Annotated in this window: 49 protein-coding genes, 1 pseudogene and 1 riboswitch (2 of these 51 only partly in view); of the genes and pseudogenes, 28 read left to right on the top strand and 22 right to left on the bottom strand. The window is 36.9% G+C overall.

What is annotated here, in order from left to right; genetic code table 11:
* The 6 genes from ILS93_RS21970 to ILS93_RS21945 form a co-directional block, all read right to left on the bottom strand.
* Window positions 1-977, bottom strand: partial view of a glycosyltransferase family 2 protein gene (locus tag ILS93_RS21970; protein WP_154131443.1) — the 5' portion only. Its footprint begins 325 nt before the window's first position; 977 of the gene's 1,302 nt are visible here — the first part of the coding sequence; its start codon is at window positions 975-977; its stop codon lies beyond the left edge, outside the window.
* Window positions 974-1,729, bottom strand: a complete 756-nt coding sequence (locus tag ILS93_RS21965; RefSeq protein WP_064476163.1) for a GGDEF domain-containing protein — start codon at window positions 1,727-1,729, stop codon at window positions 974-976. The genes ILS93_RS21970 and ILS93_RS21965 overlap by 4 nt, the downstream gene beginning before the upstream one ends.
* Window positions 1,730-1,989: 260 nt before the next feature.
* The gene (locus ILS93_RS21960; RefSeq protein WP_064476164.1) at window positions 1,990-3,201 is read right to left on the bottom strand and encodes a NupC/NupG family nucleoside CNT transporter; all 1,212 of its coding nucleotides are present in this window, start codon (window positions 3,199-3,201) and stop codon (window positions 1,990-1,992) included.
* A 344-nt stretch (window positions 3,202-3,545) separates the two neighbouring features.
* Window positions 3,546-5,294 carry a C40 family peptidase gene (locus ILS93_RS21955; RefSeq protein WP_222661257.1) on the bottom strand — a complete coding sequence of 583 codons (1,749 nt, stop codon included), beginning with the start codon at window positions 5,292-5,294 and terminating at the stop codon, window positions 3,546-3,548.
* Window positions 5,295-5,504: 210 nt separating this feature from the next.
* The gene (locus tag ILS93_RS21950; protein WP_081257338.1) at window positions 5,505-6,389 is read right to left on the bottom strand and encodes a D-amino-acid transaminase; all 885 of its coding nucleotides are present in this window, start codon (window positions 6,387-6,389) and stop codon (window positions 5,505-5,507) included.
* A 648-nt stretch (window positions 6,390-7,037) separates the two neighbouring features.
* The gene (locus ILS93_RS21945) at window positions 7,038-8,966 is read right to left on the bottom strand and encodes an LTA synthase family protein (protein ID WP_064476167.1); all 1,929 of its coding nucleotides are present in this window, start codon (window positions 8,964-8,966) and stop codon (window positions 7,038-7,040) included.
* Between the two features lie 546 nt (window positions 8,967-9,512).
* On the opposite strand from ILS93_RS21945, the gene ILS93_RS21940 reads away from it, so the two are divergent.
* Entirely contained in the window at window positions 9,513-9,878 is a 366-nt protein-coding gene (locus tag ILS93_RS21940) for a YkvA family protein (protein WP_064476168.1), read from the top strand.
* Window positions 9,879-9,928: 50 nt separating this feature from the next.
* Window positions 9,929-10,420, top strand: a complete 492-nt coding sequence (locus tag ILS93_RS21935; RefSeq protein WP_064476169.1) for a metal-binding protein — start codon at window positions 9,929-9,931, stop codon at window positions 10,418-10,420.
* A 118-nt stretch (window positions 10,421-10,538) separates the two neighbouring features.
* Here ILS93_RS21935 and ILS93_RS21930 read toward each other — a convergent pair whose 3' ends face one another.
* Window positions 10,539-10,856 (bottom strand): magnetosome magnetite crystal formation protein family, encoded by a 318-nt coding sequence (locus ILS93_RS21930; RefSeq protein ID WP_064476170.1) that lies wholly within the window; start codon window positions 10,854-10,856, stop codon window positions 10,539-10,541.
* Window positions 10,857-11,140: 284 nt separating this feature from the next.
* Between ILS93_RS21930 and lldP the strand changes: the two genes are divergently transcribed.
* Both lldP and thiC read left to right on the top strand, forming a co-directional pair.
* Window positions 11,141-12,796 carry an L-lactate permease gene (lldP, locus tag ILS93_RS21925; RefSeq protein WP_222661255.1) on the top strand — a complete coding sequence of 552 codons (1,656 nt, stop codon included), beginning with the start codon at window positions 11,141-11,143 and terminating at the stop codon, window positions 12,794-12,796.
* 71 nt (window positions 12,797-12,867) lie between these two features.
* Window positions 12,868-12,983: riboswitch (TPP riboswitch) on the top strand.
* Between the two features lie 111 nt (window positions 12,984-13,094).
* On the top strand, window positions 13,095-14,855 hold the full coding sequence (gene thiC / locus ILS93_RS21920; RefSeq protein ID WP_064476172.1) for a phosphomethylpyrimidine synthase ThiC: 1,761 nt from the start codon (window positions 13,095-13,097) through the stop codon (window positions 14,853-14,855).
* Window positions 14,856-15,108: 253 nt separating this feature from the next.
* Here thiC and ILS93_RS21915 read toward each other — a convergent pair whose 3' ends face one another.
* The 3 genes from ILS93_RS21915 to cydA form a co-directional block, all read right to left on the bottom strand.
* Window positions 15,109-16,467, bottom strand: coding sequence for an arsenic transporter (locus ILS93_RS21915; RefSeq protein ID WP_048560350.1), 1,359 nt, complete (start codon window positions 16,465-16,467; stop codon window positions 15,109-15,111).
* Window positions 16,468-16,780: 313 nt separating this feature from the next.
* Complete coding sequence (locus ILS93_RS21910) at window positions 16,781-17,806, bottom strand: cytochrome d ubiquinol oxidase subunit II (RefSeq protein WP_064476173.1); 1,026 nt, start codon at window positions 17,804-17,806, stop codon at window positions 16,781-16,783.
* Window positions 17,799-19,154 (bottom strand): cytochrome ubiquinol oxidase subunit I, encoded by a 1,356-nt coding sequence (gene cydA, locus ILS93_RS21905; protein ID WP_064476174.1) that lies wholly within the window; start codon window positions 19,152-19,154, stop codon window positions 17,799-17,801. Before cydA ends, ILS93_RS21910 begins: the two co-directional genes overlap by 8 nt.
* A 254-nt stretch (window positions 19,155-19,408) precedes the next feature.
* On the opposite strand from cydA, the gene ILS93_RS21900 reads away from it, so the two are divergent.
* Together ILS93_RS21900 and ILS93_RS21895 are read left to right on the top strand one after the other, a co-directional pair.
* Window positions 19,409-19,558 carry a hypothetical protein gene (locus ILS93_RS21900; protein ID WP_000283173.1) on the top strand — a complete coding sequence of 50 codons (150 nt, stop codon included), beginning with the start codon at window positions 19,409-19,411 and terminating at the stop codon, window positions 19,556-19,558.
* Between the two features lie 91 nt (window positions 19,559-19,649).
* Window positions 19,650-20,735: a transcriptional regulator gene (locus tag ILS93_RS21895; RefSeq protein WP_142289377.1), complete on the top strand. Its 1,086-nt coding sequence runs from the start codon at window positions 19,650-19,652 to the stop codon at window positions 20,733-20,735.
* 55 nt (window positions 20,736-20,790) lie between these two features.
* On the opposite strand, the gene ILS93_RS21890 is transcribed toward ILS93_RS21895, so the two are convergent.
* On the bottom strand, window positions 20,791-21,675 hold the full coding sequence (locus ILS93_RS21890; protein ID WP_064476176.1) for a LysR family transcriptional regulator: 885 nt from the start codon (window positions 21,673-21,675) through the stop codon (window positions 20,791-20,793).
* 135 nt (window positions 21,676-21,810) lie between these two features.
* Here ILS93_RS21890 and ILS93_RS21885 point away from each other — a divergent pair, with 135 nt between their 5' ends.
* The gene (locus tag ILS93_RS21885; protein ID WP_222661252.1) at window positions 21,811-23,811 is read left to right on the top strand and encodes a YhgE/Pip domain-containing protein; all 2,001 of its coding nucleotides are present in this window, start codon (window positions 21,811-21,813) and stop codon (window positions 23,809-23,811) included.
* A 40-nt stretch (window positions 23,812-23,851) separates the two neighbouring features.
* On the opposite strand, the gene ILS93_RS21880 is transcribed toward ILS93_RS21885, so the two are convergent.
* The 3 genes from ILS93_RS21880 to ILS93_RS21870 all read right to left on the bottom strand — a co-directional run bounded on the left by ILS93_RS21880 (window position 23,852) and on the right by ILS93_RS21870 (window position 26,816).
* Window positions 23,852-24,232, bottom strand: coding sequence for a VOC family protein (locus tag ILS93_RS21880; RefSeq protein WP_098103009.1), 381 nt, complete (start codon window positions 24,230-24,232; stop codon window positions 23,852-23,854).
* Between the two features lie 44 nt (window positions 24,233-24,276).
* Window positions 24,277-25,434 carry an acyltransferase gene (locus ILS93_RS21875; protein WP_064476179.1) on the bottom strand — a complete coding sequence of 386 codons (1,158 nt, stop codon included), beginning with the start codon at window positions 25,432-25,434 and terminating at the stop codon, window positions 24,277-24,279.
* Between the two features lie 164 nt (window positions 25,435-25,598).
* Window positions 25,599-26,816 carry a dicarboxylate/amino acid:cation symporter gene (locus ILS93_RS21870; protein WP_000649365.1) on the bottom strand — a complete coding sequence of 406 codons (1,218 nt, stop codon included), beginning with the start codon at window positions 26,814-26,816 and terminating at the stop codon, window positions 25,599-25,601.
* Window positions 26,817-27,040: 224 nt separating this feature from the next.
* On the opposite strand from ILS93_RS21870, the gene ILS93_RS21865 reads away from it, so the two are divergent.
* The 4 genes and pseudogenes from ILS93_RS21865 to ILS93_RS21850 all read left to right on the top strand — a co-directional run.
* Window positions 27,041-27,343 carry a PTS sugar transporter subunit IIB gene (locus ILS93_RS21865; protein WP_048563423.1) on the top strand — a complete coding sequence of 101 codons (303 nt, stop codon included), beginning with the start codon at window positions 27,041-27,043 and terminating at the stop codon, window positions 27,341-27,343.
* Window positions 27,344-27,357: 14 nt separating this feature from the next.
* Window positions 27,358-28,659, top strand: coding sequence for a PTS cellobiose transporter subunit IIC (celB, locus tag ILS93_RS21860; protein ID WP_064476180.1), 1,302 nt, complete (start codon window positions 27,358-27,360; stop codon window positions 28,657-28,659).
* 9 nt (window positions 28,660-28,668) lie between these two features.
* A complete protein-coding gene (locus ILS93_RS21855; RefSeq protein WP_064476181.1) occupies window positions 28,669-28,986 on the top strand; it encodes a PTS lactose/cellobiose transporter subunit IIA in 318 nt (105 codons plus the stop codon).
* Between the two features lie 109 nt (window positions 28,987-29,095).
* Window positions 29,096-29,263: pseudogene (locus tag ILS93_RS21850) on the top strand (DUF3021 family protein); the annotation flags it as partial.
* 93 nt (window positions 29,264-29,356) lie between these two features.
* Here the strand turns inward: ILS93_RS21850 and speD are convergent.
* Together speD and ILS93_RS21840 are read right to left on the bottom strand one after the other, a co-directional pair.
* A complete protein-coding gene (speD, locus tag ILS93_RS21845; RefSeq protein ID WP_064476183.1) occupies window positions 29,357-29,728 on the bottom strand; it encodes an adenosylmethionine decarboxylase in 372 nt (123 codons plus the stop codon).
* 27 nt (window positions 29,729-29,755) lie between these two features.
* Window positions 29,756-31,003, bottom strand: coding sequence for a polyamine aminopropyltransferase (locus tag ILS93_RS21840; RefSeq protein ID WP_222661250.1), 1,248 nt, complete (start codon window positions 31,001-31,003; stop codon window positions 29,756-29,758).
* A gap of 398 nt (window positions 31,004-31,401) precedes the next feature.
* On the opposite strand from ILS93_RS21840, the gene ILS93_RS21835 reads away from it, so the two are divergent.
* From ILS93_RS21835 to chbG, 5 genes are all read left to right on the top strand, one after another.
* On the top strand, window positions 31,402-31,704 hold the full coding sequence (locus ILS93_RS21835) for a PTS sugar transporter subunit IIB (protein ID WP_001023569.1): 303 nt from the start codon (window positions 31,402-31,404) through the stop codon (window positions 31,702-31,704).
* A 16-nt stretch (window positions 31,705-31,720) separates the two neighbouring features.
* Window positions 31,721-33,028, top strand: a complete 1,308-nt coding sequence (celB, locus tag ILS93_RS21830; RefSeq protein ID WP_064476185.1) for a PTS cellobiose transporter subunit IIC — start codon at window positions 31,721-31,723, stop codon at window positions 33,026-33,028.
* Between the two features lie 183 nt (window positions 33,029-33,211).
* The gene (locus tag ILS93_RS21825; RefSeq protein WP_000989050.1) at window positions 33,212-33,535 is read left to right on the top strand and encodes a PTS lactose/cellobiose transporter subunit IIA; all 324 of its coding nucleotides are present in this window, start codon (window positions 33,212-33,214) and stop codon (window positions 33,533-33,535) included.
* Window positions 33,536-33,538: 3 nt separating this feature from the next.
* Entirely contained in the window at window positions 33,539-34,864 is a 1,326-nt protein-coding gene (celF, locus tag ILS93_RS21820) for a 6-phospho-beta-glucosidase (protein WP_000145757.1), read from the top strand.
* 48 nt (window positions 34,865-34,912) lie between these two features.
* The gene (chbG, locus tag ILS93_RS21815; RefSeq protein WP_064476187.1) at window positions 34,913-35,617 is read left to right on the top strand and encodes a chitin disaccharide deacetylase; all 705 of its coding nucleotides are present in this window, start codon (window positions 34,913-34,915) and stop codon (window positions 35,615-35,617) included.
* Window positions 35,618-35,655: 38 nt separating this feature from the next.
* Here the strand turns inward: chbG and ILS93_RS21810 are convergent, their stop codons facing one another.
* Window positions 35,656-36,837: a chromate transporter gene (locus ILS93_RS21810; protein WP_064476188.1), complete on the bottom strand. Its 1,182-nt coding sequence runs from the start codon at window positions 36,835-36,837 to the stop codon at window positions 35,656-35,658.
* Window positions 36,838-37,026: 189 nt separating this feature from the next.
* On the opposite strand from ILS93_RS21810, the gene exsM reads away from it, so the two are divergent.
* Window positions 37,027-37,440: an exosporium regulatory protein ExsM gene (exsM, locus tag ILS93_RS21805; protein WP_098273202.1), complete on the top strand. Its 414-nt coding sequence runs from the start codon at window positions 37,027-37,029 to the stop codon at window positions 37,438-37,440.
* Window positions 37,441-37,540: 100 nt separating this feature from the next.
* On the opposite strand, the gene ILS93_RS21800 is transcribed toward exsM, so the two are convergent.
* The 3 genes from ILS93_RS21800 to ILS93_RS21790 form a co-directional block, all read right to left on the bottom strand.
* On the bottom strand, window positions 37,541-40,216 hold the full coding sequence (locus ILS93_RS21800; RefSeq protein WP_064476190.1) for a sigma-54-dependent transcriptional regulator: 2,676 nt from the start codon (window positions 40,214-40,216) through the stop codon (window positions 37,541-37,543).
* A 104-nt stretch (window positions 40,217-40,320) separates the two neighbouring features.
* Window positions 40,321-41,058 carry a polysaccharide deacetylase family protein gene (locus tag ILS93_RS21795; protein ID WP_064476191.1) on the bottom strand — a complete coding sequence of 246 codons (738 nt, stop codon included), beginning with the start codon at window positions 41,056-41,058 and terminating at the stop codon, window positions 40,321-40,323.
* 207 nt (window positions 41,059-41,265) lie between these two features.
* Entirely contained in the window at window positions 41,266-42,339 is a 1,074-nt protein-coding gene (locus ILS93_RS21790; RefSeq protein WP_016718934.1) for a glycosyltransferase family 4 protein, read from the bottom strand.
* Between the two features lie 588 nt (window positions 42,340-42,927).
* Between ILS93_RS21790 and ILS93_RS21785 the strand changes: the two genes are divergently transcribed.
* Window positions 42,928-44,298: a UDP-glucose dehydrogenase family protein gene (locus ILS93_RS21785; protein ID WP_315971459.1), complete on the top strand. Its 1,371-nt coding sequence runs from the start codon at window positions 42,928-42,930 to the stop codon at window positions 44,296-44,298.
* 74 nt (window positions 44,299-44,372) lie between these two features.
* On the top strand, window positions 44,373-45,488 hold the full coding sequence (gene wecB / locus ILS93_RS21780; protein WP_088047796.1) for a non-hydrolyzing UDP-N-acetylglucosamine 2-epimerase: 1,116 nt from the start codon (window positions 44,373-44,375) through the stop codon (window positions 45,486-45,488).
* A gap of 40 nt (window positions 45,489-45,528) precedes the next feature.
* On the opposite strand, the gene ILS93_RS21775 is transcribed toward wecB, so the two are convergent.
* Together ILS93_RS21775 and ILS93_RS21770 are read right to left on the bottom strand one after the other, a co-directional pair.
* Window positions 45,529-46,662: an LCP family protein gene (locus ILS93_RS21775; protein WP_064476193.1), complete on the bottom strand. Its 1,134-nt coding sequence runs from the start codon at window positions 46,660-46,662 to the stop codon at window positions 45,529-45,531.
* Window positions 46,663-46,736: 74 nt separating this feature from the next.
* Window positions 46,737-47,372, bottom strand: a complete 636-nt coding sequence (locus ILS93_RS21770; RefSeq protein ID WP_000926678.1) for a YigZ family protein — start codon at window positions 47,370-47,372, stop codon at window positions 46,737-46,739.
* Window positions 47,373-47,611: 239 nt separating this feature from the next.
* Here ILS93_RS21770 and ILS93_RS21765 point away from each other — a divergent pair, with 239 nt between their 5' ends.
* From ILS93_RS21765 to prfB, 9 genes are all read left to right on the top strand, one after another.
* A complete protein-coding gene (locus tag ILS93_RS21765) occupies window positions 47,612-48,454 on the top strand; it encodes a DegV family protein (RefSeq protein ID WP_000844775.1) in 843 nt (280 codons plus the stop codon).
* Between the two features lie 172 nt (window positions 48,455-48,626).
* A complete protein-coding gene (locus tag ILS93_RS21760; protein WP_000400858.1) occupies window positions 48,627-48,941 on the top strand; it encodes a winged helix-turn-helix transcriptional regulator in 315 nt (104 codons plus the stop codon).
* 251 nt (window positions 48,942-49,192) lie between these two features.
* The gene (locus ILS93_RS21755; RefSeq protein ID WP_098103025.1) at window positions 49,193-50,485 is read left to right on the top strand and encodes a C40 family peptidase; all 1,293 of its coding nucleotides are present in this window, start codon (window positions 49,193-49,195) and stop codon (window positions 50,483-50,485) included.
* A 127-nt stretch (window positions 50,486-50,612) separates the two neighbouring features.
* On the top strand, window positions 50,613-51,962 hold the full coding sequence (gene comFA, locus ILS93_RS21750) for an ATP-dependent helicase ComFA (protein ID WP_088047797.1): 1,350 nt from the start codon (window positions 50,613-50,615) through the stop codon (window positions 51,960-51,962).
* Window positions 51,962-52,666 (top strand): ComF family protein, encoded by a 705-nt coding sequence (locus ILS93_RS21745; protein WP_064476195.1) that lies wholly within the window; start codon window positions 51,962-51,964, stop codon window positions 52,664-52,666. The genes comFA and ILS93_RS21745 overlap by 1 nt, the downstream gene beginning before the upstream one ends.
* A 126-nt stretch (window positions 52,667-52,792) precedes the next feature.
* Window positions 52,793-52,990: a cold shock protein CspC gene (gene cspC, locus ILS93_RS21740; RefSeq protein WP_001990088.1), complete on the top strand. Its 198-nt coding sequence runs from the start codon at window positions 52,793-52,795 to the stop codon at window positions 52,988-52,990.
* Window positions 52,991-53,310: 320 nt separating this feature from the next.
* The gene (gene hpf / locus ILS93_RS21735; protein ID WP_000671193.1) at window positions 53,311-53,853 is read left to right on the top strand and encodes a ribosome hibernation-promoting factor, HPF/YfiA family; all 543 of its coding nucleotides are present in this window, start codon (window positions 53,311-53,313) and stop codon (window positions 53,851-53,853) included.
* A gap of 275 nt (window positions 53,854-54,128) precedes the next feature.
* The gene (gene secA / locus ILS93_RS21730) at window positions 54,129-56,636 is read left to right on the top strand and encodes a preprotein translocase subunit SecA (protein WP_000579393.1); all 2,508 of its coding nucleotides are present in this window, start codon (window positions 54,129-54,131) and stop codon (window positions 56,634-56,636) included.
* 144 nt (window positions 56,637-56,780) lie between these two features.
* A protein-coding gene (gene prfB / locus ILS93_RS21725; RefSeq protein ID WP_096001656.1) for a peptide chain release factor 2 occupies window positions 56,781-57,671 on the top strand; the annotation gives its coding sequence in 2 pieces (ribosomal slippage) (window positions 56,781-56,852 and window positions 56,854-57,671; 1,098 coding nt in all); it runs 208 nt beyond the window's last position.

The raw sequence follows: 57,671 nt of genomic DNA, 5'->3' as shown, positions 1-57,671 counted from the left end.
TACACTAAAACTTGTTGTAAGGAATGGACGAGAAGTTTTCCTTTAAAGAAACTTAAGGAAGAAAACATTTTTTCTAAAATGTACAAGTTCCCTTGGAGCCAACGTGTACGCTGCTTAATAAGGATCCTTAAATGCTCGGGTTCTTGTTCCCATGTAATCGATTCTGGAACGATTGGTAAGAGATAGCCTTTTTGTGTAATTCGTAATGTTAATTCAGCGTCTTCTGCAATTGCATACGGGTCATAGCCGCCAAGTTCTTCTAATGCAGAGCGACGAAGAAGCATATTTGTTCCTGTTAGTGAACCTGTTTGGAATAGTAACCAGCGTCCGGATTGCATAAGGAGCTGGAAGATTTGAAATTCTAATGAAATCATTCGTGTTAGCCAGTTTCTATTTTCATTTACAGTACGAACGTGACCAACAGCTCCAACGGCATCCTCGGTTGTTTCAGCGTGTTCTACAAGCATTCGCAGAGCATGTGGTTCAGGCTGGTTATCTGCATCATACACACAGAAGTATTCACCATCTGAAATACTAAGACCATAGTTTAATACACGTGATTTCCCTTTTGGTTCACCCGCCGGAACACGAATGTGACGAATATGAGCATAAGCTTTGTCAAAATCGTCACCAATTTCAGGTGTCTCATCTTGCGAATTATCGTTTAATAAATAAACAGTTAGTTTACCTGGATATTCAATCTTCGCCATTGCCTCTAAAGTATCTTTAATAACGACACCTTCATTGTGGGCAGGTATTAAAATGTCGACGCTTGGATAATGTTCTAGCGTACGATCTTTTCGTTTACTATTTCGGTGAACTAAACCTGCGAGTGTTAAGAAAGAATAGTAAACAAGTAAGGCAGAGAATAGAAAGGCTGTAAAAATAAGTATATACTTAATCGAAAATGTGATGCTAATCCAAAACACGAGTACGCAAAATAGAAGGAATAAAAGAAGTATAACGAGTGTCATCATAATAACGTCTGTCCTTTGTTCCCAATTTGCTCGCGTGAAATTTTTATATCTTGGATCGCTTCAGCAGCAAGCCATTGCTCCATTTTTGGCTTTAGGCGATTCATTACAATGTCAGCACCGGCTTCATTTGTGTTTTGTAATAAAATAACGAGCTTATTATTATCATATTCAGCAGCAAGGTCAAAGTCAGCTCTTATTGTTTCAACTAATAATGAAGCTACACGGTCCATAACACTTTCCTTCGTATATTTACTAAAGGAAGTAAAGTCAAAATAAATAATAACGCCTGTTTCATTACGGCGATTCATTGCATTTATTAATAATGCTTGTCGTCTTTCGAATTCTTTTCTTGTTAATAATTTTGATTCTCCAATGTATTGTTCTAACGTTCTCACACGTTCGGTTAATTCTTTATTTTCATGAATAACCTTCTTTAATAAATGAGTTGAGATATATACGATGAAGAAGTTTGCTGCCATTAGGAAGTGAGTAATAATGTATTCCCATTGTTCTGATGTACTCCATAAGTAAAGCCATGCTTGGTAGAACAGGTAGAATACCGAAATAATGGTTCCTAATATAAAGAGAACAAATGCGGTTTTATCAGTCAATAATAGAAATAGTACATTAACAATTACATATATAATTGTAAAAATGAGAGCATGCTCATATTGCGTTACATGTACAGTTGTAAAATAAAATAAAATTTGTAAAATCCACATAGAGAGGACTTTATAGAAGTTATCTTTCACAAAATTTTCCTCCTTAAAGGTAATTCATGCAAGGATACTTGTAGTATGCGCAATTATTAAGAAATAGACCGGATGACTAGGTTATTTTGGAGAGCAACCACAAGTAGTGTCTCTCTTTTGTAAGAAAAAATAAACAGACTTACTAATTATTGTATCATAATGTTCTTATATTTAAGCATAAAGTATTTAATATATACCGAAAAAATATACAACATATAATAAAAAGCCCCCTCTTTAGAAAGAGGAGACTTTGCATCATTTTATAGGAACATCATACCTGCAACTGCTGCATTTAAGAAGTTTGCTAATGTACCAGCGATAACTGCTTTAATCCCTAACTGTGCAATTTGTTTACGGCGAGTAGGAGCTAACGTTCCTGTTACACCTAATTGAATTGCGATAGAAGAGAAGTTTGCGAATCCACAGATTGCGAATGTTAAAATTAAGTTTGTTTTTGCAGAGAACTCTGCCATGTGTGGTCCTAAGTTTGCGTATGCAACGAATTCGTTGATTGCAAGTTTTTGACCGATAAAGCTTGCTGCTTGTACAGCTTCACCAGGAGAAACCCCGATTAAGATTGCAAATGGTGATAGTAAGTAACCGAAGATTAAATCAAGGCTAAGTTTAATATGGAACAGAGAGCCAATTAATCCTAATAGACCATTTAATAAAGCGATTAATGCGATGAAAGCCATTAACATTGCTGCTACGTTAATAACAAGTTGCATACCTTCAGATGCACCACGTGCAGCTGCATCAATAACGTTTGCATCTTCACGTTCTGTAGAAAGTTCAACGTTATTATCTACTTTTTCTGTTTCTGGCATAATTAATTTCGCAATTAATAAACTTGATGGAGCTGCCATAATTGCTGCTGCTAATAAGTGTTCTAACGGAATACCCATTGCTGCATAGCCGACAAGAACCGATCCGGCAACAGCTGTCATACCGCTTACCATAATAGTGAAGAATTCACTATTTGTTAAACGTGCTAAGTAAGGTTTGATTAAGATTGGAGCTTCAGTTTGTCCTAAAAATACAGTTGTTACTGAGTTTAAACTTTCTGCTTTAGATGTTCCAAGAAGTTTACTTAATGCGCCACCAACGACACTAACAAATTTCTGCATAATACCGAAATGATATAAGATTGCTACTAATGAACTAATAAATACGATTGGAAGTAGTGCTTGAATAAAGAAGACAAATCCCCAAGGGCCTTTTGCGTTGACTAAATCCCCAGCAACGAACTTAATTCCCTCGTAAGAAAAATTAATTAATCCTTGAACACCATCAGCAGCGTATTTTAAACCTGCTTTTCCGGCATCCCATCGTAATACGATAAATGAAAATGACATTTGTAATGCTAGCGCGATTAAAATTGTGCGCCAATTAATAGCTTTGCGGTTGGAAGATAGTAAAAAAGCAATTGCTAATACTCCAATCACGCCGCCAATTCCCCATAAAAGATTCATGCAGTGTATGCTCCTTCCTCATAGTAAAAAAGTGTATAAACCAGTTGTCTATACTTTTGCGAATATAACATCTTAAGTAACTTATCATAATGGACATCGGAGGTCAAACGTCTAACAAAAAGTTTAAATAAAAAGAAAATTCTTCAAAAAAACACATATAAAATGATTAGACATGAAATAGGTTATGTTTTTTATGTGAAAATATACATTATGATAACGTTATGGAGTGTTTTTGTAGAATATAGTGTATGAAATAGGGAAATAGATACACTATTTTTTCGGGGATATAGGTGACATATACTAAAAAGAGCCTTCTAGTAATCTAGAAGGCTCTAAAATATAACTTAAGGTGCTTTCGTATAACCTAAGAAGTGCTTACTCCAATAAGAATTGCTTAATGAAGCGATTGCGACACCTTTATCTCCAGATTGGATAAATGATCCGCCGCCAAGGTAAATACCCATATGAGAAGGACCTGCTTTATAAGTGTCTTTGAAATAAATTAAGTCACCTGGTTGTGGACTTGAAGTTTGTGGTAAGCTGCTCCAATATCCTGCAACACTTTGACGACTAATGTTATGACCAAATTTCTTAAATACGTGGTAGATGTAACCACTGCAGTCAACACCAGTAGCAGAAGTACCGCCCCAAACGTATGGTACACCTTGCATTGATTTTGCATATGCAAGTATGGAAGAACTATCACCACTATTATTGCCTGTATTATTGTTGTTATTGTTTTGATTGTTATTTTGGTTGTTGTTAGGCTTATTATCTACTGCGCCCCCAACCGGTGTTTTAGAAAGGTAACGTGTTCCGATGTAACCAGTTTGACCGTTGTAGTTAATTTTGCTCCATCCAGAGTTTTCAGAGATTACTTGAACCTTCTGTCCTTGTGGAAGTGCCCCTATGATTCTATAATTTGTACCTTCGCCGCTACGTACGTTTAGTGCAGAAGCATTAATGTAGTAGTCACCAATTGCACCATGATTCGGTTGTTCAGGCTGTTTCGGTTGTTCAGGAGTAGCAGTGCCACCTTTAACGAATTTTACAAATTCGCTACTAACGAAGCCTGTTTTCCCTTGATAGTTTACTTTAAACCAACCGTTTTCAGATCCAACTACGTTTAATGTAGTACCATTTAACACGCCACCAATTACACTATGGTAAGCAGCAGGGCCTGTACGAACGCGTAGAGATGTTGCGTTAACAACGTAAGTACCACCAGTTTGAACAGTTACATTATTGTTTTGTTCTTGATTGTTATCTTGATTGTTACCTTGTGTAACGTTGTCGCTAGAACCGCCTTTTGTTACGTAGTCTTTGCTTACGTATGCAGTTTGTCCAGCGTAATTGATTTTGAACCAATCTTGAACTTCGCCAACTACTTGTACAACTTGTCCTTTTGTAACAGAAGCTACAGTTGTGTGAGAAGTGCTAGGACCTGTACGAACACGAAGGGAAGATACATTTACTGTATAGTTTCCGCTTGCTGGTTTTACAGATTCTTGGTTGTTATTATTCGTATTGTTGTTTGAAGAACCTGCATTAGAAGAAACACCAGATACGAATTCGCCACTTACATAGCCAACTTGTCCATTATGGTTGATTTTCACCCAACCATTTTCTTGACCAATTACGTTTAATGTTTGTCCTGCATATACACGTCCTGAAACAGAACTAGAAGTGTTCGGAGCAGTACGTACACGTAATACATCAGCAGTAACTTTATTGTTTCCACCTGTTGTACTTACATTGGAATTGCTTGCTCCATTTTTTGATACAAATTCGCCACTAACAAATCCTGTTTTCCCATTAATGTTAATTTTGAACCAACCATTTTCTTCGCCAATCACATTTAATGATTGACCGTTATAAACACGCGAGATGATATCGTGAGAAGTACTTGATCCTGCACGAACATGTAATACGCTAGTGTTTACCGTATAAGATGAGCTGTTTGATGCAGAAGCTTGGACAGTTGTAGCAGCTTTTTGTGTATTTTGTTCAGGGGCAGCTTGAACACTATCAAGTGTAGGTGCTGCTCCTCCTGCTACAGACACTGCCGCAAGACCGGCAAGGTATTTTTTCATAATTTGTCGATTCCTTTCTGTCTGTAATGTAGTGAAGAAATATTTACCAACTGTTAAAAATTCTAAAGAGCATGTCGATTACTGTCAAGACTTATGCGGTAATCTGAATATGACAAAAAGATTACAAAAAAAAATCAAGGCATAAATCTATACCTTGATTTCCATTTAAATATATATATTGAATGTAGAAAGGTTAGAAATTATACGTGTTTAAGAAGATGACATATTGGATTGTAACAAGCTTTGAGAAAATGATCTTTGCAGAATTTTTGTGATAGGGCCAACTTGACCATCTTGAATTGCAGTTCCATCAAGGTGAGTCATCGGCAAAATTTCAATCGTCGTTCCTGTAAAGAAGCATTCATCTGCTTGATAAACATCACGAATGCTGAAAAGTTCTTCTTGTACCGGAATGCGAAGGGTTTTCGCTAAAGAAAGGACATATTGACGAATGATTCCATTTAAAATAAGGTGATTGGCTGGATGTGTATAGAGAGTTCCGTTTTTTATGAGAAAGAAATTAGAACAGCTGCCCTCAGTTACGGTACCATTTCGTACGAAAAGGGCCTCTTTACAACCTTTGCGTTCAGCTTTCGTAGCAGCTAATACATTTGGTAATAAATTTAATGATTTGATATCACAGCGTAGCCAGCGTGTATCTGGTTCTGATATAGCACGTACACCATATTCAATCCATAACGCTGGTCTTTCTTTCTTTGTAATATAGGCATAGATTGTCGGAGGGACGTCATATGAGAATGTATGGGTACGAGCTTGTACACCACGAGATACTTGTAAATAAATCGTTCCATCCTCGTGGAAATTATTATTTTCGATTAGTTTATAGAGTAGGATAATCAGTTCTGCTTTTGAGAAAGGGAGTGTTAATTCTATTTCTTCCATGGAGCGATATAATCTTGTGATATGCGGATCTAATAAGTGAAAGTTCCCTTTATATAAGCGAATAACTTCGTAGACACCATCTCCAAACTGCAAGCCTCTTTCTTCAAAATCTATGTACGCGTGATGTTTTGTTGTATCAATAACTGCATCATTCCAGAGTACAAATTTTTCGTATGCCAATTTTCGTCCCATCCTTTCGTAAGTGCATAAGTAAAATGAAGCTTTAATTCGTTTGGTCTGTGTACAAATAGCGGAATAAAGTCCTTATAGTAATTTTTATGTGAGTAATTCTTTACATATGACGTATATGTATTTGTAAATGGTAGAGAAGTAGTAATGATTTACCCCGCTATTTGTGGGCAGTAAAACTCCTGTTAAAAATTCGGCTGGAGCAAAGAAGTGAAGTGGGCGAATAACGGCCCGTAAATGCCCGATTGGTGAGGGCTGATTAAAGTTTCACTTTTACAGCATTTTGTATATACAAATTCGAAAATGAGAAATAAGAATCCTGCTTTTGAATAAAAAAAAGCAACATTCTTATGGAATGCTGCACAAGGAGGGTAGCTATCTTTCATAGGGACATCGTCTTATTGAATGTTTTGTGTATGGAAACAAAACACATTGAAAGACAATTATAAGAAAGTAGAAATAAACGATTCAAATATTTCTTTAAGGGATCTTATTACAGATGAGAGATAAGAAATATAGAGAACCTCGTTTACATATTTTATTATAGAGATGCTTCATTAATTCTATGTGAATATTTGGTAAAGGTTATGTAATGTTAAAGTTAATGAATATAAGTGATTGTATGGAGAAATATAAAAAAAGAGGCTGAGATTACTCAGCGCTCTTCTTTTCTTCTTTTATAGCCGTCTTTACTTCACCAGTTTTGGTCTTGTTACTTTCAGAGAAGCGAAGTAAGTCACCTTCAATGATTTTGTCAGACATGTTCAATTCATTTTGGGCACGATCAATGAGTGGTTGAGATTCTTCTTTTGGTAATTGTACAACTTCGCCAGTATTACGGTCGTAGAATGTACTGTTCGTGTACATGTACTTATCTGTAACGAAGCTACCGTCACGAAGAACAACGAATCCTTTATTGTCTGGTGAGAATACATCATGACCGAATTGAACTTGATTCGTAGAATCTACACCAAGTAAGTTTAGAATTGTTGGTTTAATGTCAATTTCACCAGTTGGTTTTGAAATTGTTTTACCTTCTTTTTGACCTGGAACGTGAATAAACATCGGTGTTTTTTGTAAGTTCATATGGTCAAATGTAGTGATTTCTTCTTTTCCTAAGAACTGTGCCATTGCACGGTTATGGTTTTCAGAAATACCGTAGTGATCACCGTAGAATACGATAACTGAGTTGTCGTAAATACCTTCTGCTTTTAGACGCTCAATAAAGTGTTTCATTGCTTCGTCTAAATAGCGAGCAGTTACCATGTAACGGTCAAATACGCCATCACCAGAATTGTATTCATCGATTAATTTCGTACTGTCATCATAAGTGAATGGGTAATGGTTTGTTAAAGTAAGGAAGCGAGTATAGAACGGTTGCTTCACTTCTTTTAACATATCGATAGATTGATCGAAGTATTCGATATCTTTTAATCCCCAATTTAATTTCGTTTCTGGCGTAATCTTGTAGTCAAGCTCGTTGTAATAACGATCATAACCAAGTGCCGGATACATAATGTTACGGTTCCAGAATGTTGCGTTGTTCGCGTGGAATACTGATGTGTGGTATCCTTGCTCACGTAAAATTTCTGGAGTTGCTGTATATTCGTTATTACCGTGTGTGAAGAATACAGCACCACGGTCTAGTGGATACATTGAAGTATCTACTAAGAATTCAGCATCAGATGTTTTTCCTTGCCCAGTTTGATGGAAGAAGTTATCAAAGTAATAACTTTCTTTCGTAAATTGGTTTAAGAATGGTGTAACTTCTTGTCCGTTAACTGTTGCACCAATTAAGAATGTTTGTAATGACTCAAGAGAGACAACAATTACGTTTTTCCCTTTTGCAGTACCAAACATATTTGGATCTGGTTTGCTTTGCGTTGTTTTTACGTAGTTTTCTGTTTCCTGTAATTTACTACCGTCAGCAAAAGCTTTTTGTGAACTTGATTTTGCTTGTAAGCCAAGATCATATACTTGGTGTACATATAAACCTAAGTTTTTAACAAGCATAACGCGGTCGAATGAGCGTGTTAATAGTTCAGGACGCTCAGCTTCTGCAAGTCCTAAGTTTGCGAAGAAAATAGCAACTGTTGACACGAAGTATAGGGAACGCATTGGGCGTGCTACACGCTCTGTCGGTGCAAAATTCTTCATCTTCTTCAATAAAATGAAGAATACAATAATATCAGCAAATGCAAGGATAATTTTGTAGTTAAACAATTCTTTCACACTAGAACCTAAACTTCCAAAGTTAGATGTTTGTCCTAGTACTGGTAAAGTAACGAAGTCATTGTAGAATCCGTAGAACATTACGTTACCAACAAGAACGATTGTTAAAACAAAATTAATTCCAAGTGCTATATAGTTACGTTTTTTCCCTTTTGCAAATAATGCAAGACCAACAAGCAGTAATGATGCTGCTAATGGGCTAAGGAATAAAATGAATTCTTGCATGAAAGATTCAAGTTTTAAATCAAAGCTTGTGCGTGTAATAAGGTACGTCTTTAGCCATAAAGCTAAAGCTACGAATACAGTGAAACGCACATTTTGAAATTGTGATTTCAAGGTTTCTTTCATTCATTTCCACCCTTTCTCTATCAGGCTTGGTCGATTTTGGAGCGAAAAATGCTAAAATAAAAAATACATAGTTTTCTTGGCCATAATTAGAGGTTCTATATTCACCCATATACGACTATAACTATGCATACCCTTTTGGTTTCTTGTGTTGCTCATAAGCATAACGTCATTTCTGTATTATACAACAAAATTCATTTCTGAGAAACACTATAACATTTTACATTTTTTGTATAAGATTTGTCACTACCAGAGAAAACTTTAACATTCGTTTTTATGTCCGTCAACTAGAAAATATAACAAAGGTAGAGCAGAATGTTAAGTGAAAGTGAAAATTTTCTTTGTTGAGAAATAAGAAATGACAATGGGTAAGCGGCTATCTAGAAACCTATTATATGATGAGAAATATGTAAAAATTAACGAACACTTGTTCTTTTTTCGTTTGTTTGTTACAATGAAAGTTCATTGATAGATTATGTGTAATTTTGATGAACTTTTACTGATAACATATTGTAGCTTATTTCTTTTAAAAAATAGGGAGGCTTTTACATGGAACAAAAATTTTCAGTTGAAGCGTTTTGGAAGAAAGCAAAACATGTTGCAAAGCAAGCAGGACAGTCGGTTATTTATGCAAGTTTATTATTGTTTTACGTTTTGCAAAGACCTGATGTTCCAAAGCGAGTGAAAATTATTGTGATTGGAGCACTTGCTTATTTTATTGCACCAATTGATGCCATCCCAGATTTTATTGCTGGAGTTGGTTATACAGATGATTTAGGGGCGTTAATGGCTGCTCTATTACAAACGTCGTTATACGTCAATGAAGAGGTGAAAGATAAGGCACGAGTGAAGTTGGCAGAATGGTTTGGTTCGGATATAGACACATCCTTTATCGATCAGAAATTAGATCAATAGGTGAGAACTGTCATATGGTGACAGGGCGAACGTAAGCGAGGAAGTGCATTATGCCATCAGGAAGAACGCATACGAAAATAAACTTAATATCCCTTCCGGTTGTTTTGTTTATGCTCTTTTCGTATGGATTAACAAACTTGGATTTTTTATTAACTTTTGCAATTGGCTTTTTAGTAGGTACTTCATTTTTAACGCCGGATTTAGATACATATAGTAATGCGTATAATAAATGGGGATTCCTACGTATATTTTGGTATCCGTATAAGAAGGTCATGCCGCATCGCTCCTTCTTTACACATACAATTATACTTGGTGATGTGATTCGTATTGCATACATGTTAATTGTGTTTTCTCCGTTTTTATTCCTATTAAATGTAATCGCGCTTGATGGGAATTTAATAGAAATTGCGAAGGAACATGAGGTTGAAATTGTAACGTTCTTAATGGGAATTGTTGTGGCAAGCACGCTTCACATTATAGCGGATAAAGTGAATACGCGCCGCAAAAAAATGATGAGAAAAAAGAAGAAACGCAGAAGATAAAAAAACCGTCCCAAAAGGTATTTTGGGACGGTTTTTTTCTTATTAAAAGATTGTCGTATCGCCGATAAAATTTCATTTATTATGATGCGTGCTGTTTTAATCAAACGTTTGTTTAAACTTAAGCTTTCAGCACTTTAATACCTTTTACGATGTTCCAAATGAAGTAGTATAAGCTAATAATGCCGCAAATACATAAGACAATTATTGCTCCAATTCCAAGTGTTACGTCTGGTTGATCCGATCCGATACCCATAATTCCTAAAATAGTTACGCCAATGAATGTAGCGATACTTGGAATAATGTGTGTCCATAGAGCACGTTTTGCATGTGGTTTTGTTTCAGCATCGCCTACAATCCACACAATAATAGGGAATAAGATAGGGGCAAATAATACACTAAAGTAAGATAAAGCTGCTAATATTTTGTTTCCGTTCATATATATCACCTCATAAATAATGTCCGTTGCTATACTATTATTATGCAATAGTTTTGGCAAGCTTACTATCGATGAACATTACAAGAACGTGACGATTTTGTAAGATTTTCTAGTGAAATAATAAAATTTTCAAAAAAATCTTTTTAAATGAAAATTGTTGTGATAGAATTAATGAAAACGTTTTCTTGAACGTTTTTTTATTTTAGGTTTAAAGGTATGATGACCTGATAGTCTATTGATGAGGTTATTCTATTTAAAAGGGGATTCTTTAGGGGGAGAGAACAATGAACACATGGACACAAGTTTATAATCCGTTCGGAAACATTTGGATTTCGGCAGCGGTCGCACTTATTCCGATTATCTTTTTTTTCTTAGCTTTAGCAGTTTTCCGCATGAAGGGGTATGTGGCAGGATTTATTACAGTTGTACTTACAATTTTAGTGGCGTTATTCGCTTATAAGATGCCGTTCACGATGGCGATGGCAGCGACGGGATATGGTTTCTTATACGGACTATGGCCAATTGCTTGGATTATCATTATGTCGGTATTTTTATATAAAATATCTGTGAAAACAGGTCAATTCGATGTGATTCGTGCATCTGTATTATCAATTACAAATGACCATCGTTTACTCGTTATTTTAATCGGTTTTTCATTTGGAGCATTTTTGGAAGGGGCAGCAGGATTTGGTGCACCAGTAGCGATTACCGCAGCGCTTCTTGCAGGTCTTGGGTTAAATCCTTTATATGCAGCGGGTCTTTGTTTAATCGCAAATACGGCACCAGTAGCGTTCGGAGCGATGGGAATTCCGATTACAGTTGCTGGACAAGTAACAGGTATTGATCCACATAAAATTGGACAAATGGCTGGACATCAATTACCGTTTCTATCATTATTTGTTCCGTTCTTTATCGTATTTTTAATGGATGGATTTAAAGGAGTAAGACAAACATGGCCAGCTCTATTTGTAGCCGGTAGCTCATTTGCAATTACGCAATTCATTACAGCGACGTTCTTAGGGCCAGAACTTCCGGATATTACGTCAGCACTTGTAAGTTTAGTGAGTTTATCGCTATTCTTAAAAGTTTGGCAGCCGAAAGAAATCTATCAGTCTAAAGAAGCAAATAGTGAAGTAGCAGCAACGGCGATATCTATGCCGAAACTAACGGTAGGAAAAGTAGTAAAAGCATGGTCTCCATTCATTATTTTAACTGTGATGGTAGTCATTTGGAGCCAAAGTTTCTTTAAAGCGTTATTTGCTTCAGGTGGTGCTTTGGAAAGCCTTGTGTTTAAGTTTGAAGTTCCAGGCTTACACAATTTAGTAATGAAAGCAGAGCCAATTGTAAATAAACCGACGCCTTATGAAGCAATCTTGAAATTAGATATTTTATCAGCGACGGGAACAGCCATTTTAATTGCTTGTATCATTTCTATCTTTATTTTGAAAATGAATGCAAAAGATGCAGTAGTAACATTTAAAGAAACGTTACATGAGCTTAAGATGCCAATTCTGTCTATCGGATTCGTATTAGGATTCGCGTTTATCGCAAACTATTCTGGTCTATCTTCTACATTAGCATTAGCACTTGCAGGCACTGGAGGACTATTCCCGTTCTTCTCACCATTCCTAGGCTGGATCGGTGTATTTTTAACAGGATCCGATACGTCAGCAAATGCACTGTTCTCGAATTTACAAGCGATTACAGCGCAGCAAGTCGGTGTATCTGAAGTACTTCTCGTTGCAGCAAATACAACGGGCGGTGTAACAGGAAAAATGATTTCTCCGCAATCAATTGCGATTGCTTGTGCGGCAGTTGGACTTGCTGGAAAAGAATCAGATTTATTCCGCTTTACAGTGAAGCATAGTTTATTCTTCGTAATTATTGTTGGTATTATGACGTATGTACAGGCATATTATTTAACGTGGATGATTCCATAAACAACAAAAGAAATAAACTTTGCATTTTTCAGATTATCGTGTATGATGGGAAAGTATTGAAAATTAAATCAGTGATAAACTAGGGGTGCCTAACGTATGCGTAGGCTGAGAGAGAAGCGTGTGAACTTCTTAACCCTTTGGACCTGATCTGGCTCGTACCAGCGTAGGGAAGTTAACGGCTTACATAATGATGTCTTTATGAGCCAGGTCCTTATTTTTTTATGGACCTGGCTCTTTTTATTTTGGCATACGCTGGCCATATCTCGTCCTTGTCACGTACAGGGGGGCAACAAAGGTTATGAAACAGTCTGTTTCAGCTGAGCAAATTGAATTGAAATCGAGTTTACCAGGAAGTAAGAAAGTGTATGTGGATGGACCACGCGCGGGTATGAAAGTGCCGATGCGAGAGATTGAACAAAGCGAAACGAACGGTATTCCGAATTCGCCAATTCGTGTATATGATACGAGCGGTCCTTATACAGATCCTGCTTATAAAGTGGAACTGGAAAAGGGGCTGCAGGCGCCGCGCCACTCTTGGATCCTGGAGCGCGGAGATGTAGAAGCATACGAAGGGCGCGAAGTAAAACCAGAGGATGACGGTGTGAAAGTGGCTTTGAAACATACGCCTGTTTTCCCGCAAATGGATCGTCAGCCGCTTAGAGCAAAGCATGGTGCAAATGTTACGCAAATGCATTATGCACGTAATGGTATCATTACGTCTGAGATGGAATATGTTGCGATTCGTGAAGGAGTAGAGCCTGAGTTTGTTCGTAAGGAAATCGCGGAAGGTCGTGCCATTTTACCAGCGAATATTAACCATCCGGAAGCAGAACCGATGATTATCGGCCGTAACTTTCACGTGAAGGTCAATGCAAATATCGGAAACTCTGCTGTATCTTCTTCAATTGCAGAAGAAGTAGAGAAGATGACGTGGGCAACGCGTTGGGGTGCGGATACGATTATGGATTTATCTACAGGTAAAAATATTCATACGACGCGTGAGTGGATTATTCGTAACGCGCCTGTACCAGTTGGGACTGTACCGATCTATCAAGCGCTTGAAAAGGTAAACGGAATTGCAGAAGATTTAACGTGGGAAGTGTATCGTGATACGTTAATTGAGCAAGCTGAGCAAGGTGTTGATTACTTTACGATTCACGCGGGCGTATTACTTCGTTACATTCCGATTACTGCAAAGCGTACGACAGGTATCGTTTCACGTGGTGGTTCAATTATGGCACAGTGGTGTTTATTCCATCATAAAGAAAACTTCTTATACACTCATTTTGAAGAGATATGTGAAATTATGAAGCAGTACGACGTTTCGTTCTCTCTTGGAGATGGATTACGTCCAGGTTCGATTGCAGATGCAAATGACGAAGCACAGTTTTCTGAGCTTGAAACACTTGGTGAATTAACGAAGATTGCTTGGAAACATGATGTGCAAGTGATGATTGAAGGGCCTGGGCATGTACCGATGCATTTAATTAAAGAGAATATGGAGAAAGAGCTTGATATTTGTCAGGGCGCGCCGTTCTATACACTTGGGCCGTTAACGACAGATATTGCACCAGGTTATGACCATATTACATCGGCAATTGGAGCGGCGATGATTGGCTGGTTTGGAACGGCGATGCTTTGTTATGTAACGCCGAAAGAACATTTAGGTTTACCGAATAAAGATGATGTTCGCACGGGGGTTATTACGTACAAAATCGCTGCACATGCAGCTGATCTTGCGAAAGGGCACAAAACGGCTCATCAGCGTGATGATGCACTTTCAAAAGCTCGCTTTGAATTCCGTTGGCGCGATCAATTTAATTTATCTTTAGACCCTGAACGTGCGATGGAATATCACGATGAAACATTGCCAGCAGAAGGCGCGAAAACGGCTCATTTCTGTTCAATGTGTGGACCGAAGTTTTGTAGTATGAGAATTTCACATGATATTCGTGAATATGCAAAAGACAATGATTTAGAAACGACAGAAGCAATTGAAAAAGGGATGAAAGAGAAAGCGAAAGAATTTAAAGACACTGGTAGTCATTTATACCAATAATACGTTACACCTCTTTACTTGATTGATCACACTGTAGTACCTAACTTAAATATAGAAGAAGCCCCCTTTGCTAAGACGGTAGCAAAGGGGGCTTCTGTTGTTTATCCCGCTTTAATGGGCAGTAAGACCCCCAACTCAAAATTCAGCGAAAGCAAAGAAGTTAGGTGGGGGATCAACTGCCCATAAAAGTCCGATTGGTTCAACTAATAATCAGTGGGGGATGAAGAAAACCCCCACTGATTAAAGTTTCACTTTATAAGGCGAAGAAAAGGTGTACCCAGTAGTATAAGAGGAATAATGTGACGACTGTTGTGAGAGGAATAACGATAAGGGATACACTTAAATAGTCTTTCCATTTTACTTTAATTTTGTTTTGTTTCAGGATATACATCCAAATGAGGGAAGCTAACGTACCGATTGGTAATAATAGTGAACCGATGTCACTACCAATAATGTTTGCCAGGTAGATAGTTTTTAATGTGACTGGGTCTAGTCCCATTTCTGTTAATGTGATTGTACCAATCATAAGTGCAGGATGGTTATTGAAGACGTTAGAGAGGAGAGAAACGAGTCCTCCCATTGCAAAGCTAGCATAGAGTAGATGTTGACTTACAACTGGTTCAAGCCAATTTACAAGCACCGTTGTTAACCCTGCGTTGTGAAGCCCGTAAATAATTACATACATAGAGAATGCGAAAATTAAAATGTGCCACGGTGTCTTTTTTAAAATGTCGACAGGGTTTGTTCGTAAGTAGTACCATCTCCAGATGAGAAGAACGAGTGAACCGAGTACGGCAACAATTTCGATTGGGATGGATAAGAAGGATGCAACGAAAAGTAGACAGCGCATAAGGAAGACGAAACCTAATACTTTTAGCATGAATTTTGTCCGTTTTTGTTTCGTATCAACAGAATTTTTTCCTTTTAACGGATGGAAGTTTTTCGTGAAGAACATTTCTTCGATATCATATGAAGAAACAGGTAATTTCTCTGGTAGTTTTTTCTTTAAAACTGTGTACATAAGCCATGACATAAATAATAATCCTAATGTTGCAGGTACAAACATCATAGCAGTATGCATATAAAGAGTCATATTCACAATATTTAATGCGATTAAGTTTACGATATTACTTACACCAATGGGGGCACTAGAGGCAGTGGCGATTAAAGCACCACTTAATAAATAAGGGATTTGTTGATGAGGTTTTAATTTAAGGTTTCTCAGTAGTAAAATTAGGATTGGAGTTGTAATTAAAATACTACCGTCGTTATTAAATAAAAGAGTCATAAGAAAACATAATAATTGAATATACCAGTATAAACGGCGACCGGAGCCTTTTGCTAAGTTTGCAAGTTTTGCTGCGGACCAGTGGAAGAAGCCGAAGCTTTCTAATATAACCGCCATAACGATGGTCGCTAATATTGTTATGGAGGCACCGCCAATTTTACTGATAATGTCCATGACGTCTGGCTTTGATACAAGTCCAGTAATCAGGATAATGCCAGCACCAATTGCTGCTGGCCACGCCTCATTTAAGCCACGAGGCCGCCAAAAGACAACAATCATTGTTAAGAAGAATACAATAATAGTAATCCATATTTCAATGCTCATATTTTGCCTACCTTTCTATTTTCCCTTGAGCAAATGTAGCTTGTCTCAAGTTTGTATTGATAGTATATTCAGCAAAAAATAAGAAGAACTAGACATATAATGGAATAAAGCCAATATGTGTTTTTCAAGCTAAAGGACAAGTGTCACGAATAGTGAAATAACTATTGTGAGAGGAGTCTATAAATTGTTGGGGGCAGTAAGATAGTAAATGAAATTTTCATCAGTGATTTTTGAAATATATCAACTTATCGACAAAACATGAAAAAAGGAGTCCATCCCAAAATGCCTTTTGGAACAGACTCCCCCGAATATATTATTTTTCCTTCAAAAAAGTTCGATCCTTCAAGAATAAATTCCAGAAGAAAATAAATCCTGGTAGTAAAATTGCGATTCCAATTGCGTATAGGATAAGCAATGCATAGAATGTTTCTGGCGTTGTAAAACTTGTAAATACAGTTACATCAGGATAAATAATATAAGGTAAATGCGCGACACCGTAAGCGTAACTTGCAAATGCATATTGAGCGACGACTGCTAAAACGGCAATGCGAGGGTATCCTAGTGTGCCATACTTCTTGTTTGTCCACCAAAGAGAAGAGTATCCGATAACGAATAAAACGATAGAAACTGTAAACCATGGGAATTGCTTTATGAGTCCTTGCATAAGCCAGTGTGTTTCCGGATCCATTACAACGAGGGCGATAATTGCCGTAACGAGTGTTGCAGGACCGAGGATGATGGCGTTTCTTCTATAAACTCTATACGAATCTTCTGAACCTTGCTCTCTCGCAAAATCTGCGAGAAAGAGAGAGGAGAGAAATAGTTCCGAAGTTAGCCCAAAGAGCATATAGCAGTAGATAACTGGGCTAGAAAGAAGTTTTCCATACAGGAGTACTTCTTTTCCTTCAGTCATTGTAATATAAGCCCCCTCTGTAACGGGTAACACGGTAATTAATAAGGCTGGAATTAAGAGCCCAGTAATACCTGAAATAACCCGAAGGAGGAATTGATACTTTGGCAGAGAGTAAGCAAATACCATGAATGTACTGCGAATTGCAATGAGTATTAAAATTAACATAACTGGCACGAACATCACTGTCGCAAGGGTGAAAGCAGCTTTCGGAAAGAAACCGAGAAAAGCGACAACGACAAAGACGAGAAATGTATTTGTTACTTCCCAAGTGGGTGATAAGTATCGATTGGCAAGCTTGGCAGCAAGCGTTGGATGTTTTGCGTATACCATGCCCCAAAAACCTGCTCCAAAATCAATGGACCCTAATATACTATATACGAAAATAAGAGCCCATAAGATGATGATTGCAATACTTTCCTCATGCACGAGAATCGCCTCCTTCGTGATGTAAATCATTTGTAAGCGGATGTTTCTTAAAGAATGTCCGTAGTACAAAAACTGTTAAAATGCCGAGTCCAATATATAAAATGATGAATAGAATAAATAAAGGACCGACAAAATCAGCGCGTGTAGAAGCGTCGACTGTCCGTTGCATACCATAAATGGTCCACGGTTGACGACCACTACAGCTGAAAATCCATCCGAATTCAATACCGAGCATCATAATTGGTCCACATGCGGCAGCTCCCCAAAGAAGCCACTTCGGTAATTCTGCACCTTTTTTTCGGTAAACAAAGTACCAATATAAGAGGGCGATTGCTGCAACTGCAAAAGTAAAGGCAGCAGTGCCGACCATTAAGTTGAATAGTGTATGTGTGTAAAATGGTGGCCATGTTTCTTGTGGGAATTCCTTTAGTCCTTTTACGACGGTGCTAGGGTCGAGTCCCACTAATAGGCTAAGCATGTTCGGAATTTCTAGTGCATAGTTTAGTTCAAGTGTGTTAGGATCTACAACTCCGCCAATTGATAACGGTGCATGTGATGTCGTTTCAAATAAAGCTTCAGCAGATGCAAGTTTTTCAGGGGAATGCTTATGTAAGGCAATCGCCGATTCGTGTCCCGAAAGCCACATCGTAGCACCTGTAATAAATGTCACGACGAGTCCTAACAGTAGTCCTTTTTTATGATACGCTACTTCACGTTCACTTAAATTCTTCTTTAATAATTTAAATCCAGCGATAGAGGCAATGACGGCAGCTCCAGTTGCGTAGGCTGTAATCACAACATGGAATGCGCTTGTGCCAAAACTCGGATTAAAGAAAGCTTTCCATGGATCAACGTTAAAAACTGATCCATCTGGTCCCATTGAAAAGCCTGCGGGTGTATTCATCCATGTATTTGCTGATGTAATAAGCACGGCAGATGCCGTGGCACCAATCATGACGAAGAATAGCGAGATTAATCTCATGAATGGAGGTAGTTTGTCAGCTGCATATACATAAATAGACATGAACAAAGCCTCTAAAAAGAAGGCGAAAATCTCAATTTGAAAGGGAACAGAAATAACCTGTCCAACAATTTTGGCAAAACCAGGCCAAAGAAGTGAGATTTGCACACCAACAATTGTTCCAGTTGGAATTGCTACACCGAGAAGGATGGCAAAAGCCTTCGTCCATCTTTTCGCCATAATGGCGTAATCGGAATCTTTCTTCCAGTGATAGAGTATTTCACTTATAAAAATCATTAATGAAAGTCCGACACCAAGTGTTGCAAAGATAATGTGGAATGCTAATGAAGAACCAAAAAATGCTCTTGCTAATGTTACCGTATCCATATGTAAACTCCTCTTCTTTTTGCCATTATTTTCTGATTGAATTGGAAGATTTATTCAAAAAAACTACCAAAAATATATATGTATTTAAAAAGTGGGTATGGTAATATAATGTTTGAATATTCTAAATAGAAAGAAGTTAATTTTTAATAATATTTTGTTTGTTTTTTAGTGAGGAATATTTTATAATCTTTTATGCGAACATAAGTTCTGTTTTTCGAGGTGAAGAAGTTTATGTGAAATGGAGAGGATGTTTTATGTATCCTGAAGTCATTAAAAAGATGGCATTTTCAAAAGAGCATAGAGATTTATTATTGAAGCTGTATAATAAAGAGATTACGCGTCGTGAATATGATCGACTTGTGGCATCGCTATATAGACCTTCTAAAGAGGCTTGTGAGGGATAGAGGCACGGGAGACAATCTAATAGATTGTCTTTTTTAATTTTACGTATGTTCTGGTAAAATTAAGGCTAGCCTTATTAGGGAGGTGAAAAGATTGCGGAAACGTTTATATATAGGGATTGGAGTTATTCTCTTAATCGCTTTAGGTGGCATTGTATTTTGGTCAGCTATACAAGGAAACCGTACAGAACATTTTATTTTAAGACATATGGTGAATGAAAATGGGACGCTTGCCACATATCGTTTAGCGGATACAAAGGCAGGTACGGGTGAAGCGAAAGGCCGTGAAGCTTTATCGGAATCAGCAGGACTATGGCTACAATATACATTGGATAAAGACGATCAAGCGTTATTCGATGAACAAGTTAAGGTTATTCAAAATAGCTTTGTACATAAGGATCATATTGTTATATGGAAAATCTCTGAAAAGGGAGAAATGCAGTCAGCTACAAATGCACTTATAGATGATCTTCGTATTATAGAACAATTATATCGTGCTTATGATATGTACAAGGAAGAGCGTTATAAAAATTTGGCAGATCAATTGAGTGACGCTGTAATTCGTTATAATAGGAAAGATAATTATTACGTTGATTATTATGATGCAGATGCAGGTAAACAAAATAATTTTGCAACTACATCATACATAAATCCACACGCATTCTCGTATATGAAAAAGTACGGCAAAGTTTCTGCTCAGCAATATCAGGAAGTCGTTCAATTTTTAGCGGATTATCCAAGGCATGGCTGGGCATTCCCAAAAGAGTATAAAGAAGATGGTACATTTACGTACGATAAAGAAGTAAATCTTATTGACCAATCATACGTTGCATATCATCGAAGTTTAGGTGGCCTTTCATCAGATGCTTATTTGGAATTTATCAAGAAGAAGTTCCAGAAGGATGGAAAGCTATACGGTCGTTACAATTTAGAAACGGGAAAACAAACTGTGAATTATGAATCGCCAGCCGCATACGGACTAACGATCTTGTACGTACTACAAACAGGTGATACAAAGTTTGCAAAGGAATTATATGATCATATGGCCACATTCCGAAATGACAATATATTTAGTAGATATTACGGTGGATATGTAACAGGTGAAAATAATAATACGCATATTTTCGATAACGTATTGCCGCTTTTAGCGGAAATGGAATTGGAGAAGAGTAAGAAATAAAAGGTGTCACCCTTTGGGGGTGGCACCTTTTATTTCTTACTAAGTCAATATAATTTTACGTTCTAATATTGGAGAAGTAGTCAATTACGAATTTACGGAATTGTTGAGCGGTTTTTGATAAGTAGCGTTTCTTCGACCAACTTAATCCGATAGTTCTCTCGCAATGCGGTTCAATAATACGTAACTTATTTAATGCTAAAGTAGAGTTTTTTAATAAAGTTAAACTTGGGACAAAGGCGATGCCGAGACCTTGCTTAATAAGGTCGCTAATCACGGTCGGTTCATCTACTTCAAAAGCAATATGTGGAGTGAAGCCAGCTTCTTTACAAAATTCATCCGTTAAGTGCCGAAATCCGTAACCAGTGTTCATACTAATAAATGGTTCGTCTTTTACTTCATGCAGATGGATACTTTCGCGTCCTGATAAACGATGACCTGAAGGGACAACTAAGAAAATTTCTTCTGTAATAAGTGGTTCCCACATAATTTCCTCGGCTTCAATTGGAACAGAAGAAATGCAAAAGTCAATTTCTATATTATCTAGTTGTCGCTTCATAGAAGGAGTAGATGCGAGAAATTGTTGGAATCGAACGTTAGGATGTTCTAGTAAAAAAGAACCGAGTAGTTCTGGTAATATTCTCGGAATAGAAACGGCCAGTGTAATAGAGCATTGTTGTAATTCAGCTAAATCTTTAATTTCTCGTTCGCCTTCACTTAATTCATGAAAAATGCGCTCTACTCGTTTTAAAAATACTTTCCCAAAAGAGTTTAATGTAATCTGTCGACCTTGGCGATCAAATAGCGGGACGCCTAAGTCCTTTTCTAATCTAGCGATTGTTTTGCTAAGTGAAGGTTGTGCGATATGCAGTTCTTCAGCGGCTTTTGTCATATGTTCTAATCGTGCGACTGTCTGAAAGTATTTTAATTGAAGAAGTTCCATTTTGACTCTCCTTTCTATAGACCAAAAGGAATGAATTGATAATTAAAGATGTATTATACAGTATGAAAATGGGCGTGTATAGTAAATCTGTTAAACCATTCTAATGGTGTTAAATTAGGAGAAGGAGTATGTTTCATGAAGGGAATTCAACTTATATTTAAAGATTGGAAAGCGATGTGGCATCATAAACATGGACGTATCGCTTTAATTTTTTTATTAATCGTTCCTTTAATTTATTCAGGATTCTTTTTAGCTGGATATTGGGATCCATACGGACGATTAGATAAATTACCTGTTGCAATTGTAAATTTAGATAAAGGTGCTGCGATGGATGAAAAAACAATTCATGCAGGAGACGATTTTGTCAAAAATTTAAAAGAGAATAAGGAACTAGCTTTTCATTTCGTGTCAGAAAAAAATGCTGATGAAGGGTTAAAAGAAGATAAGTATTATATGGTCGTTACGATTCCAGAGGATTTCTCTAAGAAGGTAAGTACACTTATGGATGAGAAACCAGAGCCAGCGCAGCTTCAGTACAAAGTAAATCCGGGTAAAAACTTTGTAGCAGCTCAAATTGGAACGACAGCTGTTGAAAATATGAAAACAAAAATTTCAAATAGTATTACGAAATCTTATACAGAAGGTGTCTTTTCAAAGTTTCAAGATTTGGCACAAGGATTGAGTGATGCAAGTAATGGTGCTGAGAAGCTGCATGAAGGAACGACAGATGCAAAAAATGGGGCGAATCAGCTTGCAAATGGTATTCATCGTTTAAGTGACGGGGCATCAAAAGTGAAAGAGGGAAGTGAAAAACTTGCTTCTAGCCAATCTGCCTTAAGTGGCGGCGCAAATGAGCTGAGTGAAGGGGCAACCTCACTTCATAGTGGTATGGCGTTATTAGCTCAAGGTGAAAAAACTTTACAATCAGGGGTTAGTGAATTAAGTGCTGGTACAAATGAATGGGTGAACGGAAGTGAGAAACTTGCTGAAGGGCAAGTGAAAGCGGACAATGCAGCAAATAGTGTAAAACAACAATTAGAAGAGTACGTGAAAAGTCATCCGGAAGTGCAGCAAGATCCTGCTTTTCAAAAGATGATTGCTACTTCTAACGGATTAGCTAAAGCAGTAAACACTTTAAATAATAGCCAACAACAATTGACACAAGGAGCGAAGAAGCTCGCTGAAGGTCAGAATAAGATTGAAGAAGGTATGAATACATTCGGAGTTAAGTTAAGCGAAGCTACTGCTGGAACGAAAAAGATAGCAGATGGTGCAGCAAATGTAGCAGATGGATTTACGAAGTGGGGAAATGGATTTACATCCCTGCAAGAAGGTGTAAATCATCTTGCAAGTGGCGGAACAGAGCTGAATCACGGGGCTGATCAGTTAACGAACGGACTTGTTAAACTTGACGATGGTGCGAAAGAACTTTCTACAAAATTAGGAGAGGGCGCAGAGAAGATAGCGGATGTTCGCAATGATGATGCCCGTAATACGATGTTCTCAGAGCCGGTTCAGTTAGTGAAGTCGACAGTTTCTGATGTGCCTAACTACGGTTCAGGCATTGCACCATACTTTTTATCACTGGCATTTTATGTTGGTGGAATTATGGCATCGAATATTTTACCGCTTGGCCGTAGACAAAATATGAAGGTAAGCGGAACAGTACATTTTATTAATAAACTAGGATTGGTATATTTAATTGGACTTATTCAAGCATTACTTGTGGATGTGGCTGTGCTAGGAGTTATGAAATTAGAAGTTGCAAGTGTGCCACTCTTTGTTTTATCAAGTATCGTTATTTCCTTTACGTTCATGACATTTATTCTTATGTTAGTAACGGTATTTGGTCTCGTTGGAAAGTTCTTAGCAGTAACACTTCTCGTCCTGCAATTAGCGACGAGCGGAGGGACTTTCCCAGGAGAATTAAATATAGCTGTTCTTAGCAAAATTGGACAGTTTCTCCCAATGTCCCATTCTCTTAGAGGATTACAAGATGTTATCTCTTTAGGAGATTGGTTACAATTACAAATGCAAATTTTAATATTGTTATGCTATCTCGTTGTTGCTGGCGGAATTGCTTGGATCACGAGTCATATACAACATAGGGAAACGAATGCAGAACAAGTTTCTTAAAATGAAAGAAGCTATCCGTTTTTTTAGGATAGCTCCTTTTTTATTTACGTTCCATTACCGCAAAGTAATTATTTTCATTATCAGCAAAGTTGAATGCTCTACCTGTAGGTAAATCTACAACTTGTCCAACTATAACGTTTTTCTCAGAAAGATCTTTATACAGTTGATCTAAGTTATTAGAGAAGAACATAAGTGAAGGCGTATGTAAGTTTAATTCAGGTTGCATCTTCGCAATTAACGCTTTATCGTGAAGGACGATGCTTGTGCCTGCTTCCTTCGTTGGTGCAATTTCAATCCAGCGAAACCCTTGTCCGTTATTTTCTTCTGCAATCATTTGGAATCCTACTGTCTCAGTCCAAAATTGTACTGCTTCATCTTGATTATTTACATATAACATAATTTGTCCAATTTGATTAATCATAGGTGTGTGTCCTACTTTCTTTTCTTGTATGGAATTCTATTATATCAAAGATATGGTTTGAATACTTTTTCTTGATTTTTCCGAAGTACAATCTTAGCCCATTTCATATTTGTCGTAGGGGAAGGCCCTGTAATCCATGTGTGAAATGGTAGTGTACTGCAAATGACCATTGCTGAAATCGAGATTGTGGCCGTTATTGTAAATAATAATAGGCTATATAATATTGTGTTTTCTTGCAGTGTAAATAAAGAAAGAAATTTTGTACATAGTTGTAAGAAGAAAAAGTGAGCTAAATAAGCACCATATGTGTAATTCCCGATAAATCGTAAAGCTTTATACAAGAAACCGCGTCGCTGTACGATTGTAATAGACAGAACGTAAAGTATGATAATTTCGCATACAATATATAAAAACATAGACGGTTTTAAATAAGTCGAAACGGTTAAATGAATAGAGTTTGCTCCGTAAAAACTAAATAACTCATAATTGATGAATAGAAATAAGACGAAAAATAACATTGTTATAAGCGGGATATGTTTCATGACAAATAAACGCCAAGTTTTTAGTGCGACAGCAGCGATTCCTCCCATGACGAAATAGAATGAGTAGAAGAAGAAGGAACGATCTGTATAATGTAAAATGGTTGAGCTAGTCAATTTCTCTCCATTAAAAATGTAGTGAGAAGAATACCACATTAAGAGGAAATATAGAGAAGCAAAGATGGTCATATATTGATATATGTCTTTTTTATTTTCTATTCGTTTTTGAAACCAATAAAATAGTGTGCACAGCAAAGGGAACAATAAATGAATTTGGAACATCATAATCACGTACCAAAGATGGGGCGCGGCTGTTCCGAGTAATAAACTTTTTATTCCGCTTTGTAGTGTAATCATATCGTTTGTTGTTAATAAGTAAAGGATAGACCAGAAGAAATAAGGAATGAGTAAATGTGCGGCTTTTTCATAAATATATTCTGTGTAGGCTAGTTGCTTTGTATATTGCCGAATTAAGTGAAAGCCAACGATAAATATGAATGCAGGTGCTGAAAATTTTGCAAGGTTGAATAGCATGCCCATAATGAGGGATTGCTCAAGTAAGACATTTCCTTGATGCATTGTGTATAATAAGGAACTTTGCAAAACGACAGCAAGGAATGCAATGCTTTGCAAAATTTTAAATTCTGGTGCGCTTTGAGTCATTATGTCCATCTCCTTTTCCATACATGATTATAGTACGGAGAATGGATAATAGGTGTGGAATATTTGTGAAGATTATAACAAATTTGTGGCGGAATGGATTATTTCGATATATTTATCACAACAAAAAAGAGGATGCTCGTTTGGAGCATCCTCTTTCCATTTTATTAAGCAAATTTATTTTTGATCCAGTTTTTACCTTCTACAAGGCGAGCTGTCATTACGGCACAAGCGTTATCTGCTGTTACGTTTAACATCGTTGCAGGAGGATCAATGATTGTACTAATTGCTGCGATAATTGGCAATGCTTCTGGCGGGAAGCCGTATAGAGAAACGATTAACATTTCACCAATCATACCACCACCTGGAATGGCGCCCATTACTGTTCCTACTAATAGAGAAACAACAAGTGCAATTGCTAATGTTTTCGGTCCTTCGAATTCCATGTTGAAAATACCGAATAAGAAAGCAATTTTTAATACGCCACCTAAAACAGATCCGTCTTTATGAAGTGTAGATCCAAGAAGGACAACTGTTTCACGAACGTCAGAAGAGATACCCATTTTCTTCGTTGCTTCTAAGTTCGCTGGAATACTTGCGGCACTACTACAAGTTGCAAGAGATGTAACTGTAGGAGAGACCATGTTCTTCCAAAATAATTGTACACCTTGTTTGCGACCCGCAAGGTATGCATAGAACGTGAAGAATACAAAGAAGTAAATGAGAGACGCTGGATAGTATACCATTGCTGCTCGGAAATAAGTTCCAAGAAGTTGTGGTCCGAATTCACCAACTAATGCCGCGAAGTAAGCAGCAAGTCCGATTGGAGCGTAGTACATAATGAAAGATACAACTTTCATTGAAATTTCTGCACCAGCTTGTAAGAATGTAGCGAATGGTTTTCCTTTTTCACCAACTGCTGAAGTTGCAACCCCCATTAAAATAGAGAAGAAAATAAGAGCTAACATATTTTCACGAGATAGTAACTTCGAGAAATCAGATACTGTTATAATACCAACAATTTGATCCGCAACACTAACAGCTTTTTCAGCTTTATCGGGCTGCGTTAGTTCTAATACAACACCTTGTGCTGGCGGAAATACTTTCACGACAATAATCATAAAAATAGCAGCTAAAATACTTGTAAATAAGAAAGTTCCAGCCATACTAGACATAATTTTACCGAAACGTTTTAATCCATCCATATTAGCAATAGATGACGCGATGCTAAAGAACACTAAAGGTACAACAATCGTAAACATTAAGTTTAAGAAAATGTCACCAAGCGGCTTTAAAGCAACGGCATCGGCACCCATGAAATAACCAATGAAACCACCAATTAGGATAGAAGATAATAAAATAAGCGGAAAGCGATATGCCTTCATAAATATATCCTCCTATCAATTAAAAAAATCATACTGAATTATTATAGCGAGTTAGAGCCCTCTTTACTAGGAAAATACCGATAGATGGAATAGCGTGAAAAACGAGAAATTTTTGTTTTTGAGCTCGGCATACAGCAGGAAATCTAGACATATATATTTGTAACCTAGTGGTGGCAAAGGATGCACCGTAACTTAGGTTTGGAAAAAGGGGGGAGGGAAAAGGGATGAATATTTTACTTTGCTGTGCAGCGGGAATGTCTTCCAGTTTGATTGTTACTAAAATGGAGAAAGCAGCAGAGGCAAAAGGGATAGAGGTAAAGATTTGGGCAGTATCAGGTTCTGAAGTAAATAGTCACATAGATGAAGCTGACGTACTTTTACTTGGACCACAAGTACGTTATTTATTACCGAAAATGAAAGAGTTATGTAAGGAGAAGGGAGTACCTGTTGATGTCATTCAATCTGTCCATTACGGGCTTTGTAATGGAGAAGCTATCTTACAAGCAGCTTTGTCAATGAAACCATGAGGAGAGTGGGATAGATGATACGGTTTTTAGAGAAATATGTAATGCCAGTAGCGGGAAAGGTTGCAGAACAGAGGCATTTGCTAGCAATTCGTGATGGACTTGTATTGACGATGCCTTTCTTAATTATAGGATCATTTTTCCTCATCATTAGTGCTTTACCAATACCAGGTTATAATGATTTTATGGCAGGTTTGTTTGGGGAGAATTGGCAGAGGGCTTTGGGGTATCCAGTTAGTGCAACTTTTAATATAATGGCTTTAATAGCTGTTTTTGGAATCGCTTACAGACTTGGAGAATATTATAAAGTGGACGCTTTAGCATCCGGGGCATTGTCGCTTGTGACGTTTTTACTTGCGACGCCATTTCAAGTTGCATATATTATACCAAGTACAAAAGAGAGTGTACTTGTAGAAGGTGCTATCCCAGCTGCGTTAATGGGAAGCCAAGGGTTATTTGTAGCAATGATTATTGCACTTATATCTACTGAACTTTATCGGTTTATTGTACAAAAAAAGATAATTATAAAGATGCCAGAGACAGTTCCGCCAGCTGTGACACGTTCATTTGCCGCGCTTGTTCCAGGATTTATTGTTGTAACGGTTATTTGGATTTTACGCTTAATTATAGAAAATACTTCTTTTGGCAGTATCCATAATATTGTGGGGCAAATTTTACAGGAACCACTTAGTGTACTTGGTGCTAGTCTTTGGGGCGCAATAATAGCTGTTATTCTCGTTCATGTTCTTTGGTCATGTGGAATTCATGGAGCTACTATTGTTGGTGGTGTAATGAGTCCGGTTTGGTTGTCGTTAATGGATCAAAACCGAGTTGCTTACCAAGCAGGGCAAGATATACCAAATACGATTACTGCACAGTTTTTTGATTTATGGATTTATATGGGCGGATCTGGTGCGACACTTGCTTTAGTTATTGGAATGTTATTGTTTGCACGAAGTCAGCAATTAAAAAGTTTAGGTAGATTGTCAATTGCACCTGGTATATTTAACATTAATGAGATGGTAACTTTTGGTATGCCGATTGTCATGAACCCAATTTTACTAATTCCATTTATATTGGTTCCAGTTGTGTTAACAATTGTTTCTTACTTTGCAATGGAATGGGGATTAGTTGCTCGTCCGAGCGGGGCTGCTGTTCCTTGGACGACACCGATTCTGTTTAGCGGATATTTAGGATCGGGTGGGAAAATTTCAGGTGTTGTGTTACAACTTGTTAATTTTGCGCTTGCATTCTTCATTTATTTACCGTTCTTAAAAATATGGGATAAACAAAAAGTAGCGGAAGAAAAGGGGGAGTAAAGAAGTAAAATGGATACGATAGAGACGAAAGCTTTTCATTTAATTTTGCATGGGGGAAATGCGAGAAGTTGTTCAATGGAAGCAATTGATTGCGCAAAGCGTGGGGAATTTACAGAAGCAGAAGCTAAATTACAAGAAGCGTTAGATGAATTAAAAGAGGCACACCGTGTACAAACGGATCTCATACAGAAAGAAGCTGGTGGTGAAAAGACCGAAGTTACCCTTCTGATGGTGCACGCGCAAGATCATTTAATGAATGCAATTACGGTGAAGGAATTAGCGAGTGAATTTGTAGAATTATATAGGAAGATGTCGATGTCTGAATGAACCTTGCGTATGCAAGGTTTTTTTATGTTGTATTAAGAGACAGTTATGACGAAACAAAAACCACTTACGCAGGATTATATTTATTATTTCCAGGTTTATGTAAAAATGAATAGGAACATTTTTGCCTACAGCCATTTGGATTGGATGGGTTTCAAATCGTTTCGGTCCGATTCTTGTTTGTATAGGAAGTTTTATTGTTATTTACTTCATTATATGGTTTATGATGATGTTATACTGGAAGCGAAAAATCGAGAGATTAAACCATCAATTAAGGTGAAAAAATATGTATGTTTCTGTACCATCAGTGGAATGGTCGTTCCACTGATGGTATTTACAATCCTCCTTTTTCACAAATGAGTAAGAGTGATAATTAATCGGTTGTAACAATCTCTCCTATACCACGAATTAGTTTTTTTATATTCATCTCATTTGGTTTTAATATACTTACGATATAATCAATCGCTATTTGCGGTTCAACGGTCGTACCACACGTATAACAGTCAACGGCTGCAAAGTTTTTTTCTGGATAAGTGTGAATAGAAAGGTGGCTTTCTGATAGTAAAACTAAGACAGTAACACCGTACGGTTCGAATTCTTTTGCACTTACGTTTAAAACATGGGCACCTGAGTGATCAGCAGCGGTAACTAAATGATATTCTAAAAAGTGAACATCATCTAATAGGGAAAAGTCCACTCCCCATAAATCTACTATTATATGCTTACCGAAAGTAGAGTATTCCATAAGATAGCACTCCTCACTATAATATCGTTAAAACTCCATTTCTTTTTTATAACACTGATGTAGGATAAGGTTTGATTCTGAATTTAAAAGGGCAAGGTTACGCTGTTCGAGATGTTCTTCTTTAAATTGAAATAAGGGAGAAAGAAGAGAAGGTAATGTTTGAGGAGTTGGTACAACATATAATTGCTCAATTTGATCAAGTACATATTCAGAATTAGCCGCAATATGAAATCCCCAGTCAGTTCCAAAAGAAGGAACGATTGTATGATAACTTTTCACAGTTAATCCAGCATGTTCAATTGTGTTACCGATACTCCAATATACAAGGGGTGCATCAGCAGGTGAATTAGATTGACAGACGAACGCGCCATCTTCTGTTAAAAACGTAGCGATACGAGCAAAAAGTTCACTTGTATATAAAGTACTTAACAACTCTGTCGCTGGGTCTGGAAAATCAATAATGATTACATCGTATAAAGAGGAAGGAGAATTCAGAAATTTCTTTGCATCGTATACGTGTGCATTCACACGATTATCAAAAAATGCGCTTTTGTTCAAAGAAACTAATTCAGGAACATTACGAGCCATATCAATCATCGATCCATCTAAGTCAACAAGGTCTACATGTAGCACAGTTTCATACTTCAAAACTTCTCGTAAGGCAAGGCCATCGCCACCACCTAATATGAGAACACGTTTTGGATCAATTACTTTTGACATAATCGGATGCACAAGGGCTTCATGATAAATTTGTTCGTCAACGGAACTGAATTGTAGTTGTTTGTCTAAATATAAACGGACATCGCTTACTTGTAACAAAGTAATATTTTGATAATTACTTTGTTCTGCAAATAAACTCGTATGCTCGCCATTTTGTATCTGTTGTAGAGAAATTGCATCCCATACATCTAAGTTGTGTGAACTTGTTTCTATTATAGGTTCCAATTGTTCTTGTTTGTCCTGTTTATCTTGTTTATTTTGCTTGTCCTGCTTGTCTTGTTTATTTTGCTTGTCCTGTTTGTCCTGTTTATTTTGCTTGTCCTGTTTGTCCTGCTTGTCTTGTTTATTTTGCTTGTCCTGTTTGTCTTGTTTGTTTTGCTTGTCTTGTTTGTCCTGTTTGTTTTGCTTGTCCTGTTTGTTTTGCTTATCCTGCTTATTTTCTATTTCCTGTTGTTCTAGTTCAAATTTGTCAGAGTCTAATTCAGAACGCTTGTCTTTTTTATAGCTTGTTATTCTATAAATCTTTATTTTGTTCTGTTTTCTATGTTTTGGCATAGGAATCCCCTTTCGAATTTTGTTATTTTATTCTATTCTATGTAATTTAGTAGAGGTGGCTTGGACAATAGATAGAAGAATGTGTTTAAGAGAGGTTTATTTTTTCACTAGATTTTCACGCTAAAAAAATTTTAGTGTTTTTTTGTTTTGAATACAACTAGACAACTAAACACTAATCTATTTTCATACAGTTATGTGTTAAAAGCGTGTTGTTTTATAACACACTGTGTGTTTTTTTGGTGACACACTAATTGAAAGCGTTAACACACAAAGAAAACAGTCGGAAAAGTGCTGATTTTAGTGGTTTTAAAAAGTTGGCACGCTAATTGCATTAATAAATAGCGTAAAGAAAAATAAATAAACATAAATTTTTTATACTACACAAGGGGGATTTTCAAATGAATATTTTATTATGTTGCTCAGCAGGGATGTCTACAAGTTTACTAGTTACAAAAATGGAAGCGGCTGCAAAAGCTCGCGGTCTAGAAGGAAAGATTTGGGCTGTATCTGGGGATGCAGTAAAAACAAATATCGATCAAGCAGATGTATTATTACTAGGACCACAAGTTCGTTACATGCTTTCTTCAATGAAAACGCTCGCTGATGAGAGAAACGTTGGAATCGACGTTATTAATCCAATGCACTACGGCATGATGAATGGAGAAGCAGTTTTAGATCACGCATTAACACTTAAAAAATAATTAGGGGGGAAGCGAAATGCAAAAGTTTATTGCATTCATGGAGAAATATATTGTTCCTGTCGCTGGTAAAATCGGATCGCAACGTCACTTAGCTGCGATCCGTGATGGATTTATTGCAGTTATGCCACTTATTTTAGTTGGTGCACTGGCATCACTAATTAATGGTTTTCCGTCTGAAGCTTTCCAAGAGTTCATGAAAGGTTTGTTTGGTGAAACGTGGAAACAAGTTGGCGGTGGAATGTGGACTGGTTCTTTCGCAATTTTAGCACTAATCATAGCATTTACAACAAGTTATAACTTAGCAAAATCTTACGGCGTTGATGGTTTGTCAGCAGGTATTATTTCATTTGGTGCGTTAATTATTCTTACGCCAACAACACCGAAAGAAGGCGGATTGAACTTAGCTTGGACAGGGGCACAAGGGCTATTCGTAGCAATTATCGTGGCACTCCTTGTTACTGAAGTATTCCGTTTCTTTGTACAAAGAAACATTACTTTTAAAATGCCTGATGGAGTACCGCCAGCAGTTTTAAGATCTTTCGCAGCTATAGTTCCAGCATTTGTTATCTTAACAGTAGTTGCAGGTATTCAATTAGCAGTGAAATTAGCTGGTACAAGTGTTCATGAATTTATCTTTAACACGATTCAATCACCACTGCAAAGTTTAGCAGGGACATTACCAAGTGCAATTATCATTGTACTCCTTGTTCATCTTCTTTGGTTCTTCGGTTTACATGGGCCAAATATCGTTGGTGGTATTATTGAGCCATTATACTTACCGGCATTAGAGAAAAATATGAAGTTATTCCAAGGTGGTACATCTGCATTTGATGTTCCAAACATTATTACAAAACCATTCTTTGATACTTTCGTATATCTTGGTGGTTCTGGTGCAACATTAGCGTTCTTAGTGGTCGTATTAATTGTAGCAAAAAGTGCACAATTACGCGGTGTATCTCGCTTATCAATTGGACCAGGTGCATTCAATATTAACGAACCAGTAATCTTTGGTACACCAATTATTTTAAATCCAATTTTATTCTTACCGTTTATCCTAACACCAATTGTATTAGTAATTACTTCTTATACAGCAATATCTATTGGTTGGGTACCAAAAACAGTTGTGATGATTCCATGGGCAACACCACCAATTATTAGTGGTTATCTTGTAACAGGTGGACATCTTTCAGGTGCAATTCTACAGTTATTCAACTTTGTAATTGCGATGGTAATCTACTATCCATTCGTTGTATTATCTGACCGTTCTGTTGTTCGTACTGAAAAAGCAGCAGCACAAGGAAATAACAACTCTGTACCTATGTAACATAGTAATTGTTCTCACGGGTAACATTATCTGTGAGAACAATCACCTTTATATCATGTTCAGAAAGATGAGACCCATCTACAAGAACACCAAACTATCATTCATAAAATAATAATTTAATAGAAATGTTCAAACTGAAGGGGTATTTCAATCGGTTGAACCATAATAGAGAGGGCGGTAATTATGATGACTACAGCAGAACAAATTCCATTCCAATTAATTTTAAATAGTGGTAATGCACGAAGCTTTGCGATGGAGGCACTTCAATTTGCCAAACAGGGGAAAATGGCAGAGGCTGATGAAGCGATGGTAAAGGCGAAAGAAGCGATTAATGAAGCGCATCATTTCCAAACAGAGCTCATACAATCAGAAGCAAGAGGAGAAAAAACAGAGATTAGTGTTCTTTTAATTCATGCACAGGATCATTTAATGAATGCGATTACAGTAAAAGAATTAGCAGCTGAATTTATTGACCTTTATAAAAAGTTAGAAGCGAAAGGGGAATAAAGCATGACTGGAATTAAAATTGCTACAATCGGCGGTGGATCTAGTTATACACCAGAGTTAATTGAAGGATTTATTAAGCGTTATGATGAGCTTCCTGTTCGTGAAATTTGGTTAGTAGATATTGAGGCAGGAAAAGAAAAGTTAGAAATCGTTGGTAACTTAGCGAAACGTATGGTGAAAAAATCTGGTTTACCAATCGAGGTACATTTAACACTTGATCGCCGTGAAGCATTAAAAGATGCTGACTTCGTAACAACGCAGCTTCGCGTAGGTTTATTAGAAGCTCGTGCAAAAGATGAAGCAATCCCATTAAAATATGATGTAATCGGTCAGGAAACGAATGGTCCTGGTGGTTTATTCAAAGCACTGAGAACGATTCCTGTTATTTTAGATATTTGTAAGGATATGGAGGAGCTTTGTCCGAATGCATGGTTAATTAACTTCGCGAACCCAGCTGGTATGGTAACGGAAGCTGTGCTCCGTTATACAAATATTCAAAGAGTAGTTGGTCTATGTAACGTTCCAATCGGAATCCGTATGGGTCTTGCAAGATTACTTGAAGTAGATGCAAGTCGTGTCCACGTTGATTTCGCAGGTTTAAATCATATGGTATACGGACTAGATGTATATTTAGATGGCGTAAGTGTAATGGATCGTGTGTTAGAGCTTGTAACAGATCCAGAAAAGCAAATTACGATGGAAAATATTGCAGCGCTTAACTGGGAGCCAGACTTTATTCGCGGCCTTCGTGCAATTCCATGCCCATACCACCGTTATTACTACAAAACACGTGAAATGTTAGAAGAAGAGAAAGAAGCTTCTGTTGAAAAAGGTACACGTGCAGAAGTAGTAAAACAATTAGAAGATGATTTATTCGAGTTATATAAAGACCCGAACTTAGATATTAAACCACCACAATTAGAAAAACGTGGCGGCGCTTATTATAGTGACGCAGCATGTAGCTTAATTACGTCTATTTACAATAATAAAGGTGATATTCAGCCTGTTAATACACGAAACAACGGAACAATTGCAAGCTTACCACATGATTCGGCTGTTGAAGTGAACTGTATTATTACGAAAGAAGGTCCAAAACCAATTGCAGTTGGAGATCTTCCCGTACCAGTTCGCGGTTTAGTACAACAAATTAAATCATTTGAGCGCACAACAATTGAAGCTGCTGTTACAGGGGATTACCATAAAGCGCTGCTTGCTATGACAATTAATCCACTTGTACCATCAGATAAAGTTGCAAAACAAATTTTAGATGAAATGTTGGAAGCACATAAAGAATATCTTCCACAGTTCTTCAAAAAGGTAGAGAAATAAAGCGGCGCTATTTAGCCCGCTTTTTTTATTCTATTAGGAGGTATTACGATGATTAAGTTAATTGTAAATGCAGATGATTTCGGTCTTACAGAAGGTACAAATTACGGCATTATTGATGGACATATAAATGGACTTGTAAATTCAACGACAATGATGATGAATATGCCAGGAACAGAGCATGCGGTACGCTTAGCAAAAGAGTATAACCTACTCGGAGTAGGCGTACATCTCGTATTAACAGCAGGGAAACCACTTCTTAGAGACGTACCATCACTTGTAAGTAGTGATGGATTGTTTCATAAACAAAGCGTCGTATGGAAAGGGAATGTAAATCCAGAAGAAGTAGAGAGAGAGTGGACTGCTCAAATTGAGAAATTCCTATCTTACGGATTAACGCCAACTCATTTAGATAGTCATCATCATGTACATGGATTACCAATCTTGCACGATGTTCTTGAGAGGTTAGCGGCTACATATAATGTTCCAATTCGTCGTTGTGAGGAAGAGCGAGCAGTACGCCCGTTTTCTGACGTGTTTTACAGTGATTTTTACGCGGATGGTGTGACGGAAGATTACTTTGTGAAGTTAAAAGAAAGAGTAAAAGGTGAACAAACGGTAGAAATTATGGTTCATCCAGCTTATATTGATCCAGAGCTTGTGAAGCGTTCTTCTTACGTAATGGATCGTGTGAAAGAATTGCGTATTTTAACAGAGAGCGAGTTGCCTGAAGGAATAGAACTTGTGAAGTTTTAATAGAGAAACGACGGCTATATAATGCCGTCGTTTTTTGCTTACAAGATGGATAGAACATACCCGCCAAAGGCTCCGAGTATAACGATAACCCAAGGTGGTGTTTTCCAAAAAGCGAGCAAGCAAAATAGAAGAGACGCAAAAACAAAATCTACAGCGTTTATAATTGTGCTTGTCCAAATAGGATCATAAAAAGCTGCTAATAAAATACCGACAACGGCTGCATTGATTCCAAGTAGTGCACCTTGTATGTAAGAGATTTTTCTCACACTGTCCCAAAATGGTAAAACACCAATAACGAGCAAGAAAGCAGGAAGAAAGATCGCAATTGTTGCGAGTATGGCTCCAAGCGTCCCGTTTAAAACTGCTCCTATATAAGAGGCGAATGTAAATAGTGGACCTGGTACCGCTTGTGTTAATCCGTATCCAGCTAGGAACTGTTCTTTCGTCATCATTCCGTTTTGTACGAACTCACCTTCAAGAAGGGGTAGAACGACGTGTCCGCCTCCAAATACAAGTGCACCAGAGCGATAGAAACTATCAAATAAAGCGATGTAATAAGAGAACGGTCTTACTATTGGTAGCAGTATTAATAGTCCGAAGAATAAGATGAGACAAGAAACTGCTATCTTTTTTGAAATAGGTACTTTTATATTTTGAGATTGGCTAATTGGTTGGTTGCGATATAAAAACCAGCCTATAAAGCCCGATATTATAATAAGGGTGACTTGTGTCCAACTGCTTGGCCATAATAAGGCGATTGCGGCAGTTACAATCGCAATCGTCGCACGATTTCGGTCTGGCGTTAATTTTTGTGCCATTCCCCATATGGCATGAGCAACAATGGCGACTGCTACAAGTTTTAGTCCGTGAATCCAGCCAGCACTTCCAAGATCGAACTGATTAAGGAATGAGGCGAAGAAAACTAAAACAAGCACAGACGGTAAAGTGAATCCAATCCATGAAATAATAGCACCTAATACCCCGCCTCTTAATAATCCAACCCCCATACCGACTTGGCTGCTAGCAGGACCAGGGAGGAATTGGCATAGTGCTACTAAATCACCATAGCTTCGTTCATCCATCCATTTTCTTTTTTGTACATATTCGTGGTGGAAATAGCCGAGATGGGCGACGGGGCCACCAAATGAAGTAATTCCTAATTTAAATGAAACGAGAAAAATCTCTAATAATGTGTGAAAAGTGTATTTGTTATTTTTCAAAACGACCTCCGAGAATGTTTTTCTATGTGCATTATACAAAAGATAGTGAAGCAAAAGGAACGATTCTAATGTAAAGATTGTGTGAATCTTTTCTTCGTAATTAAAATTTGAAAAAGTCATAAATGATTATGTATAAACCATAAAGTAGTAGAAGTAGTGCTGGGAAATTTATATGAGGAGAATGCCCGTATGACAACACATTTCTTTGCGAGGTTAACAGGAAAGAGGGAAATACCTCCTGTAAATACAGAAGCTTATGGTGTAACAGAGTTTATATTTAGTGATGATTTAAAGAAATTACAATATCGGATCATATTGAAAAACATCGAAAAAGTTACATCATGCCAAATTCATTTAGGAAAAGCGGATCAAATAGGTCCAGTGATTTTAAATTTGTTTGGTCCAATAAAGCAAGGTATTAGTGTAAATGAAGGAGTCGTGACCGGTGTAGTCAATGTGGAAGATTTTGAAGGCCCTTTACAGGGAAGAGCGTTTGATAGCCTACTTCAAGAAATCATTCAGGCAAATGTATATGTAAATGTTTATACAAAGTCCAATAAGAAGGGCGAAATCAGGGGGAGAATCAGAAAAGTAAAGAAGTAGAAAAAAGGCTGTCCATATTTTGGAACAGCCTTTTTTTCTATAAGGTGCAAATTTTAGTGTTTATTATCGTTAAATCGATATATTTAAAAAAATACTTCGATTAATTTTTTACAGGCTGATTTTTAATGAAGAAGTCCATGATATAAAACACTTCATCATCAGGTATTTGTATTTCAAATGTATTTTCAATTGGTTGTAATGCTTTTTTCACTTTCATATACATCCAGTACTCATCTTGTCTTCGTTTCTCTTTATCTGGATGAGGGAGGAGGCTTTCTCCTTTTTGAAGACGGTCAACCATACAGCTCATATGCAGAATCACACCCATTAAGCTGTCAGGAGTTAGCTGTAAGGAAATTAATTCTTGAATTGTATTTAATGCGTAACGAATTGTTTTAATAAGTAATGCTCCGTCGTTCCGCTGCATTTGTTGTTCCAGAATATCAGCCATTTTTGCATATGTTTCTTCATACGTAATTAATTCTTGAATTGGCTGAATCGCTGTGTAGTTTACAATGTCTTGGAAATGGTATGTTAAGCATGGCACCTGCACATCGAAATTTGTGACGATACAAATGATATTCCGTTCTTTTTTTATATTCTCAATCATTTTCGTTAAATCTTTTTCATGGACGATACTAATCGGAATAATTTCAATTAAGTCTTTGTCAAATCGCAAATAGTTCTCTAACATTTTTTGAATAGCTAAAGCACTGCCTTCCCCAGTTAAACAAGCTGTTAAAATAACAGACTTCATTGGTGATAGTGGCTTTTTCTTTTCTTCTTGTACGTTTAAGTAAAACGGTGTTAAGTTCTTCACTGTTTCATATAATGCATCTAACGAGTAGCCAAGTTGAGCTTTTCGAGCTGCTTCTAGTGCATGTGGAGTGCTTGTCATGGAAAGAACACGTACCGGAATTTTGAACTCAGTTTCTAATATATCACCAATATAAGCGAGCGAGCCCATATCGACGAGTAAGAGAAGTCCATTTACATTTTGGAGTGTTTTCATATACACTTTCACACGCTCTAAGAAATCTTTCGGCGATTCATGTAACGGCATATCGATACCGGTTACTTCCTCAATGCCGAGCAGTTCGTTTGCGACGTTTGCCATTTCTGTTGCGATGCCGTTGCCGTGCGCTAATATTAATACCTTTACTTCTGTTTGTGAGGCAGGAATTGGATCAACAACGAAGAACATTGTTAAAAAGCCTGCTTCATCAATAGGCATTGTTATGTGTAATTCGTCCTCCAGTAGTTGAATGCATTGCATGGCTACGGAAAAAGCGTCTTTATATTTCGTACGAATTTGATTTAATTGTGGGTGATGAATTTGTTTCCCAGCTTGTAAACGTTGTAGAGTTGTCTGTACATGTAAGCTTAAAGCGAGAAATACTTTTTCATCAAACGTCTTAGATAAATGCTTTTCAGCAAGTTCCGCAATTCTTTCACATACGGAAACGATATTACGATCCACAATTTTAAAAACATTTTCATGACTTGTTTTTTTGGAAATTTGGTTAAAATATTGTACGAAAAAGCTTTGAATATCATTTTCTATTAGTAATTCTAATTCGTCTTCTTCAATACCGCGAGCTTGAAGTTCTTCGTATTTATAATCAATATAATCGTAAATAGAAGACCGTTTTTCATTCTCTATTTTATGATTACTCCAACCTTCATCACTTGTAAATATAAATGTTTCATTTGGTATTTGGTATAGATGACGGCTCTTTCTTTCAATGAATAGTCCTTCTTTCATATACCAAGGTAAATCTGTACTTGAAACATAGACAGAATCACGTTTCTTTGTCACAAATTCAGAGTAGGCTTTCGCACAGGCAATTTGTACATCCGTTTTTAATTGCCCGATGTTATTGGGGCAATTGTAAAAGACGAAAGCGCGCATTGCATTCGGACTAACGTGAATTTCTTTTCGCAGACGGATTGCTTCATTTGTGAAAAATAGTTGCAGTAAAGCAAATCGTTCTTTATGTGTACGCTCACGAAGTGGTGGTAGCGTAACAGTCATTGGTATACGTCTTGTAAATGTTTTTAATAAAAATGAATTTGGTTCTTCTGTTGTTGCAGTAATGATTAATACTTGTGCTGTACGCTCGTTTTCTGTTTCTCCAAGGCGGCGGTATACCCCGCGGTCAATAAAGGTGAAAAGCATTTCTTGTCCCTCGGGAGGAAGGCGATGTACTTCATCTAAGAAAAGGATCCCTTCATGTGCTTTTTCAATTAACCCTTTTTGATCACTTGCCCCTGTATAAGCTCCTTTTTTAATCCCAAATAATTGCCCCAGTAGTAGCTGTGGATTATTTGCGTAATCGGCACAGTTAAAGACGATAAATGGTGCATTTTTAGGAAGCTGTTCAACTTCAATTGCATATTCGTGCATTAAAGAAGCGAACATAGATTTTCCGACCCCTGTTTCTCCTAGCAGTAAAGTATGCATACCGTTTGGAGGATAGAGAATAGAAGCTTTCGCTTTTTCGATTGCGATTTTAAGGCTTGTATTTTCAATTGCAAATGTATCTAATGAAGTCATTTCCTTTGAATGCGTTTCCAACGAAGCGTTCGTTTCTATATAAAAACGAACAGGACGCGTATTTGTTTTTAATAAACGTTTATCTTTTACAAGTTTGTTTAAGTCGCTACTTACATTGGCGCGATCTAGTTGTAGAAGGCTAGCGAGTTCTGATGCGGTTACACCTTCTATATAATTACCTTCTTGTATTGCGTTAAAAATGAGATCTATTCGTTTCATTTCTATTCACCTCGAAAATTCATCGCTATTTAAAATTTTACACAAAAATGGGAAGGGTGGGAAGAGAAAAATAAAACAGCTTTAGCACATAGGCACTAAAGCTGTTACAATCTTGTGTCTTTCCAAAAGTTCACTTCGAGGTGAGAAGATGGATTATAGGGAAGAAGTTTGTATCCTTGTGACTGTAAGTAATCAATTACTTTGGGCAGTATTTGTACGGTTACACTCGAGTCATGCATTAAAATCACTTCGACTTGTTCATCGCTCTGATTACGTACTCTTTCTAGTATGGCAGAAGGATTGTCATAGCTTTTCCAGTCATATGTATCGATTGTCCAATCCCACATTTTATACTGGGCGGATACAAGTGCATCACGGTAATTCTTTTTTAAGTAAGGCATGCTACCGTACGGGACACGAACGAGATGTGTATTTAATTTTGTAACTTGCTGAACAATATTTTGTGTTTGTTCCATTTCTGTAATTAAAGCGGATGGATCACCAGTGTAAAGGCGTTTTACATCGTGTGACATACTGTGAAGTCCGATATAATGCCCCTCTTTAATTAATCGTTGCATTGTTTTTTTATAATGTGGCACTTTTCCACCAATAACAAAGAAAGTTGCTTTTCCGTTCTTTTCTTTTAAGATGTTTAAAATTTGCGTAGTATATTTGTTTGGTCCGTCATCAAATGTTAAGTACGCGATTTTTTGGATAGGAGAGGTAGTTTCAGTATTTGGATGATGTTCAGCAGGGGGCATTGTAGTTGCTCCTGCATGAGATGACGCGTACATAGTAATCGTTAAAAATAAAATAATGTATTGAGATACTCGCTTGATCATAACATTCACCCTCAGTTTGACAATCAAGATGTAAAAAAGAAAATATAATCCTTTTCTTATTATGTATATCTTTCTCCAATAGTGGGACTCTCAAACAAACTATATTTTGGAAATATGAAATGAGGAGTAAAAAATAAAAAATAGCACCCTCTTATAAGAAAGAGGGTGCTATTTGAATATTTCATAATTGTAAAGGCTATACTACAATTAGTCTTCGCGTTTTTTCACTTTTTTATAGAAGGAAATAAGTGGTTTGTAACGTTCATGTACAAGCCCAATTACTTCAGCAATGATTTCTGTAAAGAAGATTAAAACGAAAAGAAGAATAATGGATAACCATAATGTCGCACTAGAGAAAATGATTGCATTTACACTAAAGAAAATACCGAATGCGTATATAATTAGTACCGTTTTACGATGAGAGAAGCCCATTGCAAGTAAACGGTGATGTAAATGCGATTTATCTGGTGCTGAAATAGGTTTTTTATTTACGATACGGCGGATAATTGCAAATGTCGTATCAAATACAGGTACGCCTAAAATGATAACTGGAACGATAAAGCTGAATAACGTTACACTTTTGTATAATCCAAGTAACGATATAACAGAAATACAGTATCCTAAAAATAGTGCGCCTGTATCTCCCATGAAAATTTTTGCTGGATGGAAGTTGTAGAATAAAAATCCAATTGTACTTGCTAATGTAATTAATGCTAGCGGTAAGATAATAGCGGCTCCAGTGCCCCATGGGCTAGTGAAGGCCATATATGCTAGCGTTGCAAGTACGATAGATGAAATACCAGCAGATAACCCATCTAAGCCATCAATTAAGTTGATTGCATTTGTAATACCTACAATCCAAAATACTGTAATTGGATAAGCAAGCCATCCGAGTTCAGTATCCCCGAGGATTGGAATATATAATACTTGCACTAATAATCCACTTTTTACAATCATTATGGCAACTAATAGTTGTCCACCGAATTTTACCTTCGCAGATAACTCGTACATATCATCTAAAATACCGATGATTACAATGATAATCGCACCTAGCGTTATCGATAACATTCTTTGTTCATATAAGCCGCCGACAACAAATCCTACAGCTACACCAATAAATATCGCTAATCCGCCAAGACGAGGCATAATCTTTTGGTGTACTTTACGAGCGTTTGGCTTATCTGTTGCTCCTATTTTAAAAGCTAACTTAATAACTAAAGGAGTAACGACGAGTACAGTGATGAAAGATGCCAAAATGGCATAAATCACTTGTGAGTCCATTAATACCCCACCCTTTTATAGTCTAACGTAAATTTTTTAATACATTTATCTGAAAATTATGATGTTTATTTACAGGCTCATAACATATGGTATCACAAAAAGATTAGAATTCAATCTTTTTTTCTGTTTACGGTAAATGGAAGCAGATAGAATATATGACAATTGTATACAGAATGTTGAATCATTTGAGAAGGTTAATCGTATTGGGCTTTGGAATATGACATTTTCTCTTTTTCTTCGATAGTGAATACTTTTATTTCAGTATTATAAGTGTTACACGTAGAAATGAGTAAGTTCCGTGTTAAAATGTGGGAATTTATCTGCATGAACGGGCAGTAAGGTTCGCACCTCAAAATTCAGTTGGAGAAAAGAAGTTAGGTGGCGATCTTAATTCCTGTAAAAGGCCGATTGGTTTAACTAATAATTAGTCGATGATGGATGCCCCTCACTGAATAAAGTTTCATTTTATATTCTTACATGTAATTTTACAAAAACTTAAAAAAGAATGGAAAAAGTAATTCATATAATAAAGAAGTAAAAGAGTTTTCTCATTTTTAATGTGAGAGGGGGAAGCACAGGGAGAATTCTATGTATTCGTATATTTTCTATTGTATATTCCTGTGCGAAAAGGAAATGAAAATTACGATAATAGGTACCGGATACGTTGGATTAATTACAGGAGTAGGATTGGCAATGTTAGGCCATTCAGTCACATGTTTTGATATAAATGATGAGAAAATTGAACGGATAAAGCAAGGAGATCTGCCAATTTATGAAGCGGGTTTATATGAATTAATAAATGATGCATGTGAGAATGATTGTTTAACTTTTACAACATGTAGAGTAAAAGCATTTTACGATGCAGAATTTATATTTATTGCAGTTGGAACGCCATCTTTATTAGATGGGACAGCGGATTTAACATATATTCGAAGAGCTTGTGACGATATTGGAACATATGCGACGAACGACATTATTGTCGTTACGAAAAGTACGGTTCCTGTAGGTACAAATGATGTTATGAGGGGATGGATTGAGGAGAAATTACAAAATAGATATGAATTACATATTGTATCGAATCCGGAATTTTTACGGGAAGGTTCAGGGATTTACGATTTTTTTCAGGGAGATCGTATTGTAATTGGAGCAGATAATGAGGAAGCGGCACGAAAAGTGGAGAATTTGTATAGTGAATTACGCTTGAAAACGTATGTTACAGATATAAAAAGTGCAGAGATGATTAAATATGCATCGAATGCTTTTTTAGCGACAAAAATTAGTTTTATCAATGAAATCTCAAATATATGTGAGAAGGTAGGAGCCAATGTATTAGACGTTGCACAAGGGATGGGAATGGATAAGAGAATTGGGGCGTCTTTTTTAAATGCTGGCATTGGTTATGGGGGTTCGTGTTTTCCGAAAGATACGAAAGCCCTTGTGCAAATTGCAGGGAATGTGGCGCATGATTTTCGCTTGTTAAAAGCAGTCATTGAAGTGAATAATAAACAACAGTTGTTATTGATTGAGAAAGCGAAGAAAGTATTAAATATGAACAAGAAGCGGATTGCGGTGCTGGGAGCGGCATTTAAACCGAATACTGATGATATAAGAGACGCACCGTCCCTTATTATGATACAAGAATTAATTCATATAGGTGCGGATGTAGTTCTATATGACCCAAAAGCGATTCCAAATATGAAAAATATCTTTGGAGAGACTATACAATATAGCGAATGTATAGATGAATCGATTAGAGGAGCGAGTGCGGCTTTTATCATGACAGAATGGGAGGCTATCCGAGCTTATCCGTTAGAAAAGTACGCACAACTTATGAGAGAGCCTATTTTATTAGATGGAAGAAATTGTTATACTATTGAGGATGTCAAGAAGCAAGAAATAGATTATTATTCGGTTGGAAGAGAAAGTATTTGTAAAAGGGACTTTTCCGTTATTCGTTAAAAAGGCATGTATTCATGTATATTCTTATATGTCATAATAGAATTTGTAACTAGTGAAAGAAAAGAGGCAATGAAATGACTGAACGTTTAAAAGTAATGACAATTTTCGGGACACGTCCAGAAGCAATTAAAATGGCACCTCTTGTGTTAGAGTTGCAAAAGCATCCAGACAAAATTGAATCGATTGTGACTGTAACAGCACAACATCGTCAAATGTTAGACCAAGTATTAAGTATCTTTGGAATTACGCCAGATTTCGATTTGAATATTATGAAAGACCGCCAAACTTTAATTGATATTACAACGCGTGGTTTAGAAGGTTTGGATAAAGTAATGAAAGAAGCAAAGCCGGATATTGTACTTGTACATGGTGATACAACGACAACATTTATTGCAAGTTTAGCTGCTTTCTACAATCAAATTCCAGTAGGGCATGTTGAAGCAGGACTTCGTACATGGGATAAATATTCTCCATACCCAGAAGAGATGAATCGCCAATTAACAGGCGTCATGGCAGATCTTCATTTCTCACCTACAACAAAATCAGCAACGAACTTACAGAAAGAAAATAAAGATGAGTCACGCATTTTCATAACAGGAAATACAGCGATTGACGCACTAAAAACGACTGTAAAAGAAACATATAGTCATCCTGTACTAGAGAAACTTGGAAACGATCGTCTTGTACTTATGACAGCTCATCGTCGTGAAAACTTAGGAGAGCCAATGCGTAACATGTTCCGTGCAATTAAACGTCTTGTTGATAAGCATGAAGACGTACAAGTTGTGTATCCTGTTCATATGAACCCTGTTGTTCGTGAAACAGCGAATGATATTTTAGGCGATCATAGCCGCATTCATTTAATTGAGCCGCTAGATGTAATTGATTTCCACAATGTTGCAGCTCGTTCATACTTAATGTTAACTGATTCTGGTGGTGTACAAGAAGAAGCGCCGTCATTAGGTGTACCGGTTCTTGTTCTTCGTGATACAACAGAACGCCCAGAAGGTATTGACGCAGGTACATTGAAATTAGCAGGAACAGACGAAGAGACAATCTTTGGTCTTGCTGATGAGTTGTTATCAGATAAAGCAGCTCATGATAAGATGTCAAAAGCATCTAATCCTTACGGTGATGGCCGTGCATCAGAGCGTATTGTAGAAGCAATTTTGCAACACTTTAATAAGTAAATAAAAAAGAGCCAAATCATATGCGATTTGGCTCTTTTTGTTATTGCTGATTTCTCATAATCCACTCTGCATGAGCATTTGTGGATGGAGGAGGTTCAGTTGGTGTTTGGTTCTGATTCTGATTCGTTTCTTTCTTCGCTTTTTCGTTAGAGTTAGCATTTGAAGAAGGATTTGATTGGGTTTTTGTAGTTGGATTTTCTTGAGTGTTTGCTGTTTCTCCTAATTCTTTTTTAATTTCGTTACGTACTGTCTCTACACCGATTGGGTCTGGAAGGAAGTAATAAATCCCACCTATTTTTTTGTCTTCTCCTTCAAGTTTGAACGTTTGTATTGTAGAAGGATCAAACCCAGATAGTTTATTGTAAAGTGCAAGTCCGTCAGAAATAGGAATGTCAGTTTTTATATATTTTCCAACGACGGCCGTTAAATCTTTAATTTTAAATACGGTAGAGGCTGAATTTAGTTTTTGAGCAACAGCGGCTAGTAATTGTCTTTGTCTAGCGGCCCGACCATAATCGCCGTTTGGATCCTGCTTTCGCATACGTACATATGCGAGTGCTTCTTCCCCATTTAAGTCTTGTTGTCCTTGCTTAAATTCGATTTTTTTGTAGTAATCCACGTCCGAACGCTCCCAAAAATCGAATGGGACATCAACAGTAACACCGCCAACAGCATCAACAATACCTTTAAAGCCTTGGAAATCAATTTTAAGATAATGGTCTACAGGCACTTTTAGAAAACCTTCGACAGTTTTGATTGCCATTTCTTCTCCACCGTAAGCGTGCGCAGCGTTAATTTTGTCCTCTTTGTTCTTACCAACAATTGGAACGCGACTATCACGAGGGATACTCATAAGCGAAATCTTTTTAGTTTTAGGGTTGACGGTCGCAAACATTAATGAATCTGTACGACCGTTTTGACCGTCCGTTGCGTAATCTTCTATACCCATAATGAGGAGTGTAAAAGGCTCCTTTGTAATTTCTACATCTTCGGTTCTCAAGTCCGATTTTTCACGAGTAAAACCACTATACATCCCCATGAGAGAAGAGTAGGAATTTAATATATAAAGTCCTACACCACCAAATAAAAATACGAAAATAAGGAAGTAGAAAAACTTTCTTCTTCGTTTCTTTTTTATTCTGCTATTTTGGAGATGATAATAACGTTCTTCCATATATAATCTCCTTAGTTCATTTGTAGGAAAGTAATTCACTACATTAATCTTTAAAGGTGAGGATGTAGTTATTCTTAGATAACATCTTGTTCTAAGTACAACATATCTCCTTCTGTAATTGTACATTTCCCATTTGTTAACTCAATCATCCAATCTGTGAATGCTTGTTTTCCGTCTTCTTCTACATACGTATCAAATGTGACATTTTCGAGATAATGTATATCTTTAATGGCATATTTCGAATTACGTAATTCATTTTCAATTTTGCCAAGTAATGTGTAATCAATTTCGGTCTGCATAACACGCATTAGTTTTCGCTGAACAACACCGACATGATTAATGCCTTCGCTTGTACATTTTCCATATGCGCGAATTAATCCACCTGCGCCAAGTTTGATGCCACCAAAATAGCGTGTAACGACAACGACGGTATCTTTTAAACCGCGTTTTTTTAGTACCTCTAACATAGGTACGCCAGCTGTGCCGCTAGGTTCTCCATCATCATTTGCTTTTTGGATTTGATCTTGTTCGCCAATCAAATACGCAGAACAATTATGTGTGGCATTCCAATTTTGTTTTTTTATTTTTTGTATAAATTCTTGAGCTTCTGCTTCGGTTGTAGCTCTGCTAACGTAACAAATAAATCTTGATTTTTGAATGACAATTTCGTGCTCACCGTAGTCTTTGATTGTTAAATATTGTAATAACACTCGTATACGCCCCTATCTACCAAAATGACTAGTACTTTACATTTTAAAAGCGAGCGTTTTTATATTCAAACATTTTTTATAAATAAGTTGAAATTTTTGGTGAGTATTTCACCTTCTTGTTGTAATTTGTCGAGATGGTAAGTATGATTTCAAATCGGCATTTTCATGTATGGATGCACCATTTTTAGTTTTCGTGTAAACTTAGGGAATAAAAACTTTTTTATAAGGCAGGTACGCAAATGAAAACAGCTATTGTTACTGATAGTACAGCATATATACCGAAGCATATTCGTGATGAACTCAATATATATATGATTCCATTAAACGTTGTGTTTGGAACGGAATCTTATCAAGAAGAAGCTGAAATTTCAGTAGATGATTTCTATGTAAAAGTACGTGAGCAAGAAGAACTTCCGAAAACTTCTCAGCCAGCAATCGGAAAGTTTGTTGAGTTATTTGAAGAACTATCTAAGGATTATGATGCGGTTATTAGCATTCATCTTTCAAGTGGGATTAGTGGTACATATCAAACGGCAACGACAGCCGGGCAAATGGTAGAGGGTATTGATGTATATACGTACGACTCTGAAATTAGTTGTGAAGTACAAGGATTCTATGTACGTGAAGGTGCAAAGCTAGCAAGCGAAGGAAAGGATCCGAAAGAGATCGTTGCCCGTTTTGATGAAATGAAGAAAACGATGGACGCTTATTTTGTAGTGGATGATTTACATCATTTACAACGTGGAGGACGATTAAATAGTGCACAAGCTTTCATTGGTAGTTTGTTACAAGTGAAGCCTGTTTTATATTTTAGAGATAAAATCATTATTCCATTTGAAAAGATTCGTACACGTAAAAAAGCGTTAAAACGAATTGTTGAAATTTTTGATGAGCAAGCAAGTCAAGGTGTACCTATGGAAGCAGTTATCATTCATGCACAACGTGAAGAGGAAGCGAATGAATGGAAGGCAGAATTAGAAGCAAAATATCCTCATGTTACAATCCGCACAGGCTATTTCGGTGCTGTAATTGGTACGCATTTAGGTGAAGGTGCACTAGGTCTTGGATGGTATACGAAGTAATAAGATATAAAAAGCTCTCTTTTTGAAGAGGGTTTTTTTACGGATATTTTACGTGTAGTTGACAAGTTAATATTTGGAAATGGTAAAATGTACGTAAAATAAAATAATGAGGAAAGTTTTATAACTTACTTTTTACAAGAAACTATATTATAATGGAAGAGAGGTGAAACATATGGAGCATAATTCTTGTTTATGTCCAAAGTTTGAGTCAGCTTTTACTTTGCTTAGTAAAAAATGGACTGGCTTAATTATTAAATCTTTGCTTGAAGAGTCAAAACGTTTTAGAGAAATCGCAGATATTATACCGAATATGAGCGATCGTATGTTATCAGAGCGTTTAAAGGAATTGGAAAGCGAAGGCATTGTAGTGCGTAATGTTTATCCAGAAGTACCAGTTCGAATCGAGTACGGCTTAACTGAAAAAGGGAAAGCATTAGAAAGTGTTATGGATGAAGTCCAAAATTGGGCTGAGAAATGGATGAAATAACGTTTTGATTTCATTCGTATTAGTGTATGTAACAAAACGTAAGGGAAACCTTGCGTTTTTTCTTTGCTTATAAAAAGCTTTTAGAATTCTACACATATATACAAAAATATGCATATTTTGCGATAGAGTTACATATAATATTACATTTGTTTTACAATAGCGTAACATTAGCAAAAAAAATCCCGAATTATGGTATAAATTTTATAGGTTATATACGGAAAAAGACAAAAGAAAGCGGTGTAAAAAATAAAATGAAAAAGCTAAAAATGGCATCTTGCGCATTAGTTGCAGGGTTAATGTTTTCAGGACTAACACCAAATGTATTTGCAGAAGATAAAATTTCTGACGTGAAATCACAAATTAATACACAAAATGACACTTTACATAAACAACAACAAGAACGTGATGAATTACAAAAACAAATGAATGACTTAAACAAAACAATTCAAGGTTTGGATAAATCTGTTCAAGCGAATGCTTCTAAACTTGATGAAACAACGAAAAAAGTTGCGGATACTGAGCAATTAATCGAAAATAAAAATAAAGATATTGCAGAACTACAAACGAAAATTGCAAAACGTGAAGAGTTATTAAGAAAACGTTTAGTTGCACTTCAAGAACAACCAAATACGAACGTTGTAACAGAAGTTCTTGTAAACTCTAAAAACGTTGCAGATTTAGTTGATCGTTTAACTTCTGTTTCTAAAATTCTTGAGTCTGATGAAGATATCATGAAAACACAACAAGAAGATCAAGCGAACGTGAAAAAAGATGTTGAAACGGTAAAAACAAAGCAAAAAGAATTAAAAGAAGCACAAGCTCAAATTGAAACTGCTAAGAAAGAACTTGACGCTGAAAAAGCGAAAAAATCAACAGCAGTAAATGATTTAAGCGGTAAAATGGATACAGTTGTAACTTCAATGACAAGTACGGAAAGTCAATTGAAAGATCTTGAAAAACAAGCACTACAATTACAACGTATTGCTGAACAAGAAGCACAAGAAAAAGCTGCACAAGAAGCTGCTGCTCAAAAACAAGCAGAACAAGCTGCTAAAGATGCGCAAGCTCAACCAGCACAAGCGGCACCTGCTCAGCCAGCAGCACCAGCTCAAAAAGAAGAACCTAAAAAAGAAGAGCCTAAAAAAGAAGCACCTAAAAAAGAAGAGAAAAAATCAGAACCAACACCAGGTCCAACTCCGGCTCCTGGCGTAATTGGTAAAGCACAACAATACTTAGGTATGCCATATGTTTGGGGAAGTGCATCTCCATCAAACGGTGGTTTTGACTGTAGTGGATTCATTTCTTACATCTTTGGTGTAGGTCGTCAAGACGTTAACGGTTACTGGAACTCAGTTTCAAAAGTAAGTAGCCCACAACCTGGAGATTTAGTATTCTTCCAAGGTACTTATAAAGCAGGCCCATCTCACATCGGTATTTACGTTGGGAATGGCCAAATGATTCATGCTGGTGATAAAGGGATTGCTTACGCTAGCTTAAGCAGTAGCTACAACCAAAAACATTTCTTAGGATACGGTAGATTCTAGGATTTATAAAAGAATAAAACATGTGTATAAAGTCGATAGCTTACTATTTTATAAGTAGGTTATCGGCTTTTTTGAGTTTTTACGAGATTATGAGAAGGGTTTATAGTAGTGCTGGAGGTGCTTGCTGATGTTGGCAGGGAAACAGTTACTATTAGAGGAACTCTCTTCAGATTTACGGGATACATTACATGATTTGAAAAAGAAGGGGGAGGTCGTATGTGTACAAGGTGTAATAAAGAAGGCTTCTAAATATATATGTCAGCGCTGCGGAAATATAGAGCAGCGACTATTTGCATCATTTTTATGTAAAAGGTGCAGTAAAGTATGTACGTATTGCCGGAAGTGTATAACGATGGGGAGGGTAAGTGAATGTGCTGTACTTGTTCGTGGGATTGCTGAAAGAAAAGGAGAAAAAGGTGTAAATTCGTTACAGTGGAACGGGGCCTTGTCTACTGGTCAGGAGTTGGCGGCGCAAGGTGTTATAGAAGCTATTAAGAAGAAAGACTCTTTTTTTATTTGGGCTGTGTGCGGGGCTGGAAAGACAGAAATGTTATTTTACGGTATGGAAGAGGCATTGCGAAAAGGAGAAAGGGTTTGTATCGCAACGCCAAGAACAGACGTTGTACTAGAATTAGCGCCGAGATTACAAAAAGTGTTTCCAAATGTAAATGTAGCGTCCTTATACGGAGGAAGTGAAGATAGGGACAAAGATGCAGCTTTAGTCGTTGCAACTACGCATCAACTGTTACGTTACTATAGAACGTTTCATGTCATGATTGTAGATGAGATAGATGCCTTCCCGTATCATGCAGATCAAATGCTACAGTATGCAGTAAAACAAGCGATGAAAGAGAAAGCGGCGCGTATTTATTTAACGGCAACTCCCGATGAAAAGTGGAAGCGCAATTTCAGAAGGGGTAAACAAAAAGGTGTCATTGTCTCTGGGCGATATCACCGGCACCCGTTACCAGTTCCTCTATTTTGCTGGTGCGGAAATTGGAAGAAAAGTCTCCACCATAAAAGAATTCCTCGAGTGTTACTACAATGGTTAAAAATGTACGTAAGCAAAAAGTATCCCATTTTTTTATTTGTTCCCCATGTGCGATATATAGAAGAAATGAGCCTGTTATTGAAATCGTTGGATAATAGAGTGGAAGGTGTACATGCAGAAGATCCGATGAGAAAAGAAAAAGTAGCAGCGTTCAGAAAGGGAGAAATTCCGTTATTAGTTACAACGACAATTTTAGAGAGAGGAGTAACTGTGAAGAATTTACAAGTTGCGGTGTTAGGGGCAGAAGAAGCAATCTTTTCAGAAAGTGCGCTCGTACAAATTGCAGGCCGAGCAGGTCGTAGTTTTGAAGAACCTTATGGTGAGGTCGTTTATTTTCATTATGGTAAGACAGAGGCGATGGTACGCGCGAAAAGGCATATTCAAAGTATGAACAAAAAGGCGAAAGAACAAGGGTTAATCGATTAATGTATTGTCTACTTTGCGATGAGTATATGTTGGAAACAGTTAGTTGGTACACCTTCTTTGTAAAGCCTCTTAAAAAATATATATGTGATAGGTGTGAGCGGAAACTTTCCTATATTATAGGAGAGATTTGCATAGAGTGTGGGCGACCTTTAGAGGACTTGCCTTCCGAATATAAAGAAAATGATATTTGTATGGATTGCGTAAGGTGGATAAATGTGGAGAAGTATCGTCCTTTTAAAAATCGTTCTTTGCACGTGTACGATGATGAGATGAAAGAAATATTAGCACAGTTTAAGTTCCGGGGGGATGCGGAGTTGGTTCGTATTTTTCATCGATCCTTTCGGGAACTATTTCAAAAGTATTTTACGGATGTTTCAAGTGTTATTGCTGTTCCGCTTAGTAGGGAACGGGAATATGAACGTGGTTTTAATCAAGCAGAGTTATTAGCAGCTTGTTTGCCTGTCAAAATTTCTTATCCCTCATTAAGAAGAAGGGAAACAGAAAAGCAAAGTAAGAAGACACGTAAAGAAAGGCTTTCGGGAAGTAATCCTTTTTATTTTCAGGGAGAAGAGATGTTTCAGGGCCAACATATCTTACTCGTTGATGATGTATATACGACAGGAATTACAGTTAGACAAATTGGAAGTCTTTTATACGATAGAGGAGCAAGGGAAGTTTCTAGTTTGACGCTCTGTAGAAGTTGATCTGTAACTGTCGAAAGGGATAATAAAAAGACGATAAGTCTTCTTTGACTTCGTAAGTTGTCATTCGTTATAGTCAAAGTATGGGGCGAATGCCCTGATTTTAAGAGTGAAGGGAATGGAATGAACATGCAAGGAAGAGTGAAATGGTTCAATGCAGAAAAGGGATTTGGGTTTATTGAGCGTGAAGATGGTGATGATGTGTTTGTTCATTTTTCTGCGATTCAACAAGATGGATATAAGTCATTAGAAGAAGGGCAACAAGTTGAGTTTGACATTGTAGATGGAGCACGTGGACCACAAGCAGCTAATGTTGTAAAACTGTAGGAATATTGTTTTTGGGAAGAGAAAGCTGCGTTTGTGGCAACGTTATATATATGGTAGAACCTCTTGTTTTTTGCAAGGGGTTTTTGTTACGAATCAAGTTGTCAAAAAGTTGTTTCTTTTCTGTAACGAATTGTCCACAGTTATATTCGTTATTCACGATGTTAATAGGATAAAATAAAGATAGAAACGATGCATCTTTTCATTTCAACAAAAAACGATAAAAAAATCGCAATTCCACTAATTTTTTTAAAAAAGTTAGAAGGAGTTTTTAAGCCAATGTCGAAATTATAGTACATAGGCTTGAAAGGAGGAATTCATCTATGAAATTCAACATTCGTGGTGAAAATATTGAAGTAACTCCAGCATTAAAGGAATATGTAGAGAAAAAACTAAGTAAGTTAGAGCGTTATTTTGATACATTCCCAGAGATTAAAGTTAATTTAAAAGTATACTCTGACAAGCAACGTGTCGAGGTAACAATTCCATTTACTGATTTATTACTTCGTGCAGAAGAAACTAATAGCGATATGTACGCTGCTATCGATTTAGTAGTTGATAAACTTGAGCGACAAATTCGTAAACATAAAACAAAGGTAAATCGTAAGTTACGTGAGAAAGGTTCTGTGAAAACGAACTTTATCCTTCCAGAAGCAGTAGCTGTTCTGGATGCGGTAGAAGAGGATGAATTAGAACTTGTACGTACAAAGCGATTTGATTTAAAACCGATGGACGTTGAAGAAGCGATCCTACAAATGGATATGCTAGGACATAATTTCTTCGTCTTCACAAATGCTGATACAAATGAAACTAATGTTGTATATGGCCGTAAAGATGGGAAATATGGTTTAATTGAAACTAAATAATAATTCAAAAGCGCAGCCGAAATGGCTGCGCTTTTTTTGCTGAAAATAGATTTTTTTAAAAAGTTTCCTTAATTTAGAACGAGACATTCGGCCGATTGTTGTCATAGTTATAAGACAAGTGTTACAATTATCATTAGGTATATACATTTTAGTTTTTTTAATTAGGAGAAAAATTGGCATAACATACATTTGATTTTTACAACGACTGATTGTAATAGAGAAAAAGAAAAACAATCGGAAGTTTTATTTTAATAAAAAAGAGGAGCGTATTTCCTATGATCGGTATTTTAAAAAAGGTATTTGATGTAAATCAACGCCAAATTAAACGTATGCAGAAGACAGTTGAGCAAATTGATGCATTAGAATCATCTATTAAGCCATTAACAGATGAGCAATTAAAAGGAAAGACGCTTGAATTTAAAGAACGTTTAACAAAAGGTGAGACAGTAGATGATCTACTTCCTGAAGCTTTTGCAGTTGTTCGCGAAGCTGCGACTCGTGTTCTTGGAATGCGTCCGTATGGTGTGCAGTTAATGGGTGGTATTGCCTTACATGAAGGGAATATCTCTGAGATGAAAACGGGTGAAGGTAAAACGTTAACATCTACATTACCTGTATATTTAAATGCTTTAACAGGAAAAGGTGTTCACGTTGTTACGGTCAATGAATACTTAGCACAACGTGATGCGAGCGAAATGGGACAACTTCATGAGTTCCTTGGCTTAACAGTAGGAATTAACTTAAACAGTATGTCACGCGAAGAGAAACAAGAGGCTTATGCTGCTGATATTACGTATAGCACAAATAATGAGCTTGGATTCGATTACTTACGTGACAACATGGTTTTATATAGAGAACAGTGCGTTCAGCGTCCACTTCATTTTGCTATTATCGATGAAGTCGATTCTATTTTAGTCGATGAAGCACGTACGCCGCTTATTATTTCGGGACAAGCTCAAAAATCAACAGAGCTATACATGTTTGCAAATGCATTCGTTCGTACATTAGAAAATGAAAAAGAGTATTCATTTGATGTGAAAACGAAAAATGTAATGTTAACTGAAGATGGTATTACGAAAGCAGAGAAAGCTTTCCATATTGAAAACTTATTCGATTTAAAACATGTCGCACTTCTTCACCATATTAATCAGGCGCTTCGTGCACACGTTGTCATGCACCTTGATACAGATTATGTTGTACAAGAAGGCGAAATCGTAATTGTAGACCAATTCACTGGTCGTCTTATGAAAGGTCGTCGTTATAGCGAAGGTTTGCACCAAGCTATTGAAGCAAAAGAAGGCGTAGAAATTCAAAATGAAAGTATGACACTCGCAACAATTACGTTCCAGAACTATTTCCGTATGTATGAAAAGTTATCTGGTATGACTGGTACAGCGAAAACGGAAGAAGAAGAATTCCGTAGTATTTACAATATGAATGTTATCGTAATTCCAACGAACAAAGATATTATTCGTGATGACCGTGCTGATTTAATCTTCAAATCAATGGAAGGCAAATTCAATGCAGTTGTTGAGGATATTGTAAATCGTCATAAACAAGGGCAACCTATTCTTGTTGGTACAGTTGCAATTGAAACGTCAGAGCTTATTTCAAAAATGTTAACACGTAAAGGTGTACGCCATAACATTTTAAATGCGAAAAACCATGCGCGAGAAGCAGATATCATTGCAGAAGCTGGTATGAAAGGTGCTGTAACGATTGCGACGAATATGGCTGGTCGTGGTACGGATATTAAGCTTGGAGACGATATTAAAAACGTTGGTCTAGCAGTTATCGGTACAGAGCGTCACGAAAGCCGTCGTATTGATAATCAGTTACGTGGTCGTGCTGGTCGTCAAGGGGACCCTGGTGTAACGCAGTTCTACTTGTCTATGGAAGATGAACTAATGCGCCGCTTCGGTTCTGACAATATGAAAGCGATGATGGATCGTCTTGGTATGGATGATTCACAGCCGATTGAAAGTAAAATGGTTTCTCGTGCGGTAGAATCTGCGCAAAAACGTGTAGAAGGAAATAACTATGATGCACGTAAGCAGTTACTGCAGTACGATGATGTACTTCGTCAGCAACGTGAAGTTATTTACAAACAGCGTCAAGAAGTAATGGATTCTGAGAACTTACGCAGTATTATTGAAGGTATGATGAAATCTACAGTAGAACGTGCTGTTGCGCTTCATACACAAGAGGAAATTGAAGAAGATTGGAACATTAAAGGTCTTGTTGACTACTTAAATACAAACCTTCTGCAAGAAGGCGATATAAAAGAAGAAGAGTTACGTCGTCTTGCTCCAGAGGAAATGAGCGAGCCAATTATCGCGAAATTAATAGAGCGTTACAACGACAAAGAAAAGCTTCTGCCAGAAGAGCAAATGCGTGAGTTTGAAAAAGTTGTTGTATTCCGTGTAGTAGATACGAAATGGACAGAGCATATTGATGCGATGGATCACCTTCGTGAAGGTATTCATTTACGTGCTTACGGTCAAATTGATCCACTTCGTGAGTATCAAATGGAAGGATTCGCAATGTTCGAGTCAATGATTGCTTCTATTGAAGAGGAAATCTCTCGTTACATTATGAAAGCTGAAATTGAACAAAACTTAGAGCGTCAAGAAGTTGTTCAAGGTGAAGCTGTTCATCCATCTAGTGATGGCGAAGAGGCGAAGAAAAAACCAGTTGTAAAAGGTGACCAAGTAGGCCGCAACGATTTATGTAAATGTGGTAGCGGCAAAAAATATAAAAACTGCTGTGGTATCGGGAAGTAATACAGGGCGATAGCCCAGATTGCTTTGCAAAATTTTACATCAAAAATGTATAATTAAGAAAGATTAAACTCTCTCCGTCATAAGTGGAGAGAGTTTCCCTTGTTTTCATAAGAAAGTAACAGCAATTACATAGAGGTGAAGGAAATGGAATTAGTAGAAATTAGACAAGAATTAGAGAAAATGGCTAAGAGATTAGCGGCTTTTAGGGGGTCTCTTTGACCTTCCTACTAAGGAGAAACAAATTGCAGAGTTAGAAGAGACAATGATGGGTGCAGGATTTTGGGATGACCAACAAGGCGCACAAGCTGTAATTAACGAAGCTAATGCACTGAAAGAGATGGTTGGAAAGTTCCGTCAGTTAGATGAGACATTCGAAAATTTAGAAATCACACATGAGCTTTTAAAAGAAGAGTATGATGAAGATTTACATGAGGAACTTGAATCTGAAGTGAAAGGCTTAATTCAAGAAATGAATGAGTATGAGCTTCAGTTACTACTAAGCGATCCTTATGATAAAAATAACGCTATTTTAGAATTACACCCAGGTGCTGGTGGAACAGAGTCACAAGACTGGGGTTCTATGTTATTACGTATGTACACACGTTGGGCTGAAAAACGTGGGTTTAAAGTAGAAACGGTTGACTATTTACCAGGTGATGAAGCTGGTATTAAGAGTGTTACTTTATTAATTAAAGGTCATAACGCTTACGGTTATTTAAAGGCAGAGAAAGGTGTACATCGTCTTGTACGTATTTCGCCATTCGATTCTTCAGGCCGTCGTCATACATCGTTCGTATCTTGTGAAGTTGTACCTGAGTTCAATGATGAAGTTGAAATCGAAATACGTTCAGAAGACTTAAAAGTTGATACGTACCGTGCAAGTGGTGCAGGTGGACAGCATATTAATACGACAGACTCAGCAGTTCGTATTACACATACACCAACAAACACAGTTGTAACATGTCAGTCAGAGCGTTCACAAATTAAAAACCGTGAGCACGCGATGAAAATGTTAAAAGCGAAATTGTATCAAAA

The organism is Bacillus sp. 16GRE42, from assembly GCF_019837435.1.
GTDB classification, from domain to species: Bacteria; Bacillota; Bacilli; order Bacillales; family Bacillaceae_G; genus Bacillus_A; species Bacillus_A wiedmannii.
Note: the sequence above shows the minus strand (reverse complement) of the source record. Positions and strands in the feature narration are given on the sequence as shown.

Bases quoted from the DNA above. Each gene is read 5' to 3' on its own strand.
- ILS93_RS21945 (WP_064476167.1), bottom strand. From the start codon at position 8,966: ATGAAAGAAACCTTGAAATCACAATTTCAAAATGTGCGTTTCACTGTA.
- lldP (WP_222661255.1), top strand. From the start codon at position 11,141: ATGAACACATGGACACAAGTTTATAATCCGTTCGGAAACATTTGGATT.
- ILS93_RS21790 (WP_016718934.1), bottom strand. From the start codon at position 42,339: ATGGACTCACAAGTGATTTATGCCATTTTGGCATCTTTCATCACTGTA.
- speD (WP_064476183.1), bottom strand. From the start codon at position 29,728: ATGGAATACTCTACTTTCGGTAAGCATATAATAGTAGATTTATGGGGA.
- ILS93_RS21935 (WP_064476169.1), top strand. From the start codon at position 9,929: ATGCCATCAGGAAGAACGCATACGAAAATAAACTTAATATCCCTTCCG.
- ILS93_RS21880 (WP_098103009.1), bottom strand. From the start codon at position 24,232: ATGATTAATCAAATTGGACAAATTATGTTATATGTAAATAATCAAGAT.
- wecB (WP_088047796.1), top strand. From the start codon at position 44,373: ATGACTGAACGTTTAAAAGTAATGACAATTTTCGGGACACGTCCAGAA.
- ILS93_RS21795 (WP_064476191.1), bottom strand. From the start codon at position 41,058: ATGATCAAGCGAGTATCTCAATACATTATTTTATTTTTAACGATTACT.
- celB (WP_064476180.1), top strand. From the start codon at position 27,358: ATGATACGGTTTTTAGAGAAATATGTAATGCCAGTAGCGGGAAAGGTT.
- exsM (WP_098273202.1), top strand. From the start codon at position 37,027: ATGACAACACATTTCTTTGCGAGGTTAACAGGAAAGAGGGAAATACCT.
- ILS93_RS21825 (WP_000989050.1), top strand. From the start codon at position 33,212: ATGATGACTACAGCAGAACAAATTCCATTCCAATTAATTTTAAATAGT.
- ILS93_RS21915 (WP_048560350.1), bottom strand. From the start codon at position 16,467: ATGAGCATTGAAATATGGATTACTATTATTGTATTCTTCTTAACAATG.
- ILS93_RS21800 (WP_064476190.1), bottom strand. From the start codon at position 40,216: ATGAAACGAATAGATCTCATTTTTAACGCAATACAAGAAGGTAATTAT.
- ILS93_RS21960 (WP_064476164.1), bottom strand. From the start codon at position 3,201: ATGAATCTTTTATGGGGAATTGGCGGCGTGATTGGAGTATTAGCAATT.
- ILS93_RS21950 (WP_081257338.1), bottom strand. From the start codon at position 6,389: ATGGGACGAAAATTGGCATACGAAAAATTTGTACTCTGGAATGATGCA.
- ILS93_RS21870 (WP_000649365.1), bottom strand. From the start codon at position 26,816: ATGAAGGCATATCGCTTTCCGCTTATTTTATTATCTTCTATCCTAATT.
- secA (WP_000579393.1), top strand. From the start codon at position 54,129: ATGATCGGTATTTTAAAAAAGGTATTTGATGTAAATCAACGCCAAATT.
- ILS93_RS21785 (WP_315971459.1), top strand. From the start codon at position 42,928: ATGTATTCGTATATTTTCTATTGTATATTCCTGTGCGAAAAGGAAATG.
- ILS93_RS21865 (WP_048563423.1), top strand. From the start codon at position 27,041: ATGAATATTTTACTTTGCTGTGCAGCGGGAATGTCTTCCAGTTTGATT.
- hpf (WP_000671193.1), top strand. From the start codon at position 53,311: ATGAAATTCAACATTCGTGGTGAAAATATTGAAGTAACTCCAGCATTA.
- ILS93_RS21835 (WP_001023569.1), top strand. From the start codon at position 31,402: ATGAATATTTTATTATGTTGCTCAGCAGGGATGTCTACAAGTTTACTA.
- ILS93_RS21955 (WP_222661257.1), bottom strand. From the start codon at position 5,294: ATGAAAAAATACCTTGCCGGTCTTGCGGCAGTGTCTGTAGCAGGAGGA.
- thiC (WP_064476172.1), top strand. From the start codon at position 13,095: ATGAAACAGTCTGTTTCAGCTGAGCAAATTGAATTGAAATCGAGTTTA.
- celB (WP_064476185.1), top strand. From the start codon at position 31,721: ATGCAAAAGTTTATTGCATTCATGGAGAAATATATTGTTCCTGTCGCT.
- ILS93_RS21745 (WP_064476195.1), top strand. From the start codon at position 51,962: ATGTATTGTCTACTTTGCGATGAGTATATGTTGGAAACAGTTAGTTGG.
- ILS93_RS21760 (WP_000400858.1), top strand. From the start codon at position 48,627: ATGGAGCATAATTCTTGTTTATGTCCAAAGTTTGAGTCAGCTTTTACT.
- ILS93_RS21840 (WP_222661250.1), bottom strand. From the start codon at position 31,003: ATGCCAAAACATAGAAAACAGAACAAAATAAAGATTTATAGAATAACA.
- ILS93_RS21930 (WP_064476170.1), bottom strand. From the start codon at position 10,856: ATGAACGGAAACAAAATATTAGCAGCTTTATCTTACTTTAGTGTATTA.
- comFA (WP_088047797.1), top strand. From the start codon at position 50,613: ATGTTGGCAGGGAAACAGTTACTATTAGAGGAACTCTCTTCAGATTTA.
- ILS93_RS21900 (WP_000283173.1), top strand. From the start codon at position 19,409: ATGTATCCTGAAGTCATTAAAAAGATGGCATTTTCAAAAGAGCATAGA.
- ILS93_RS21940 (WP_064476168.1), top strand. From the start codon at position 9,513: ATGGAACAAAAATTTTCAGTTGAAGCGTTTTGGAAGAAAGCAAAACAT.
- ILS93_RS21890 (WP_064476176.1), bottom strand. From the start codon at position 21,675: ATGGAACTTCTTCAATTAAAATACTTTCAGACAGTCGCACGATTAGAA.
- cydA (WP_064476174.1), bottom strand. From the start codon at position 19,154: ATGGATACGGTAACATTAGCAAGAGCATTTTTTGGTTCTTCATTAGCA.
- cspC (WP_001990088.1), top strand. From the start codon at position 52,793: ATGCAAGGAAGAGTGAAATGGTTCAATGCAGAAAAGGGATTTGGGTTT.
- ILS93_RS21875 (WP_064476179.1), bottom strand. From the start codon at position 25,434: ATGACTCAAAGCGCACCAGAATTTAAAATTTTGCAAAGCATTGCATTC.
- ILS93_RS21775 (WP_064476193.1), bottom strand. From the start codon at position 46,662: ATGGAAGAACGTTATTATCATCTCCAAAATAGCAGAATAAAAAAGAAA.
- ILS93_RS21765 (WP_000844775.1), top strand. From the start codon at position 47,612: ATGAAAACAGCTATTGTTACTGATAGTACAGCATATATACCGAAGCAT.
- ILS93_RS21855 (WP_064476181.1), top strand. From the start codon at position 28,669: ATGGATACGATAGAGACGAAAGCTTTTCATTTAATTTTGCATGGGGGA.
- chbG (WP_064476187.1), top strand. From the start codon at position 34,913: ATGATTAAGTTAATTGTAAATGCAGATGATTTCGGTCTTACAGAAGGT.
- ILS93_RS21755 (WP_098103025.1), top strand. From the start codon at position 49,193: ATGAAAAAGCTAAAAATGGCATCTTGCGCATTAGTTGCAGGGTTAATG.
- ILS93_RS21885 (WP_222661252.1), top strand. From the start codon at position 21,811: ATGAAGGGAATTCAACTTATATTTAAAGATTGGAAAGCGATGTGGCAT.
- celF (WP_000145757.1), top strand. From the start codon at position 33,539: ATGACTGGAATTAAAATTGCTACAATCGGCGGTGGATCTAGTTATACA.